Below are 51891 nucleotides of genomic sequence, written 5' to 3'. Positions count from 1 at the left end.
CGAACAACAAGATAAAGCTACTGATACGGACTGCCTATGGCTTCAGGAACATGAACAACATGCTGTCGCTGATAATGTTGAGCTGTTCCTATGTAGATGTAAAGATAGCCTACGAATGGGAATCGGAATCGAGAGAATCATCTAGCAAGGCTGCCTAAATGCTTCCACACATGTTGATGATGCCTCTTTTTTCCGTACACATTTGTCATTGCGAGGAGCGCTAGCGACGTGGCAATCTAAGCTAGATTCTGCTCCTTCGAACCTAATTCAACTAAGGAACTAAAGTTCCTAGTTTCATATATCGCTTCGCTCAGAATGACACTGACAAGCACCTCATTACATATAAGTCACTCAAAGCGAAGCGTCCTCATACCTCAAAGGCCGCAGGCCACCCTCACACCTCTTAAACATAAGCGCCGTCGTTTCCAGAGTGCAACTCTACAATCGCATTTTCAAAATCCGCAATCAAGTCCTTCACATTTCCAGTTCCCACAGAAAGTCGCAACACACTGGGAGTAATCCCGTTCTTTTCCAAAACATCCCTAGGTACATCCGCGTGAGTCTGGGTAATCGGGTAAGTAATCAAAGATTCCACACCACCAAGGCTTTCGGCAAACTGAACCAACTTCACATTTTCCAAAATATAAAGTGCAAGTTCTCGGGACTCCACCTCGAAAGTTATCATGCTACCAAAACCAGTAGCTTCATCCTTCAAAATATCGTGACCTGGATAATCTTCAAAACCCGGATAATAAACCTTCTTCACATGCTTATTGCTGCGCAGCCACTTTGCAATTTCAAAGGCATTCTGAGACTGACGCTCCATGCGGATCGGCAAAGTCTTGATACCGCGAAGCAAAAGCCAGCTATCGAAAGGTGCAAGGCCCGAGCCCACCGTCTTGATGAGGAAGCGGAATTTTTCCGCAATATCCTGACGGCTCGTAGCAAGGAAGCCCGCCAAGGTATCATTATGACCGCACAAAAACTTGGTTCCGCTTTCAATGACAATGTCGGCGCCCAACTTCAGCGGCTGCAAGAAATACGGCGAAAGGAAAGTGTTATCCACAATGCACAAGATTCCGTGAGTCTTCGCAATTCCCGCGATGCGACGAACAGAAACAATGTTCATCATGGGATTGGTGGGAGTTTCAAAATAAAGGGCCTTGGTATTGGGCTTAATAAAATTTTCAATATTGTCCTGAGCAAAATTTACACGGGTAATTTCTAGACCGTTTTTCTTGCTGACATTATCAAACAGACGAATGCTTCCGCCATATAGATCGGAGTCAATAATAACGTTGTCGCCCGGTTCAAAAATTTCAAAGAGGGCGGTAATGGCCGCCATGCCCGAAGAATAAGCAAGAGCATCTATACCACCTTCCAGCGAAGCTACAATCTTTTCAAGCTGTTCCCTGGTGGGATTTTGCAAGCGGCTATAATCAAAACCGGTAGACTTGCCAACGCCCCTGTGAGCGAAAGTTGCCGTCTGGTAAATGGGAAAACTGATGGATCCCGTAGAATCCTTGTCAAAACGTTTCAAATCACCGTGTATACATCGTGTTTCAATTCCTAAGCTCATGTTCGCGCACTCCTTTTTCGAATGGCCATTAACCTTTTATTTCCTAGCGTTTTAGTAGGATTATTCACGAGACCAAATATAGAAGGCAGTTTTCAATTTGTCCAATACTTAATTTTTAGCGGTTTATATAAGATTTTTTTATACCGCAATACAAGAACGCATACCATAAAAAACAACCGTCCCCCAAAGGGAACGGCCGCCTTTAACCAAATAGAAATTCTTGTCGGCTTTAACCCCAAACTTCTTCGGTAATCTCCTTCACCAAGGCAATCTTTGCCCACTGTTCTTCCACCGTCAACTTGTTGCCCACTTCGCAAGAGGCAAAACCGCACTGGGGGCTAAGAGACAGACGATCCAGCGGAATGTACTTTGCGGCTTCCTTGATGCGGGCGATAACAGCAGCCTTGTCTTCCAGCTGGGGGGTCTTGGAAGTAATCAAGCCAAGGACAACCTTCTTGTCGGCACTCACCTTTGCCAAAGGCTCAAAACCACCAGAGCGTTCGTCATCATATTCCAGGTAGAGGGTGTCCACATTTTCGTTGGCGAAAACGTAATCCGCAACGGAATCGTAGGGGCCGCTAGTAAAATAGGTGGAGTGATAGTTTCCGCGACAGATGTGGGTATTGATAATCAAGTCTTCCGGCGCACCTTCCACAGACAAATTATTCACCAAAAGCAACTGCTTTTTCACATCTTCAAGATCCAGGCCAAGAGCCTTGTAACGCTGGGCGGCAGCATCGCCAACAATGGCGCCCCAGGTACAGTCATCCAGCTGAATCACGCGACAGCCGGCATCATAGAACTGACGGATCACGGCACGGTAAGCGTAAGCGATGTCCTGAATCAGCTCTTCGTTGGTGAGGTAAAACTTGCGGGTAGTCTCGATGTTCTGCGGAACAATCAGCTGCTGGAACAGCTGGGCCGGAGCCGGGAAAGTCTGCTTTGCCACATGTCCTTCAGATTCCAGGGACTTTACAAACCTAAAGTTCTCCACAAAGGGATGCGGTTTCGCCTTGATTTTCCCAACCAAAAAAGTGGCATCCAAATCGGCCACTTCACCGGCAAACTGAACGCCGCCGCCCACACGTTCGTGAGCCACGCCTTCAAATCCCCAGAAGAAATCCAAATGCCAGAACCTACGGTTGTATTCGCCATCGGTAATGTAATGGAGGCCAGCCTTCTTCTGCTTTTCGACCAGCTTCACAATTTCGGGGTTGACAATTTCGTTAAACTGCGTAAGGGTAATCTTACCTTCGTTAAAATCTGCACGAGCCTGCTTTACGGCTGCCGGGCGGAGAAAACTACCAACCACATCAAAATGGGTAATAAGAGCATTGTTCTGAGTCATTTGTCTTTCCTTTTCATGTTTTCGCGGAATCGTACCCGCGCCGCCTTCAAAGGCGGAAGTTATTTATGAACGGCGACAAATATAAAACAGGCAATATTACTTTGTCCAATACTTAATTTTTAGCACTTATTATAGATTTTTCCTATAATAAGACATATCAAATCGAAAATTTTATGATATATTTCTCCAAATTGGAATATATTTTTCTTACATTAATCGGTAAAAGTCGGACATTTTATTCTACATAAGTAACGTGAAACAGTTTCAATTTGAGTTTTCAGGTGTCGGCAAGCTCAAAAGAGAGCTCGATAAAATCAATCAGTGGCGAAAGTCCAAGGTGACCTCCGCTGTCGTTTTTAGTATCTACGCAGAAAACATTGACCAGGAGCAAATCGATCTCGCCTGCGAAATCATCGAGAGCGAAATGCCGGACGCACAGTACCTCGGGTGTTCCACAAACGGAACCATCACCGAAGGCAGACTTTCGGACTCCCCCTTCGTAGTTGTCTGTACCATTTGCGAATACCCTTCTACCCAGGTACACCTACTGCAATATCCTCTATCGGAAGACAATGCACTGGATGCTATCGAGAACCTGAAAAAAGAATTGGAAAAACGTCCTTGGGTTAAAGCCATCGAATTACTAGCGACTATTCGCGGCATGTCCATGACTCCGTTCTGCGAGGCTTGCACCGAAATCAACCCAGACATTCAGATTTTTGGCGGTGGCGCATTCAACATAGACTTGAACAACGACAACGCCTGCGTATTCTCCAAGGCCAGGGGCTATTCAGAAAAAGGCGTCGTCTTCCTGCTTTGCGGAGGCGATGACTTAAACATTCACACCACACATATTACCGGCTGGAAACCCCTGGGTAGGGAATTCCTCGTGACCAAGGCAAACGGAAGCATCTTGCAGGAACTGGACGGCAAGCCGGCCTACGACGCCTACTACAAGTATCTGAACATTCCCAACAACGAGCATTTCTTCTACAACACCCTAGAATTTCCCTTCTTCTACAAACATCATGGAATCAACATCCTGAGAGCCCCCATCGCAAGTAACGCCGACGGGTCCCTCACCATGACTTCCAACATTGAAGAAAACGTCTACGCGAGAATTGCCTATGGCGATCCATGGACCATTCTTAACAGTATTGAAGAAGGTGGCCGCAAAATTGCGGAATTCCAACCTGAGATCCTAAAGGTTTTCTCTTGCGCCGCTCGCAGAACATTCTGGGGCAACGACGAAATCAGTAAAGAAACAGGTCCGTTCCAGAGCATCGCACCCACTTCGGGTTTCTACACTTCCGGCGAATTCCTTCGTACCGACAAGGATCTGATCCAGCATAACGTCACCCTAGTCATCGCCGCCATGCGCGAAGGACCCATCGATGACAAGGCCCATTTCGAAATGGATTCCGAAAATTTCTCGGGCAAGGTTTCAATGATCAGCCGACTGGCAAAATTCATCGAAGCCGCTACAGCGGAACTGGCCGAAGCCAACCAGAAACTGGCAAAGATGGCTATCGAAGACAGCTTAACCAATCTCTGCAACCGTGCCGAAACCCAACGCAGAATCAGGGAAGCTCTGGAAGATTACAACAACACTGGCAAAAAGGTCAGTCTCATTATGATGGACATCGACAACTTCAAGATGGTCAACGACACCTACGGCCATAAGGAAGGAGACAACGTCATCCTCGGCCTTACAAAGGTCATCAAGGAAACCGTCGAAAAGAGCAACCCCGACGCTTCTTGCGGTCGCTGGGGCGGCGAAGAATTCATGGTAGTTCTTCCCGGCATCGATTGCCATAAAGCGGCAGAAATCGCAAACGAAATCAGGACATCCTTTGCAGCAATCTTGTTCCCCAAGGCACGACGAAAAACAATCAGTGTCGGCGTCGTAGAAGCACTGCGAGGCGAGAACGCCGACATGGTCTGTGTACGAGTCGATAGCGCTCTATACGAAGCAAAGAACAATGGCAAGAATCAGGTTTTTATCGGGTAATGGAGACACAAAATGAATACGCAAAAATTAGACGCTCTTTTTGAAGCTTACTCCATCGCCGCAGACGGCGCATACGTTTATGTATGCGACATCAAGAACGATTACTCCAAATGGTCCAAGGCCGCAGTTGACTACTTCGGCCTTCCCGGAGAATACATGGAAAGCGCAGGTCACATCTGGCTTGGCCACATCAGCCCCGACGACCGTGAAGATTTCGAAACCAGCATTGCAGACGTCTTTGAGGGTAGAGAAAAAAGTCACAACATCCAGTACCGAGCAATGGCCAAAGACGGCAAATACGTTCTTTGCACCTGCAGCGGAGTATCCATTCCCGACGATGACGGAACCCCGGCGTACTTCTGCGGAATCATCAAGAATCACGATTGCCTGAACTACACGGATTCCATCACAAATCTCCGCAGCCTTTACGGTTTCCTGGAAGATATCAAAGGCTGCCTATGGAAAAAGCAGAAAATCAGCACCATCATAATCGGACTTGAGGATTTCTCCAGAGCAAACGACATCTACAACTACGCCTTCGGAAACAGAATCCTCCGCAAGTTCGGTTCTATCTTGCAGCAGGCATTCCGCGGTATGGGCACTACCTACCGTATGGACGGAACAAAGTTTGCCGTTATTTCCGAGAATTCCTCCATCGAGGAACTGAATACAGTCTACCGCGACGTGCAGGAATTGGTGGCACAGAACTTCTACGTGGCATCGGACCGTATCGCCCTTTCACTTTGCGCAGGGGCAGTTACTATTGCAGACTTTTCCGTTACCGCAGACACAGTCTATTCCTGCCTAAAATACGCCTTTGCGGAATCCAAGAACTCCCGCCATGGAGACCTGTATCTTTTCGAAGAAGCCCTGAACAACGATCAGAAGGACACTCTGAAAAGAATCAACTTCATTCGCAACTGCATCATCGACAACTGCAGCGGTTTCTACCTCTGTTACCAGCCCGTAGTTGACACAAAAACCGAAATATTGAAAGGAGCCGAAGCCCTGATCCGCTGGCGTAGCGACGTCTATGGCGTGGTTCCGCCGCTATCCTTCATTCCCGTTTTGGAACAGGACAGCCTCTTCCCAAAACTGGGCAAATGGATCCTGAGACAGGCCCTTATAGACTGCAAGAAAATTCTGATGGGCAATCCAGGTTTTATCATCAACGTGAACCTCTCTTACGCCCAGCTGGAAAAGGGTGATTTCGCCCAGGATGTCATAGACATTCTTGAAGAAACTCAGTTCCCTGCAGAAAACCTCTGCCTTGAAATTACAGAACGCTGCCGCCTGCTGAACATCAATCAGTTAAAGAAGATATTCAGCGCTCTCCGCAAAAAGGGCGTGCGCATCGCTTTGGACGATTTCGGCACAGGTTTCTCCTCGCTGGGAATTCTGCGCGACCTTCCGGTGAACACCGTGAAAATCGACCGCGGCTACGTCATGAATATCGAAAATGACGCTAAGGATAGAAACACGGTAAAGTTCATCAGCGACCTTGCAAAATCCTTCTCTGCAGAAGTCTGCGCCGAGGGTATCGAAACCGAAGGTATGCGCAACGAACTTCGTGAACTCAACGTCACAAGCCTCCAGGGATACTACTATTCTAAGCCCATTGAAATCGGTGAATTCCTGAAAAAGTTTTGCAAGTAAGCACTTGTAAAAAACGAAGCAAAAAAAACGCTAGGAAGCCAGGGCTTTCTAGCGTTTTTTGAACCTGCGGGCAGCAAGAAGCCCTGCCTCAAAAAGTAGATAAGTAGGCACACCTAGAATCAGTTGGCTGACAATGTCCGGCGGCGTGAGTAGGGCGGCAAGGACCAGAATGCCCACCACCACATAGGGGCGCGCGTGGCATACAGTTTCGTAATAGACAATGTCAGCACGGATCAGGGCGTACGTTACCAAAGGAAACTGGAACATACATCCAAAGGCAAGGGAGAGCCAAAGAGCAAGCGTCACAATATTGGAAACGCCAAAGATAGGCTGCAAAGTTTTACTTTGGAAACTCATGCCGAACTTTACAAGCAGCGGAAAACAAATCCCCAGGCAGAAAACCACACCGGCAATAAACAGCCCGCAAGTCATCCACACAATAGAGCGCACGAACCGCCGTTCATTTTCATAAAGGCCCGACAGAACAAATTTCCAGAGGTTCCAGGCGATGCAGGGCGAACAGACAATATTCACAAATAACAAAAAAAGCACCGGGACGCTGATGTGGCATCCCGACGACTTTCACTTCTTTTTCAACTTTCGTTCGGTAGATCGGAGACGTTAAATTTGACAATTACGGAAGCTTATCATATTCCGCGTCAACGACAGGTTCCAACCATTCGTTACTCGCGCCTTCTTTCACATGAGTGTGGTAAGTCAAATGTTGGAACCAGGAATCCTTGGCAGCACCATGCCAGTGCTTCTTGCCTTCGGGAATAGCAACAACTGTACCCGGAGTCATTTCCAGAGGTTCCTTACCTTCTTCAACGTACCAACCACGGCCAGAGACAGCGATCAGAACCTGGACCTGGTTATGATGCACATGCCAGTTGTTGCGGCAACGGGGTTCAAAAGTCACGTTGATGGGGCCACCATTTTCCGCATCCATAGGAGCCAAATAGCTTTTGCCGATAAAGTACTTTGCAAAACCGTCGTTAGGAACACCGCGGGGCCACGGGGAATCACCGCCATACATTCCAGGAATCAGCTTGGCATCCTGCAATGTCATGGTAATGCTTTCCACCTGCTGTTCCGTAAGGCCCGCTTTAACAGCTCCAGCCTTGTGACTTGCCAACTGCGGATGAACACCGTCCATTCCGCTGAGAGCCGCCACAGTAACCAATTCTCGTTCCTGCATGGTCAAATTGTTGCGAGCAAAAATATCGCCGAACAAATGAGCCTTCAGGTAATAATCTGTTGCGGGGGCAAAGGCGTAATTGAATTTCCCGAAAAGTTTTGTCTGCACTTCAGTTCCCGCTTTCAATGCATTGAAATTCTTGGGAAGCGGAGAGGCATCCTTACCTTCAACAGTTTTCTTGCCCTGTTCCTTACGCTGATCCAGAACTTTCTGCAAAGTTCCCAAAGCGTTTAGAGAACGGGGGAATCCGGTATAGGCGTAAAGCTGAGAAAGAGCTTCCTTGACCTGATTTACAGAGAGGCCATCATCAAGACCCTTGTCAATCGCCTTGCTAAGCTTTGCCAAGTCACCCTTGGCTTCCAAGCAAGCGATAATGGCCATGTCCTGCTGCTGAATGGTAAGAACGTTTTTCATGATTTGACCATAAGAAACACTTGCGAATGCAAGTGTTGCTAGAGAAGTGACGAACAATTTTTTCAGGATATTCATAGTTTACTTCAGGTTTTCCGTATAGAACTTTTCCAACTTATCCCAGGGAATAAAATTCTTGTTTTCGCCACCATCGTAAAGGTCCGTATGGTTAGCATCCTTGATGACAAGCAGTTCCTTGTTGGAGGGCACCGGGTTAGCCTTGATTCCTGCAGCGGGATTTCCTTCCACCATGTACTTGTAGGCATCCTTGCCGAAATAGAGGGAATGGGCCTTTTCGCCATGCATTACGAGAACAGCGCTGCGGATTTCATTGGTGTAACGGAGGAAGCGTGCGTTTGCATAAGCCTGAGTGCCAATAGCATTCCAGCCGTCATTGGAATTGCCGGAACGTTTGTGGTATCCGCGAGGAGTCTTGTAGTAGCCAAAATAATCCTTCACGAACTGGGGTGCATCAGCAGGGAGCGGGTCCACAACGCCACCGGCGCGAAGATGCTTGCCTTCAGCATAATCCTTGGCGCGCTGGGCGGCGATAGCCTGGCGAGCCCTGTAACGAGCCTCTTCGTTATCTTCGGAATCGAAGTAACCGTTTCCGCCCACACGAGTCATGTCGTACATGGTAACTGCTGTAGTTGCCTTGATACGGGTGTCTGCTGCGGCAGCATTCAAGCCGATTCCACCCCATCCGCAAATACCGATAATGCCGATGCGGTTGGCGTCCACATTTTCCTGAGCTTCCAGGAAATCAACAGCAGCAAGGAAGTCTTCTGTATTGATGTCTGGAGATGCGGTACGGCGAGGCATGCCGCCACTTTCGCCTGTAAAGCTGGGGTCAAAGGCAATAGTCAAGAAACCTCGTTCAGCCATAGTCTGTGCATAAAGACCGCTGGACTGTTCCTTGATGGCACCGAAAGGACCAGAAACAGCGATGGCAGGGAACTTGCCGTTTGCTGCCAACTTGGCATCCTTAGGAATGTACATGTCGGCAGCCAAGGTAATGCCGAAGTTATTGACGAAGGTGACCTTCTTGTGATCCACCTTTTCGCTCTTGGGGAAAACCTTATCCCATTCCTGGGTCAGTTCCAGTTTTTCAACTTGTTGCATAGTAGTCTCGTTTGCAGAATAGTTAATGGTATTTTTCTGAGCGGCCGCAGATTCATTTGCCTTATCGCAATTTGTCTTGTCACAGCAGGCGGTGAAAAGTGTGGCGCTCAGCGCAAGGCCGGCAGCAACCTTAAGAGTATTATTAATCATGATTGTTCCTTATTTTGAAAAGGTGATTTTGACATTGCCGCTTCCCAACGCTTTGGAAAGGCCCGTAGTATCTTTAAGTTTCCCGATGGGGGTATAGCTATAGCCCCCTGCGTCTCCATAGAAAAGGACAAGGCAATCGTTACCATAAAGCATCAAATTTCCTGCAAGGACCTTGTCAAAGTACTTGGCATTTGTGGGGAGCTCTACGCCATAATGGTATTTTTCATTTCCATGAAGTTCATTCATGTCAAGAGTCAGAGGCAATTTCGAAAGGAACGCCTTACCCGTTTCTGAATTCTCGATCATGGCGACAAAGGAAACTTCGCCAACCGAGACTTTAATATTGCTGTTAGCAATCTCATTCGTCTCCATCTTTTCAGTTGTCGGAGCAGATATAATTCCGCCAGCATTTTCAGTCGTATTTCCACTTACCGGTTCAGAAGACGAGGCCGCGGTAGACAAACTACAACCCATTAGAAAAAATAGAGCCAGAATCCCGATGAACCTTTTCATGGTTAAACTTCCTTGATTTTCCTTGCAGGTACCCCTGCCACCACTGTTCTTGGGACCACATTTTTTGTGACCACCGCCCCGGCAGCAACTATGGCTCCAGCGCCAATCCTTACGCCCGGCAAAATAATGGCACCGGCACCAATCCATACATTTTCTTCAATATGAATCGGTTTGAAAACCATATCCCCACGATGTTCAGGATCGGAATTGTGGTTTATGGTGCAAAGGGTAACATTGTGACCGATCAAGGCTCCGTCACCAATGTAGATGCCGCCTTGGTCCTGGAACTTGCAGCCAGAATTAATGAACACATTCTCGCCGATAAAGGTATTCTTGCCACAATCCGTATTGAAAGGCGGGAACATGCCGAAATTCTTGGGCAAATCAATTTCCCAAAGTTCAGAAAGCAGTTGATGGAGTTTTTCAGGTTCGTTGTAAGCACCATTGATTTTCGCAGTAATGCGCATGGCCTGCTGTGAAAACAGGTGCATTGTCTGGTGAACATCGGAGCCAGCAACCACAGGCTTGCCAGACTCCATATAATTTCGGAACTCTTCTACGGTCATGGTCTAAATTTAGCCATGAATTTCACAAATAACCAATACTTTGTTTTCATACCGAACTATAACTTTTAGTTATATTTGGAGTATGGAACTACGTCATCTTCGCTATTTTCTCGCTGTCGCCCATGAACAGAACTTTACAGCGGCAGCAAATCTTATGTGCGTTTCGCAACCTGCACTTTCCAAGCAGATTAAAGATCTTGAGAAAGAAATCGGCAAGCCACTTTTTATCCGCGGTTCAAAAATAGTCCAGCTTACAGATGCGGGGCTGTTCCTGAAACAGCGCGCCGAAGATATTCTGGAATTATCCAACAGAACCCTCACAGAATTGAAAGCGGACGAAGCTGAAATTACCGGAGAAATCAATGTGGTCTGTGGCGAAATAGAAGGCGTATCCTTCGTTGCACAGGCAATCAAGAAAATGAATCGTCGCTACCCGAAGGTAAAATTTAACATGACTACTGGCGACGAAGAAACTGTACGCTACCAGTTGGACAAAGGCATCGCTGATTTCGGCATGTTTGTGGACTTGACAGTTCTTCCGAATTATGAATGTATTTCCGTGCCCATTGCATCTCCTTGGGGTGTTATGACCTGGAAAGGGAATCGCCTTGCAAAAAAGAAGTTCGCCACCCCGAAAGATCTACTGAACATGCCTCTGATTCTTTCGCGACAGATGCGGAACAATAACACACTCGCCACCTGGCTGGGCTACAGCACTGATAAACTGAACGTAGTAGGCACCAACGACATGCTTTACAACGCATCGAAATTGACCGAAGCCGAAGTCGCCAGCGTCATCACTATTGACGGAATCATAAACACAAGAGGCACGAAACTTTGCTTTGTTCCCTTCAAGCCCCTGTTCCCCATCAAGGTCGCCGTCGCCTGGAAAAAGAACCGCATCGCCACCAAGGCCTGCGAAAAGTTCCTGGAAATCCTGCGAGAAATGGAACAGAAACCTATAAGTCGTGGATTTTTCACAAAATCCCCTTGACCTAGAGCTAACTCTAGGTGCTATATTGTAGGGTACATAAGGAGACTTTATGGGTTATTCTATTGGTGAAGTGACAAAGAAAACAGGGCTTTCGGTCCATACGTTACGTTATTATGAAAAGGAAGGCCTGCTGCCTTTCGTAACGAAAAACAGTTCCGGCATTCGAGTATATTCAGACTCAGATTTGCAATGGCTTTCCATGATTGAATGTCTCAAGAAGTCTGGCCTGCAGATCAAGGAAATCCGCCAGTACATCGAATGGTATCGCAAGGGGGATTCCACCCTCAAGCAGCGCCTGGATCTTTTCGTGAAGCGCCGCATCGCATTGGAAGCGGAGATGGAGCGTTTGAATACGGTCATGAACAAGATCCGTTTTAAGGAAATCCTATACACTGAGGCAGTGAAGTTGGGAAGTCTTGACGCCGCCGAACAGCAAAAGAAAATACAACAACTGAAGAAAAAGCTGTTTGATTCGCCGGGTGATTTCGACAAGGTCATGCAGGAAACGGCATAGAGGTTTTTATGAAAAAATTCATCATCGCTTTAATTCTAGGAGTATTTGGAATGGCAACAGCAAATGCAAAGACCGCAGTAGTTTACTTCAGCGCTACCGGCACCACCAAGAAAGTGGCAGAGACAACCGCCAAGGCCGTAGGTGGCGACTTATTCGAAGTGGTACCTGAACAGGCTTACACTTCTGCAGACTTAAATTGGAATGACAAGAAGTCCCGTTCCACAAAGGAAAGCAACGATCCCAAGAGCCGCCCGGCCATCAAGAACAAGATTGACTTGGCTGGTTACGACACCGTTATTTTGGCATACCCCATTTGGTGGGGCCTGGCACCCAAAATCATGTACACGTTCGTTGAAAGCCAGAGCTTCGAAAAGAAGAATGTCATTGGCATTTGCACCAGTGGCGGCAGCGGTTTCGGCCAGAGTGGCAAGGACTTGAGTGCTCACGCGAAGGGCGCCATTTACAAAGGCGGCAAGGAATTCAACCACGGCTCCGAAGCAGAAATCAAGAAGTTCGTGGAAGGACTGCTGAAGTAAGGTTCGTCGCCGAAGGGGTCGCAGAATGTTCGTCGCGACGGAATAAAATGCGCGCAGTAAAAATTCTCATAGACGTTGTGATGTACGGCAGTTTCCTGTACCTTATGAGTTACGGGGCTGTCCATGATTTGCCGCAACACGGCCGAGTGGGAATTTCCCTATTCGTCTTATTTGTGATCCATCATGTTCTGAACCGCTGGTTTTATAAGACTATTTTGAAAGGCCAATGGAACGCACGCCGCATTTTTCTGAACGTCACCGACTGGATTTTATTCGCCTTGATGATCACCATGGCCATCAGCTCCATTTTTATGAGCGGCCTAGCATTTGAATGGTCATCCATCAAAACTACGCAAACCTCGCGACAACTTCATTTGGCAAGTTGCAGCTGGGGCTTTATGGTGATGCTCGTTCACCTGGGAATTCATTTAGAAGGCGTTCTGAAAAAGTTGGAGAACCGTTGCAACACATGGCAACGAGTTTTATTTTTTGTCGCCTACATCGCAGCCATTGCAGCAGGTATTTACTGCTTTAAAGAAGCCCAACTTTACGTTTATATGTTCGTTACCGGCGGCTGGAAACTTGCAGCTAGCAGCACAACGGCCGCCGTACTTCAACTACTCGGAATCTCCGCTGGTGTATGCGCGCTGATGCGTGTAGTGAAAAGTACTTTTGTAAAATCTCCTTAGGCCCCTTGCCCGTTTTGTAGCATCTACCTACATTACTGTCCGACGCGTTTCTCTATCGAATGGAGAAGTGCGTCTTTTTTTATTCTAAGTTTTCAGAATTGAGAAGACGCCTCTAGCAAGAATAATTAGAAACAAGAGGTGCCGTATGACGAATGTTCAAAAAGGTTGTGTCAATATATGGATAGATGAGGTAGTCCCTTGTCTTAAGGATTCTGAAACGGGCGAGATAAAAGAAACATTTGTATTCAGGGTCGAAAGCAAGGCTTGCATTAAGACATTTACCGAGAAGAATGGGTGGGGAATCGATTGGGAGACAATCCCCAAAGACGTCAAAATCTACGCTCTAGTTTTAAAGGATGATAATCAGATTCAAGGTCTTGTCGGAATCAAGAAAGACGATGTTATGAAGGCAGCTTACCTGCATTGGGCTTGTACCGCTCCATGGAACAACAAGCATGTTCTTGGTACGCAGAAGTATAGCGGCGTCGGAGGTCATTTATTTGCAATAGCGGTGGACGGATGAAAAGCTACGTAATACCGCGACAAATGAAGGTGAAAAACCGAATCTATTTGTTTTGGATATTATGCTTCCCGGTGAAGATGGTCTGAGCATCCTAAAGAGATTGCGTGCACAGTCTTTCACCAGTCAGGTTCCTGTAATGATGCTGACTGCGAAGGGTACGGAGCTGGATAAGGTGAAGGGGCTGGATTTGGGGGCTGACGATTACTTGACAATCGCCATATTGTTTCTGTAGAGGGCCATACTCGCGATTTGACGTTTAAGGAATACGAACTTTTAAAGTTGCTAATGCAACGCCCAGGCATTGTTTTTAGCCGCCAAGAAATTATGGAACGTGTGTGGGGTGTTGATTTCACACTGGAAACCCGCACGGTGGATATGCATGTAAAAACCTTGCGCCAGAAACTTGGTGAAAAAAATGATATCATCAAGACCATTCGAAACGTGGGCTATAAGGCGGAGGTTTAAAATGCAAGTACGAATCCGAATGAGTTTGATTTATGTGGGCGTACTCGCTACCATTTTTGCTGTTTATTTTTCTGTCCAAGTCTTTGAAGAGACCATGGAAGAACAGCTTCAAAATTCTTTACGCCAAAATGCCCATTTGATTGAAGCCGCGTATAACCAGACTCCTACGAAGGAATTGAAAAAGTTCACGACGGATTCATTACGCATCACGTTGATTTCCAAAGAAGGGAATGTTCTATTTGAAAGTGATCGGGAATCCAGTAAGATGGAAAATCATCTGCGTCGACCCGAGGTGATTTCCGCGTTTGAAACTGGCTCCGGAAAGGGAATGCGTCATTCGGTGACTTTGGATGCGAACATCTATTATTATGCCTTGAAACTTTCTGATGGAAATATATTGCGCCTTGGTATGCGTCAGGCTAATATCCAGCGGGCGATTTCCAGGACCACTCCTTATTTACTTGGACTGATTGGCGTTATCATTGTTGTTTCTATACTCATCACGGTGGGACTCAGCAGAGCCTTCGTGCGGCCTATTAAGAAACTTTCTGAAAAATTGGATGATGCGGAAATTCTTGATGATGATTGCTTGTATAAAGAAATCGCTCCTTTTGTAAAGACCATTCGGAATAAAAATCGCGAGCTAGCCATTACCATTGAAAAGCTTCACGATGAGGAGCAGAAAACAGCCCGTCTAAAAGATGAGTTTACTGCCAATGCTGCTCATGAATTAAAAACTCCGCTTACGACAATTTCGGGCTATGCGGAAATGCTGGAAACCGGAATCGCCAAGCCGGAAGATACTGTTCGTTTTGCGGGTAAAATTCATAGCGAAGCAAAACGCATGCTTTCCATCACCAACGACATCATGACCCTTTCCAAATTGGATAAGCCTGGTGAACGTACAATCAATCTCAATGAATCTGTGGATTTGTGGAGTGTGGCCGATAACTGCATTAGTGTCCTTGCGCTTAATGCCAATAAAAAGAATATCATGCTTTCGTTGCAAGGCGACGCAGATTCAGAAATTAAAGGCAATGGAAACTTGATTTTTGAATTGATCTACAATCTGGTGGATAATGCCATCCGTTACACCAATGAAAACGGCAAGGTGGATGTGATCGTTTCCAAGAATTCCGTTTCTGTTATGGACAATGGTATAGGCATTCCTGAAGAATGCAAGAACCGTGTTTTTGAACGTTTCTTCCGTGTGGACAAAAGCCACTCCCGCGAAACTGGCGGAACGGGCCTCGGCCTTGCCATCGTAAAGCATGTGGCCGAAGTTCATCACGCAAAAATAGAGATGAAATCTATTGTTGGCGTGGGAACGGAAATCAAGGTTGAATTTTAGAACTACGAGAAAATTCCGTGCATAAACTGATGACAGGTGTCGTAAACGTCCCTGTCATTTAGTTTTATAAGGCCGCTGAAATAGGCCTGGATGCTGGCGTTGATGATGCCGAGGAATGTGTAGGCGTAACGCTGATGGCGACCCTTCATGTTGCCGTGATCTTTGCTTGCGGCAAGGAAAAGTTCTGAGAGCGCAGTCCACTGTTTTTCACAGAGGGGGAGGACTTCGTCGTGGATGTCACCTTCGGTAGGGGTGTTGCTCATGCACAAGAACCAGGCGTAAAATTCCGGGTCCTTCTTGGCGAATTCAAAATAGACGCGGGCAACGGATTCCAAGGTCTTGACCACATCGTGATTGTAATCGGCGGCGGTCTCGAAATCCTTCCAGAAAATTTCCAGATGGGTACTGAGGAGGGCGTTCAGAAGGCCCCGCTTGTTTCCGAAGTAATGGTACAGCGTGGGCTTGCCTACACCTGCGGCGTCGGCGATTTTTTGCACGCCGGTAGCATCGTAGCCTTCCTTGCGGAAAAGGATCAGAGCCTGCTGTAATAAAACTTCTTTTGTGGTCATGATTCAAATATACTTTTTATGTACCGCTAGGTACAAGGATGCGGCCCCACTTGGGCGGAATTATGACGGTAATTTTGCCGTTGCTGATTTTGATGAAATCGTTGGAAAGAAGGTCTCGCAGATTTTTCAAGGAATTCATTTTAGGTGTGCGCGTAAAATGTCTGCGCAAGTCAATTTCAAATTGAACGGGTGCGTCCTGGAGATTTATAAGAACAAGGGCATCACCATTTTGGTGTGTTCGCCAGAAGGCCAATTGTTGGGAGTGAACGAATTCCTGTTGATAGCCGCCATCGCGCAAGGCGTCGCAATCCAAGCGGATGCCTGCCAGGTGACGGATTTCGGAAAGTAGATTTTCTTTGTCCGTAGAGTTTGCAGGTAGAACGGCCGCAGACTTTGGGTAATTATCGAAACGAATGCGGCCCTGCTCGATGTGCATAGAGGGACGCAAATTCCAGTCGTCGCAACCGCCCTTAATTGCTTCCAAACCAAATTCCTCGCCGTAATAAATAGTGGGCACTCCCGGCATGGTATAGAACAGCAGATGCTGAACGAAATTGTCCTGCTTATTTTTCAGCTGGCTGTAAATGCGGTTGGTGTCATGATTCTCGTTAAAAAGCTGGAGTCTCGCGCCCTTGCAGGTTCCGCTCTTGTCATCAAAAAATTGATTCAAGTTGTAGGCCAGTTCAAACATGTTCCCGTCATTCAGGGAACTCCAGCAGGATTTATAGGTCTGATAGTTGGTCACGGAGTTTAGGCCCGCTTCAAGCCAACGCCTGGGATCTCCGAAAACCACTTCTCCCATCATCCAGAAATCCGCACGCTTTTGGTGGCAGGCGGTTGCAAGATGTCGCAGAAAATCTAAATCCATATCCTCCGCGGCGTCAATACGGATTCCGTCAATGCCAAATTCATCCATCCAGTATTCTGCACAATGAATCAGTTCTCGCTCCACTTCGGGATTCCGCAGGTTGAACGCTGGCAGTTCCTGAAAGCCGGCCCAGCAATCCACTGTAAAGGAGTCTCCGCAAAGGTTGGGCGTATTGAATCGCGGATTGCGATACCAGCCCGCATAAGGGGAATTCTGCCCCTTTTCCCGAAGGTCCCTGTAGGCGAAATGATGTCTGGAGGAATGGTTCCACACGGCGTCAAAAAATACATGGAAGCCTGCGTCGTGGAAATCGCGAACCATCTGCTTCAAGTCTTCGTTATTTCCTAGGCGGGGGTCCAGCTGGTACATATCCGTCACGTCGTAACCGTGGGTCTCGCTTTTAAAAACGGGACCCAGCAAGATGGAATCAGCCCGCAAGCTTTGCAAGTGAGGAATAAGGCTAGTGAGCACGCGGATGTTTCGGTAGGGCACGTGATTCGTGCTTGCGTTGGAAATGACGCCATCGGCGACATTACGTAATGCTCCCAGCGGGAAAACGTGATAAATGTGATTCGGCCTCATGGGAACCTCCCTAAAAATTACATATACCGTTCGGTATATTGCAAATATAGTATACCGATTGGTATATTTACAAGGGGAGAGTGAAAATTTCCGAAAAAGAGACTTCGAAATAGGAAAATGCAGTGGGCGTATAAAAAAAAGGAACGCTTTCGCGCCCCTTCTTATCTCTCTCATTTTTTTTCTACTTGTCCGCAATCTCAGAGCTGATGGACATTAGCGGGTTCAGCGGATCCGTGTCAATCAAGTCAAGGTGCTTGACCATGTGGAGGGTGCCTTGCTTGTACTTCTGGAAATGTTCCGAAGCGATGTGCTTTTTGTAGGCATCCTGGCTAGCGTAGATTTCAAGAATGTAGAGAGCGTTCTTGTCGCGCTTGAGACCCATGGGGTACATGCAGATAACGCCCGGTTCCGTACGCATGCTGGTGGCGCCGACTTCAAGAGCCATGGCCATGTACTGGTCGTGATATTCCGGGTGAATCTCGATGTAGGACAGGCGAACGATGCGGTCGCTTTCAAAGGGCTGTTTTTTCACTTGACTAGTCTTTGCCATAGCCATTCCTGAAGCTAGAAGAAGTACGAAGAAAATTAGAAGTTTTTTCATATTCTCAAAATTCCTTTTTCAACCAGTCGGCGATTTTGGTTTCGCGGCTAGAGAAATCAGCAGCCTTTATAGAAAGGCTTGCGGTGAAGTTATTGCCAGGAAGCAAACGTTTGGCGTCGGCTTCTACGCCGCTGATTCCGCTGGAATGGCTGCTAACAATGAGTCCCACTTTTTTATTTGCAAGTTCCTTGCTGTTCTTGAAAAGATAGGTCTGCATGGGGGCGGCCATTTGACTCCACCAAAGAGGCGCAACGACGATCACCTCGCTGTAATTTGCGAGGCTTACTTCGGTGCTGACGGTGATAGCGGGGTAGCTGCTTTCTGCATCGGGATTCTTGTTGATGGTATCAATAAGGGCATCGCCGATGGCGTAATTGTTGGCTGCGAAATCTGCCTTTTCCACAGGAGAAATTTCCACTACGTCGGCAGAAATCATTCCTGTCAAGGTTTCTACGATAGCCTTGCTGTTCCCGGTGAAGGAGTAATAAGCGACAAGCATTTTTTCAGAGGCTGCAGAGTCAACGGCAGGTACGTCTGCTTCTGTAGAATCCGCGACGCTCTCGCTAGATGAACTTGCAATGTTTTCAACTTCGCTGGAACTGCTTTCTGCGCTTTCTGTTGCAGAAGATTCCACGAAGTTCTCACTTGAACCTGCAACATCATTCTTTGCGTTAGAGCTGGAGTCGTCGCCGCAGGCGTTCAGAAAGAACACCACCATCGCACTCAACAAGAACAGCAATTTTTTCATGCCACCCTCAATTACGGAAGCTTGTTGTACACTTCGTCAACTACAGGTTCCAACCATTCGTTGCTGGCGTTTTCGCCAACGTGGGTGTGGTAAGTCAAGTGCTGGAACCAGGAATCCTTGGCAGCACCGTGCCAATGTTTTTTGCCTTCGGGAATGGCCACCACAGTACCCGGCGTCATTTCAAGAGGTTCCTTGCCTTCTTCCACATACCAGCCGCGGCCAGAAACAGCAATCAGGACCTGCACCTGGTTGTGATGCACGTGCCAGTTGTTGCGGCAGCCCGGTTCAAAAGTCACGTTGGTGGGGCCGCCATTTTCGGCGCTCATGGGAGCTACATAGCTGTTGCCGATAAAGTACTTTGCGTAATTTACGTTAGGTACGCCGCGGGGCCACGGGGAATCTCCGCCGTACATGCCAGGAATCAACTTGGCATCCTGCAAAGTCATGGTAATGCTTTCCACCTGCTGATCCGTAAGGCCTGCCTTTTTTGCTCCAGCCTTGTGCGCAGCCAGCTGGGGGTGAACGCCGTCCATGCCGCTGAGGGCAGCAACTGTCACCAGTTCGCGTTCCGGCATAGTCAAGTTGTCGCGGGCGAAAATGTCGCCGAACAAATGAGCCTTCAGGTAGTAATCCGTTGCAGGAGCGAAAGTATTGTTCACCTTGCCGAACAACTTCGTCTGAACTTCGGTACCGGCCTTCAGGGAGTTGTAATTCTTGGGCAGGGGAGAAGCGTCCTTGCCTTCGGCGGTCTTCTTGCCGGCGGCCTTGCGTTCATCCAGAACCTTCTGCAAAGTTCCGAGGGCGTTCAGGGAGCGCGGGAAACCGGTGTAGGCATAAAGCTGGGAAAGGGCTTCCTTCACCTGGCTTACGGTGAGGCCGTCGTCCAGGCCCTTGTCGATGGCCTTGCTAAGTTTTGCCAAGTCGCCCTTGGCTTCCAGGCAGGCGATAATAGCCATGTCCTGCTGCTGAACGGTAAGAACGTTTTTCATAATCTGTGCGTTTGTGGTGGTGGCGAATGCGGCAGAAATTGTGACCGCCGCGCCCATGGATTTTACGAATGTTTTAAAGAATGCAGTTTTCATAGTTATGAATTTACCAAAAGACTAGTTTTAATTCACTACCCAAAACAAATGAATTTCTACCAAAAACACAGATTTTATATATGAAAATTTATAAAATTCTACCATTTTGTAACTTTTTATGCGGTAATTATAGTGCGTTTTTTTGTACAGAGCCTGTTTGAAACGTGAATAAAAAAGCGACGGTTATTCATTTCACGCTTTCTAAAAGTTGTTCCCTTGAGATTGCACTCAGTACAGAAAATGCGGTTAGCTTGCTGCCTAAATCGCGGATGCTTGCGCCTACATGGTAAATTGTATTATCGACAATGATGAACCTATCGTGGACATCACGCATGTTGCGAAGTTCAACGGTCGGGAACTGCCGATTCAGCCTGGCCGCTTCATCGTTCATGGTTCTATTAATGCGAGCCGAATACACGAAAACTTTAACACCTTCGGCCTTCTTTGCAACTAAAGAAAGAGTAACACCTTCGGCCTTCTTTGCAACTAAAGAAAGAGTAACATCATCGGCATACGGATCGATAATGACGATTTCTTCTTTTGCGGAACGCACCAACTGCGCCGCAAATTCATACCCGCTCCACCAGGATTTTGCGTTTAAGATTCCCTCGCTCGGCGGCAAGTTCGCCTTGACAAAGAAATCGACTTGCTTTTCGAGGGACAAAAGCCTGGAATCATGATTTTCCAGCTTGTTTTCATGTGAAATCAACCGCTGATTTACGGAGCCGCCTTTAAGCAAATATTCCTTGAGAACCTGGTTTGCCCAGCGACGAAATTCTATACCTTTTAAGGTATTAACTCTAAAACCTACGGAAATAATCATGTCAAGATTGTATAAAGCAACTTTTCTGAGGACATTTCTATTGCCCTCCTTCTGAACTAGTTCCAAAATGGAACTAGTTGACTTTTCCTCTAGTTCATGACTCTCAAAAATATTCTTGATATGTTTCGTAATCGCTTGACGCTGAACATCAAATAATTCTGCCATCTGAGCCTGCGTAAGCCAAACGGTTTCATTCTCTACGCGAACTTCAATGTGAAATTCGCCGCCCTCCGGCTGATATACAATGATTTCGTTCTTTTCGCCATTATTGGCAGAAACTGCTTTATCCATTTTTCCTCCAGTCGCTACAGGCTTGAAAAAGCGACAGTTTAATCAGTGTTCTTTTGTTCACTACTAAATTTATACAAAAGTTTGGGCGGTGTCAAGGCGGGGCGCGAAAAAATTTCACTTTGCAAACTATAGGCGACAGGGGGCTATGTTTTGGGCGTTGCCCTGGCGGGCCGGCCCTCTTGCGCTATCGACTCGCGATGCGAGTCGTTCGTTCAGCCTCGCGCGACCTGCGACTGCACAAGGCAAGCGCCGCGCGAGTCCGACCCCATGCGGGCGGCGGGGCCTAACGCATTCATTTCACGCTTTCTAAAAGTTGTTCCTTTGCGATTGCACTCAGCACGGAAAATGCGGTTAGCTTGTTGCCCACATCGCAGGAGGCAAAGCCACATTGAGGGCTCAGCTTCAGGCGTTCCAAAGGAATGTACTTGGCCGCTTCCTTAATGCGGGCGATAACTGTCGCCTTGTCTTCCAGCTTGGGGGACTTGGAAGTAATCAGGCCAAGAACAACAACCTTGTCGGCGCTTACCTTTGACAAGGGCTCAAATCCGCCGGAGCGTTCGTCATCGTATTCCAGATAAAGCGTGTTCACATTTTCGCGGGCGAAAACGTAGTCCGCCACGGAATCATAGGGGCCGCTGGTGAAATAGGTGGAGTGATAGTTGCCGCGACAAATGTGGGTATTGATCTGCAGGTCCGCAGGTTTGCCTTCGATGGCCAGGTTGTTCACATGAAGCAGCTGATTTTTCACCACGTCAAGGCTCAGGCCCAGGGACTTGTAGCGCTGTGCGGCAGCATCGCCAACGATAGCGCCCCAGGTGCAGTCATCGAACTGGATAGTTCTGCAGCCAGCGTCATAAAGTTGACGGATTACGCCGCGGTAGGCGTAGGCAATATCTTCAATCAGTTCATCGTTTGTGGCGTAGAACTTGCGGGTCGTTTCGATGTTCTGGGGAACGATAAGCTGCTGGAAAAGTTGAGCAGGAGCAGGAATGGTCTGCTTGGCTTCATGACCGTCACTTTCAAGAGACTTCACAAATTTGCGGGGCGTAGAAAACTGCCCACCACATCAAAATGGTGCGTATTTGGCATCGTATTTTTCCTTTTCATGTTGTCGCAGGGCTAAAGGAGAGTACTAGGCGCAAACCTTCGCCGCCACGCTGTCATCAAAGACAGTATTCAACTAAGAGTTGTTTCTTAGATGCCGCCAAATATAGATGGAATCTATCGCTTTGTCCAATACTTAATTTTTAGAGTTTGCGATAGGTTTTTGCTATACGCCTTTATGAAAGAATCGATTCCACTTGATTTCAAAGGATCTTTTCTTTTGCAGGTGTATGACGAAAGTAACGCCAAAGACCATCAGCAAAATCGCCAAGAAGCATACCATAAAGTTGTAGAAGAATATGTGTATGTAATGGTCAAACAAACCGTCGCTCGGAGTCTTGAAACAAAGAATCAGGGACTGCACGGAGCGATAGGCGTACATACCGGGAATCATGGGAAGTAGCGCCGGGAATGCCAAGGATTCGCAGGGACACTTCCAGACTTTTCGCAAAAGGACTGCAAACATCCCGATGGAGAAACCCGCTACGAGACTCGCCCATATAATGTGAAAGCCGCAAAGGTTCATCAACACAAATCGGGTGACGTGGCCAATGGCCGCCACAAGGCCGCAACCTGCGAAAATCCGTTTAGGCACATTGCTGATGCTTCCAAATCCGACGGCTGCAATGGAAGCGAAAAATCCGTCTTGAAGTAATGTCAGTAACATATTAGAAGAAATGAAGGTTGGTGAGAACAAGACCTATGCAAAAACCCAGCGATAGGCAGATAGTTAGAATGGCCCCCTTAAAAAACTGGCTAATACATCCAAGGAACATTCCATTCAGCAAATTGCTAAGCGAGTTAATATACGGGATTCCCGGAACCAGGTAAAGGATACTTGTAGCAAGTGCCACATTGGGCGTTTCTCCAATCTGAAAGACATAGCCGCTAGTGCCAATGACAGTCGAAACAACAGCCGCCAAAATCGTACCCATTCTAAAATCCAGCTTGAACCGTGAGCACAAAGTTCTTCGCAAGTAAAATCCGCAGGCAGTCGCCGTAGCCACAATGGCCATGGAAATAAAGTCCCCGTTGAACAACCTGCAGAACGAAGCGTTGGCAAGGCTCGCCAGCACAAGAACAAGATTTGGGTGCAGCCTTTTTACCGCAAGAATCTTCTGGAATTTTTCATAGAAAATTTCGGGAGAATAATTTTCAGCCACCGTTTCCTTGGCAAGATGATTCAGCATAATAATCCTGTCAAAGTCAAGGGGATTCTCTTTGATCTTTTGGTTGATGGTATAAGTTTTCTGTCGTTTATCATCTACAGCGCAAAGGAGAATATGCTGCGGCAAGCCAGTCACTTCGGCATGAATTCCAAAGTGGGTCGAAAGGTACGCCACGCTGGACAAAACCTGCATACTGGTCGCACCGCAAGCAGCCAGCGTCGCCGCAAACTCCGCAATCATTTTGCAAACAATGAATTCCTGATTCTCCTGTTGTTCAAGAATTTCAGAAAGCGGCGAGGCGCTCGTCCCCATCCCTTTCTTCGTGAAAAATGCTTCATAAATAATCAGGAAAAGTACGATTGCAAAACAGGCGCCTATAAGAACGGTTGCATTTCCAGAGGAAACGCTAGTGATGTCAATATCAATTCCCATGGAAATGCCCTCAACAAAAACTAGTCTTCGATGCAGCGGACAGACGCAGCAATATCCTTGTTGAAGTGTTCCACGGTAATGATGCCGTTATCACTGATGTTCAGCATATAGGCGCGAACCGCATCGTACTCGTCATCAATCCAAATGCGAGCCGACTTGTCGCGATCCACATAGTTGTCTTCATGGTAACGGAAGCCTGCATTAACCACATTCAGCTTTGCAAATTCACCGGACGCAATCAGAGATTCATACTCAGCTTTTGTAGGAACATGCCAGCCAAGAGGACAAGCCTTCTTTGCGGCAGCCCAAGTATAAAGGCGACCATAGTCAAAACACATCTTGAAATCATCGCCATAGCAGTAGCTGAAATCCGTGTAGAAATTGGCATTCTGTGCAAACCACTTTTTCCCATTCGCATTCACGACTTTATAGACATTCTCGCTACATTTCAAGGATGTTTGATCATCGCTGAATTTGCATTTATGGAAGTCTTCGCAGGCGGTAAGGACGAAGGTTGCGGTAATTGCCAAGAAGGGAAGAATTTTCATCATTGTGAACTCCTATGTTTTTTTTGTTCGGGCCACAATGTAGAATCCCAAAGTTTTTTTGACTAATACTTTATATTTCTGAAAATTATATGTTTTTTTAATACAATCAATTTTTATGATTGATAAATCACGAAAGATGAATATTTGCACTAAGCACTACAATTTCACACCGGGAAAGCACACTCATAGATAAAATGATTGGTACATACCCCCTAGGGGTATGTATATTTACAGTATGAAAAAAGAAAAATGTTGCTGTTCCTGCAAGAAAAAGGAACGAGAAAATTCCGAAATCAAGAGCCTCATGACCCGTCTGAACCGCATTGAGGGGCAGGTCAAGGGCATTCGAAACATGATTGAAAATGACGCCTACTGCACCGACGTTCTGGTACAGGTGTCCGCCGTCAACGCTGCGTTAAACGCATTTAGCAAGACTTTGCTAGCAAACCATATCAAGACCTGCGTTGCAAATGATATCCGAGCTGGCAAGGACGAGGTCATCGACGACCTGTTGAACACGCTTCAGAAAATGATGAAATAGGCAGGTCAAGCAATGCAGAAATTCAATGTTACAGGAATGAGTTGCGCCGCCTGCGTGGCCCGTGTCGAAAAGGCAGCGAACAGCGTAGAGGGCGTAGAAAATTGCGCCGTCAGTCTATTGACGAATTCCATGAACGTGGAAGGTACCGCCGACTCCGCAGCCATTATCCGCGCCGTAGAAAAAGCAGGTTACAAGGCAAACGTGCAAAAAAGCGCAGGCGAGCCATCGAGCGAGAACGCCACAGGGATTGCGAACGATACAGGGAACGCAGCCGGAACCGCCGACGCCCTGGAAAGTGTAGCCACCGCAGAAATCAACATTTTGAAACGTCGCCTGATTGCCTCCCTCATTTTCTTACTGCCGTTGCTTTACTTTAGCATGGGCCACATGATGTTTGGCTGGCCCCTGCCCGATTGGTTCATGTTTCCCGACAAGAATCACGTAGCCATGGGTTTGGTGCAACTGATTTTAGCAGGAATCATCCTTGTCATAAACCAGAAATTTTTCATCAATGGTTTCAGGGGATTGCTTCACCGCGCGCCCAACATGGACTCCCTGGTGGCACTCGGTGCAGGAGCCTCATACCTTTACAGTATAGCCGTTATTTTCGCCATGACCCGCGCCCAAGTCGTCGGCGGGGTTTCCGCTGCAGAAACCTGGATGGACAACTACTACTTTGAAGGTGCCGCAACCATCGTCACCCTCATTACCGTAGGCAAGTTGCTAGAGGCAATTTCAAAAGGTAAGACTACCAACGCCTTGAAGAGCCTAATGAAACTGGCCCCGCAGCAGGCAACGATTGAAGAAGACGGAGTTGAAAAAATCGTCCCCATCGAAAAAGTTCAGGTGGGATCCATTTTCATCGTGAAGCCCGGCGAAAATATTCCCGTGGATGGCGTTGTCTTGGAAGGAACTTCTGCCGTTAACGAATCCGCATTAACCGGCGAAAGCCTGCCTATCGACAAGAACATCAGCGACACCGTTACTTCTGCCACATTAAACCAGTCTGGTTATTTGAAGTGCCGCGCCATCCGCGTCGGGAAGGATACGACCCTTTCCCAAATTATTCAGCTGGTCAGCGACGCTGCCGCCACAAAGGCTCCCATTTCAAAAATCGCAGACCGTGTTGCAGGAATTTTTGTTCCGGCGGTCATTGGAATTGCCATCGTCACTTTTGTAGTATGGTTTTTCGTTGGTGCAGAAATTGGTTTTTCTCTAGCCCGGGCCATTGCGGTGCTTGTCATTAGTTGTCCCTGCGCCTTGGGCCTTGCCACCCCAGTGGCCATTATGGTAGGCAACGGTGTGGGCGCAAAACACGGCATTCTTTTCAAGACTTCTGCCGCACTTGAAAATACAGGCAGGACTCAAATTATTGCATTGGACAAAACAGGCACCATTACTAAAGGTGAGCCCAAGGTAACCGATGTGATAACGATGCAGGGCGTTTCCGCAGTCGATTTAATGGACATCGCCAAGTGCATTGAAAGCAAGAGCGAACACCCGTTGGCAAAGGCGATTTTGAACTATGAAAGCGGCGAATCGAGCGGCGCAGCCTCCGACACGACTTCCAGCACAAACCTTGTTGAGAACTTTGAGGCGTTGCCCGGAAATGGTCTGCAGGGAACGGTAAACGGTCAGCAAGTTTTTGCAGGTAACTTAATGTTCATCGCAAGCAAAGTGAGTGTGTCAAGCGCCATGACTGCCGCGACCCACAAGCTGGCAGAATCCGGCAAGACTCCCCTGCTGTTCGCCAAGGGCAATTCTCTGCTGGGAATAATCGCTGTAGCAGACACCTTGAAGGACGATAGCAAGCAGGCCATTGCAGAACTGAAAAGCATGGGCATTCACGTGGTGATGCTCACCGGCGATAACGAACGTACGGCAAGCGCCATCGCAAAGGAAGCAGGCGTAGACGAAGTTGTCGCAGGGGTTCTTCCCGATGGAAAGGAAGCCATCATCCAGAAGTTGCAGGAACATGGCCACGTCACCATGGTTGGTGACGGCATCAACGATGCCCCGGCCCTGACCCGGGCAGACGTAGGTATGGCCATCGGGGCGGGGGCCGACGTGGCCATTGACGCCGCCGACGTAGTTCTCGTCAAGAGCAATCTTCTGGACGTTCCCGCAGCCATCCGCCTGAGCCGTGCTTCCATCAGGAACATTCACGAGAACCTCTTCTGGGCATTCATCTACAACGTCATCGGAATCCCTTTGGCAGCAGGTTGCTACTACAAGCTTTTCGGATGGAGCCTGAACGCAACATTTGCAGCCCTCGCCATGAGCCTTTCTAGCTTCTGCGTAGTCACAAATGCATTGCGTTTGAATTTTGCAAACATCGGCAGTTCCCATAGGGACAAAAAGCTGAAGAAATCCATTTCAGGAAAAATTATCAAAGTCAACGACGAACCTTCTGCAGAACTAGAAACCGCAGACAACCCCGAAACCAACGTGCTCCCCGAAGCATCAAAACCAGAGGACACTCCCATGACCAAAACATTCACCGTCGAAGGCATGATGTGCAGCCATTGCGAAGCCGCCGTAAAAAAGGCACTGGAAGCAATCCCCGGCGTAGACTCCGCCAAGGCCAATCACAAGACAAACTCCGTAGAAGTCACCTTTTCCGAAAAGGTTCCTGTCGAAACTATTAAGAAAGTTATAACCACCGCGGGCTACGAATTCAAGAATTAACGCAAAAAATTTATTGATTCTACTTTGTGATAATTCCCGAAGCTACAATTCCCTGACCGGCGTACAGCACCAGAATCTGTCCGGGAGCAGAAGCGAACTGCGGCTCGTCAAAATGAACGCTGATTTTACCGCCAGCCACATCCAAAGCGGTAATGTGAGCAGTTACGCCCTTATGTCCCAAGCGAATGTGCGCAGTCAAGGGTTGCTGTAATAACGGGGAATCCTCGTCCACCATCAGGTTCAATTCTTCGGCATTCACATCCACACAGCTCATAACGCTACGGGGACCAAGAACCACCTGGTTCTTTTTTACGTCAATACTTACAACAAAGTAAGGTTCAGGAAGACCACCAATATTCAAGCCCTTGCGCTGACCGATGGTATAATGAATGATACCCTTGTGTTGGCCAAGAACCTTACCGTTCATGTCCACAAAGTCACCAGGCTTGTTGTCGGATTCATCAAAGAGAACTGTGTAGTCACCGCATTCCAAAAAATCCTGGCTTTCTTTCTTGGTGGCAAAATCCACCCAGCCGATTTCTGCAGCCAAAGCCTTCACGTCGGTCTTCTTCATTCCACCCAAAGGGAAGATCACGGTGGACAGCTGTTCTGCTGTCAAACGGGAAAGGAAGTAGGTCTGATCCTTGGAATCGTCCAAGGCAGCATAAAGGAAAGGTTCCTTGGGATTCTTGAATTCTATGCGGGCATAGTGACCGGTAGCGAAATAATCGAATTCCACACCCATGCGGCGGGTAGCTGAATGCAAGGCGCCAAATTTAATATTCTGATTGCAGCGGACGCAAGGATTGGGGGTACGACCAGCACGGTACTCCGCACGGAAATAATCCAAAACCTGACGTTTGTATTCTTCAGTCACAGAAACAGTATAATGCGGTATGCCAAGGCGTTCTGCCACAGTCTTCGCCTGGGCGATATTTTCATCTTCACCAGGACCAAAGCAACCTTCACGACCTTCCACATGGGGCATGTTCTTGATAGAGCCATCCCACGTGGCCATGGTTACGCCAATGACTTCGTAGCCTTGTTTTTTCAGAAGATAAGCAGAAAGAGCAGAGTCAACACCACCGGAAAGGCCTACGGCCACACGTTTCTTAGAGGATTCCATATTCACACCTAAAATACAGATTCTTAATTACAAACATTCAATAAAAACGCCAGAAAGTTTATTGAGCTTTCTGACGTCTTCTCACTCTGAAATTTTTATAAAGTGCATTGGGCAAGGTTCACTGGGCAGCAAATGAGACCACGCAGCCCCGCAACACTTTTTAATTTTCAAAAATTTTTCGCGATTTAATTCGGCAAACTTATTCAGCGAACAGTGCGGTAGAAAGGTAACGGTCGCCGGTATCCGGGAGCAGGGCCACAATGGTCTTGCCCTTGTTTTCCGGGCGCTTTGCCAGTTCCTTGGCGGCCCAGAGAGCGGCACCAGAAGAAATGCCCACCAGCACGCCTTCCTTGTGGCCGATTTCGCGACCAGCTTCGAATGCGGCTTCGTTTTCTACTGCGATGATTTCGTCGTAGACCTTGGTGTTCAAGGTGTCAGGAACGAAACCTGCGCCAATGCCCTGGATCTTGTGAGCGCCAGCAACACCCTTGGAAAGTACCGGAGAGGAAGCGGGTTCCACAGCAACAACCTTCACGTTGGGGTTCTGGGACTTCAGATATTCGCCAACGCCCGTGACAGTACCACCGGTACCCACACCGGCAACAAAGATATCCACCTTACCGTCGGTGTCTTCCCAGATTTCCGGGCCGGTAGTGGCGCGGTGAGTAGCCGGGTTTGCGGGATTCACGAACTGGCCAGGAATAAAGCTGTTGGGAATTTCAGCAGCAAGTTCGTTGGCACGGGCGATAGCGCCCTTCATGCCCTTGGCGCCTTCGGTAAGAACAAGTTCTGCACCGTAGGCCTTGATAATCTGGCGGCGTTCAACGCTCATGGTTTCGGGCATCACGATGATGATGCGGTAGCCGCGGGCTGCAGCAACGGAAGCAAGGCCAATGCCAGTGTTACCGGAGGTCGGTTCGATAATCACTGCACCGGGCTTCAGCTTGCCGGACTTTTCAGCGTCATCCAGAATGCCCTTGGCGATACGGTCCTTCACGGAACCTGCGGGGTTAAAATATTCAAGCTTTGCCAGAACCTTCGCACCCAAGTTGTTTGCGGCTTCGATGTGAGTGAGTTCCAGGAGGGGGGTGTGACCAATCAGCTGATCTGCAGAAGTATAAATTTTAGACATGTTTTTTCTCCAAAAAAAGTTTTGAGGGCGGCGCTTCGCGCCTTTCAGGTTTGAGGTCGTTCGCTTCGCTCACTTTGAGGTATGCCAATTACATTCTAATTGCTAACAATGCCTCTAGGTGCGTAAGCACCGACCTGACACCTCAAAGCGAAGCGACCTCACACCCGTTATTAAACAGCGGCCAATGCCTGTTCCAAATCCGCGATGATGTCATCGATGTGTTCGGTACCGATGGAGAGGCGGATGGTGGACGGAGTGATATTCTGTTCCTTGAATTCTTCTTCGTTCAGTTCGGAATGAGTGGTTGTATAAGGATGAATCACCAAGCTCTTCACGTCGGCAACGTTTGCCAATAGGCTGAAGATCTTCAGGCTATCAATGAACTTCCAGGCTTCGGCCTGACCGCCCTTGATTTCGAAAGTAAAGATGGAGGCGCCACCCTTGGGGAAATACTTCTTGAAGTTTTCGTGGTCCGGATGAGACGGCAGGCTCGGGTGGCTAACGGAAGCAACCTTGGGGTGCTTGGAAAGGAATTCCACAACCTTCTTGGTGTTTTCAACGTGGCGTTCGATACGCAGGGACAAAGTTTCAGTACCCTGGATGAGAGCCCATGCAGCAAACGGGGAAATTGCAGCGCCCTGGTCGCGGAGGAGGATTGCGCGGATGTAGGTCACGAATGCGGCACCCGGAACTGCGTCGGCGAAGCTTACGCCGTGGTAGCTCACGTTGGGATTTGCGATGGTGGGGAACTTGCCGGACTTCCAGTTGGTCTTGCCAGATTCAATGATGATACCGCCGAGAGTTGTACCATGACCGCCGATGAACTTGGTAGCGGAATGAACAACTACGTCTGCACCGTGTTCAATGGGGCGGAACAGGAACGGAGTACCGAAGGTGTTGTCAACGATAACAGCGAGGCCGTGCTTGTGGCCAAGTTCGATAAGAGCGTCGATATCGGAAACGTCAGAGTTGGGGTTGCCGAGAGTTTCCAGGTAAAGGATCTTAGTGTTTTCCTTGATGGCAGCTTCAACTTCAGCCAGGTTGTGAGTGTCAACGAAAGAAGTGCTTACGCCGAAAGGTGCCAAGGTGTGCTTCAGCAAGTTGTAGGAGCCACCGTAAATGGTCTTCTGGGCAACCACGTGATCGCCAGCCTGAGCGAGAGCTTCAATGGCATAAGTAATGGCAGCGGCGCCAGATGCAACGGCGAGGGCAGCGGAACCACCTTCCAGGGCAGCAATGCGCTGTTCAAAAACGCCCTGGGTGGAGTTGGTCAAGCGGCCATAAATGTTACCGGCATCGCGGAGGCCGAAACGGTCAGCGGCATGCTGGGAGTTGTGGAAAACGTAAGAGGTGGTTGCGTAAATAGGAACTGCGCGAGAATCGGTTGCGGGGTCTGCGGATTCCTGGCCAACGTGAAGCTGAAGAGTTTCAAAATGAAGATTCTGAGACATGTTTTAATTCCTTATGAGGTGTGAGGTTTTGAGGTCGCTTCGCTTTGAGGTATGAGGTTTTGCGAAGTCACCTCTTTTTGCGTTTCTCTCTTGCGTCATCCTCGACCTGATCGAGGATCTAGCATTTTGTGTTTTTGTGAGCGTTTCGCTCGGGCTTTGGTTTAATGCGTTAGCCTCGCATTCGGAATCCGGCTCGACATCACCGGTCATTTCTCAGGTAAGTTTTAAAATCCATTTTTATTTCTCCGTACAAAATTTTTCGACCTGTTTCCTACCATTTTTGTAGGTCTTTCAAACCAACGGCTATAATGTAAAACCTTTTTCCTACAATTCCAATAGTTTTAGTAGGAAAATTACCAACTTTTTTCATAAAATCCGCTTTTCTATAGAAAATTCCTATAACAAAGCTGCAATTTTTATAATAACAACAGATAACGGGGGCTCAAATAACATTTTTTCAGCACAAAACTTATATTTCAACCTGTATTTTAGGAGGCCAACACCATGTTCAAGAAAATTTCTGCGCTTTCCGCAGTAGGATTCGCCTTTTTCGCCATGAGCGGCTGCTCCGACGATAACAGCACCGCTCCCGAAAACCCATCCGGCAATACCGTAGTCTCCTGTACCGCCAAGAAGACCTCTAGCAACACCGTGGAAATGGTCCTAAACATTCCAGGAATTTCTTCAGGCACCATCACCACAACCATCGACGGCGACAAAGCCATCCAGGAAATTTACAGCATCTACAGTTCAAGCGTCCCCGAATCCGTCTTCCAAAAAGAATGTGAAGAAAACAAGCGGGAAGCCGAGGAAGAACACGACAACGCCACGGTCACCTGCAAAGACAGAACCCTTAAAATTACAAGCGAAGAAGACGCTGAAGGCATCACCATAGACAGGCTCCTCGAAAGCAGCAAAAAAGAATGCGCCAACTTCGAAAACATGTACAAAGACAAGGTCTTTGACTTCGATGAAGATGACAACGACGGCGACGATTTCCCCACCCACGAAAACAACAATCCTGGCATCACCGATCCTTCCACACCCAGCGATAATGACGGCAATCCCATTGTCAGCAATAGTCCCGTCGGCTGCATGGTCTTAAACGATGTGGAAAACGAATTTCATGTCAAAGCTGTGGCCCGCGATTCCGTAACCATCGAGACGACCGACCGCTTCTCAAACGATTCCATTTACTCAACGAATATTTTCACCTTTGGATCAAAAGTTTCCCAAAGCGAAATAGACAATTTCTGCGAAGACTACAGAGTTATAGAAATCTATGATTCCAACGCCAAGGTCTCCTGCGAAGACAATATCATTACCTTTTCCTACATCGAAACCGATCCCTACTCCAACTTCAAGCAATCAAAGGATGATGCAATCGCCGAATGCAACCGGATTCAGCAAAAGGGATCCTTCAATACAGAAGACACCGGCGATACTCCGCTTCCTGAGGGCGACGGTTCCGACAACAGCAAAGGCAAGGCCACTTGCAAAATCAGCAAGAATTCCGACACCGAATTTGAAATGACTATCTCCGACGCAGACACCGCCACTATGTCCATTTCCGTGGCATACATCGATGGCATCCTGGAAGAAAGCACCACCACGGTATTCAATGAAAACCTGCCCCAGAGTTTCATCGATCAGGAATGTGCTGAAGCCAAGGAAGACGCCCTTAATGACGAAGTCGGATCCATCGTCACCTGCGAAGGAAATACCGTTTCCGGAAGTTTCAAGATGGAATACCCAATGAATCCGATCTACGTTATAAAAAGCGAACTTGTTGCGATGTGCAACGACATCCAGGAAACCGGAATCATCCCCGACGACAAATTATAACGACTCATGTTCTACACCCATTTTATCCGCATCTCCCTCGCTACAGCAAGCCTTGTGGCTTGTACGACCGATAACTCCGCTAGCCAGCCGACTTACGATTCCAGCAACGACTACATACCGGACTTATCCCAAAACTCATGTAAAATCGAAACAATCGGTGATTCCAAAATTTCTATAACCGAAGTCTATCAGGGATCAGTGTACAGTTCCATCGTTTACGACGTCACTCCCTCTGCAGTACTCATAACGCAGGACATTTACATTACACCGCTCGCCACCAACAGCCAGTTCCAGGATTACTGCGACGAGTTTGTGGAATCCGGAGATTACGACACATTCACCTGCTCCGGCCGACACCTTTCATACGAGTACAAATACGAAGTAACGTCATCCGTAAACTTGATCCGGACCAATCTTGAAAAAAGCTGCGAAACGTTCTACAAGGATAATCCCGTTATCGAACCAAACGAGCCTGTAGAATTCCCCACCAACAAAAGTTCCTGCTTCATCACAAGAAACACCGATACCGATTTCAAGATGGAAGCAAACATCATTGGCATACAAAAAAACACGACTACCATAAAGTATGACGATGAAACAATTCAGTTAATCCAAACCATACAATTCGATCCGGCCACACCAGCCGACACAATCAGTTCCGTTTGCGAAGAAAATATGGAAATCGGCAGTACAGACGATTACGACGTCACCTGCGGCGAAGACTTTGTACGTATTTACTACAGTGCAACAGTATCAACCACCACCAAAGACGAAATTGTCAATTCATACCTGAACGACTGCAAGGAATTTGACCGATTAGGGTATGCCGCATCCGCCATGCTCTATAGCTCCACCAAACAAAATTTGAGGTAGCAACATGCTAAAAAAAATTTTTCCCATTTCAGCCATGGCTCTGTTGGTCATCACAGGTTGTTCATCAGATAGCAGTTCAAGTTCTAACGGTTCCGGTGAAAAAATTGGCTGCTCCGTCAAACAGACCTCCGAAAATTCCATGGTCATGACGTTCTTCGTATCGAACGCCTTTACAGCGAACATCACGACCACATTGAACGGAGACAAGGCAAACATAGAATACGTCACCGAATATTCCAGCTGGGTTCCCATGGAGGAAATCGCCAACATATGCAACGAAAACCAGCAGGAAGCCAACGAAAACCCCGGTGAATCTACAGTCATCTGTTCAGGACGTAACATCACAATTAAAGCTGTAGAAGACGCCGGTAGAAACTCCTTAGAAGATTTGATTCTTGACGCCAAGGGGGAATGCGAATCTTTCTACAAGGAGTATAGCGAGGCCTCCACCCCAGAAGATGACGAAGAAGACGGCGACAAAAACGAAGATAAAAATGAGTCCGGGAGCAGCGAACAAAACAGTTCCGGCAATTCCTCGACGAATCCAGCCGACAACGACAAAGGTCCCCTATTCCCTTCTTCACAAAACAACAAGCCCAGTTGCAACGTAGCCTCGATGGCCGATTCCTCCTTCGGCATCGACATATATGGCCCCATGGGATTCTCCTCCCAGTATATGGAATTTGCCGGTGATACCGCAATCATAACCATACTTATAAACTATGACTATTCCGTATCACAGGAACACATCGGCACAACCTGTACCGAACTGAGCGCAGACCCCAACGCAATTGAATACGAATCAAACTGCAATGGTAACCTCATTGTCGCACAAGGCAGCTATCCCCGTAACGAGTTCAGTTCCCGAGAGGAACTGATCGCCGAAATGCGAGAAATCTGCAATGAAATAGACCGTACAGAGACAGTCCCCGAATACTTTTTCTAACAAGGCATCTTGATTAAAATAGAACAGCCTGCTCCTCAAAAGAGCAGGCTTATTTATTAGTCTTATTTGTTTGCGGCTTTGCTTTTTGGTTACAGCCCACAACTCCAGACCTTGTCATCGGGAACCTTTCCATCGGTTCCTTCGACGCCCCTGACAAACTGGTCCAGCTTTACACTTTCAAGATAGCCGCGGATCATGGAATCCAGTTCCTTCCACACAGGAAGCGTCACGCAGAAATCCGCACGGTCGCAAGAATTTATCTCGTCATCCAGGCAGGCCACAGGGGCCACCGAGGTTTCGGTCTTGGAAAGGATATCCCAGACGCTACATTCCGCAGGATTACATTTCAGCTTATACCCGCCACCCTTTCCGCGGGCGCCTTCCAGAAGTTTTCCACGGACCAAGGTTCCCAAAATTCCTTCCAGGTACTTCTCGGAAATTTGCTGTCGGGAAGAAAGTTCCTGCAGTTTCACATAATTTTCGCGGCCATTCCTGGCCAAGTCAATCATGACTCGAAGAGCGTAGCGACCTTTTGTAGAAATCCTCATAAATAACCTCATCCCAAATAATAAAAAAAGGAAACGCCCCACAGAGCATTTCCCTTGAAAACTATAGGATTTGTAGGGTATTAATCCTGTCCCAGATATTCCACGGCAAAGATCAGCGTAGAACCGCCAGGAATGGGACCTGCTCCGCGGCTGCCATAGCCCAGTCCAGGAGGCACGATCAAGATGCGCCTTTCGCCGGGAAGCATGCCCTGCACGCCCAGTTCCCAACCGCGAATCACGCGACCGCCACCCAAGGGGAAGCTAAACACCTGGCCACGATCACGGGAGCTATCGAACTTGTAACCGTTGGTAAGCCAGCCGGTATAATGGACGTGGGCATTCTGACCCTTCTGGGCAGGTTCAGCCCCTTCTTCGCCCTGCTTGATTACCGCATAACGCAGGCCTTCGGGACCATTTTCGAAAGTGAGCGTCGTGGTATCCGGGAAGAAGTCCATGGATTCAGCCAAGGATTCATCAATTTCAGAAGAGACCAGTTCCACCTTAAAGATCAGCGTGGAGTTGGAAGGAATCATGGAGTAAGCTGTTGCGCCATAGCCCATGTTCGGGGAAACCCTGAACCAGCGGACGCCACCTTCACGCATACCATCCAGACCAATTTCCCAACCCTTGATCATCTTGCCTGCGCCAAGTACAACCTGCAGGGGCTTGCCGAGATCCTTGGAACTGCCGAACTTACGACCAGAAAGGAGCCAGCCAGTATAATGGGTCTTCAGGACGGAACCGATTGCGGTAGGCTTACCGGAGCCCACCTTTTCGTCATAAATCTTCAAGCCCTTGCCTGCTTCACGCCACTTGAGACCTTCTACATTCTTGGGGAACACATCCGGTTCCATGGGCTTTTCGGCACCCACCAGTTCCACCTCGAAATACAGGTCGGAATAGGCGGGAATGCCTTCCAGGGAATTTTCGCCGTAGGCCATCTGATAAGGGACATACATCTTGCGGATTTCGCCAACCTTCATGCCCACAAGGCCCTTTTCCCAGCCCTGAATGACCATGCCCATGCCAAGGGTAAATTCCAGCGGTTCGCCCTGTTCGTAGGAGTTGGCAAAAGGCTGCTGACCTTCGGACTCGGTAGATTCCGCTTCGGAAGCGGTCTCGGTTGCGGCCTCGGCAGAACCTTTCAAAAGTTTGGTCGTGTCAACTTGTGTCACACCAGCCACCTGGGCAGAACCCAGGTCATTGGCCAGGCGAAGGGAATCGGCCAAGCGCAGGGAATCCAAAACCCTATTCTTCTCGGCCAGAATCTTAGCACTGTCCAAATAAAGATAACCCTTATAGTGAACCTTGATCAGCTGACCTGCACGGATTGTATCGCCAGCACCTTCCTTGACGGTTTCCACCTTGAAAGGGATAGCAAGGGCATTACAAACGGCCAAAACAAGAACAGCTGTAAAAATCTTCAATTTCGACATATAATCTCCTATTCCACAAAATAGAAAATGCTAGTTTTTGAGAGTAAGGCAAAAAGTCCAAAACGGAATTAAATATGCTGTCAATCATTATTGTAATCGCAATTATCGTGCTTTCTATCATCCTGGCCGCCATCGGAGCCTATGTGGTTATCCACAGTTCCGACGAAAAGGACGAGGTCAAGCCTGTAATTGACGTTTCCGGCCAATACGCCGTGGTGGTCCGCCCCGCTAGGGAGTCCCTCACTGCAGTCAAGCCCTCTGAAGCCTCCCTCCGCTCCTGGCTCGAGACACAGAACATGAGTCCCGAACAGCGCGAGGCCCTGATCGCCCAGTGGAACGCCACCATGGAAGAAACCATCCGCACCGTGGACGAAGGCGACAAGAATGGCACCGCCACCTACCGCATCGAGCTTGGCCCCAAGGGCAAACAATATTGCAAGTTCGTGAACGAAGAGAATTTTATTACCCGCGAGCAGATCCGCAACCATGCGGAAATCCTGCCGCCCTACGTTTTGGGCTGCGACTGCAGACTCCTGCCGAAGCAGCCCTGGGAAAACCCCAGCAAGTCCGGTTGGAAGGCAGTTGTCCCGTCACACGGAAGCAACTACGACATCCCGGATTGGAGGCAACTTGCGTAAATCCCTACTTTCTGCAATTCTTTTAGCACCGGCGCTGGCTCTTGCCGCAGGTTCTGCAATTATCACCTTGGAAATGCCCGTTGGCGCCCGCCAGCTGGGTATGGGCGAAGCAGGTGCGGCCCTGGCAGATGACGCCGCCGCCATGTATTACAACCCCGCAGGTCTGGCATTCGGCCCCCTGGCCGACGAATGGCGCATGAGCTACCCGGCCGATTCCAAGAATGCCCCCTATTTTACAAGCATGGCTTCCCGCTCCAAGAACGGCTTCTTCAGCAAGAGCGAACTGTGGGCAGGTACTGCCAACGGTATCCTGAAGTTTGACGGCGAACAGTGGGTCGACTATCATTCCATTACCCTGCAGGGCAATGCCAAGGTCCGCGACGCCGTCAAGGTGTACGCCGGTTCCGAACGCGGCCTGGAAGAAAATGTCAGAAAGGTCAAGGAATTCAACGAGATCAAGACTGCCGACGATGAAAAGCACATCGTAGAAGTCAAGATGCCCTGGAACCTGATTGTTAAGGACACCATTACCGCAGTCCTTTACGAAAGCCGTACCGAAAAGCTGTGGGTAGGTACACCCAAGTCCCTTTACCGTTTTGACGGCAAGGCCTGGAAGAGCTACGACAGCGAACTGGGAAACCACCGCGTTACTGCCTTGGTAAGCCAGGGAGCCTCTATCTGGATCGGTACCGACGACGGTCTCTTCGTATACCGTAACGGTCAATTCGAGCAGAAGGGCAAGGTCCTGCCCAGCCAGAAGATTACCGCCCTCGTATGGTCTGAACTCCGCAAGGAACTTTATGTTGCCGCAGAAGGCGCAGGCGTTGCCCGCCTCATTCCCAAGAAGAGCGTCAACGACAAGGACCGCTGGAGCCTGTTCAACGAAGAAGATGGAGTCATGGACAAGAGTCCCACCGCCCTGGCCGTCGACAGTTCGGGCCACGTGTGGGCAGCCCATAAGGGAGGCCTCTCCCATTTCAACCTCCGCAAGTGGGAACAGATTCAGTTCGCCGACAATACCGTCAACGACATCTCCGTCGACCAGAAGGGCGGCATCTGGATTGCCACCGACAAGGGCGTCTGGCGCCACCTGCCGGATTACGCTACCGCCAGCGGCCGCAAGGCAGAACTTGAACGCACCGAAGCCGACGAGGCCGAAGGCAAGCGCGATGACGAATGGGTCCACTACCACTCCGGAAACGGTCTTTCTGTAAACAAGGTCTGGGCAATTCTTCCCCAGGGTAATGACGTCTGGTTCAGTACCGCAAACGGTATGGAACAATTCAAGGACGCCGACTACCAGCTCACAGCCTTCTACGAAAAGCTTTTGCCGATTCTCAACATTCCCGACCTCTACCACCTTTACGGCGGCATGACCATCCCCCTGAACGACTGGGGTACCATGGGCTTCTTCGTAAACTTCGTTAGCTTCGGTTCTACAGTTGCGTCTGGCGATGTGGACGCTGACGACCTGGTGGCCTACAACAGTTCTGAAATCGTTGGCGGCTTCAGCTACGGTACCCGCTTCCCCGGCGACTGGGGCCTAGGCCTCAGCATCAAGTTCTTCTATTCTGACCTCAGTTCCGGCGCAGGATCCGGATCCGAAGAAGCAACTACCTTCGGTTACGCATTCGACGTGGGCGTCCTCAAGAAGAACCTGATTGTAGACGGTTTGAATTTTGCATTGGTCCTGGCCAACATCGGCCCCAGCGTCTATTACGTCGACAAGACCATCGAAGACCCCATCCCGCTGACCTGGCGCCTGGGCCTCTCCTATGAAATCCTCTCCCTGGCCGACTATAAGTGGGTCGTGGTCGCCGACTACAACCGCGAAGTGGTTTATGACGACAGCAAGGGAAATCCCGAACCGTTCTACGTATCCTGCTGGAAATCCCTGATCAATCCTGAACGCGGTGGCAGCGGCCTGGAAGGAGCCAAGAACTCCTTGATGCAGGGCGTCTTCAACGTAGGTACCGAATTTATTTACGCCAACACCATCGCTTTGCGACTGGGTTACCTCCACGACCAGACCGGTAAGCGCGACGAAGTGGACATGGGCTTCGGCTTCATGCTCTCCGACATGCTGCAATTCGACTTCGCAACCATCAAGGACGTAGGCGAAAGCGACGGCGTCCGCGACGGCCAGATGCGATTCGGCATGGTATTCAAGTTCTAAAAGACGCAAGGGGGCAACCGCCCCCTTTTTCATTTCCCCGAAATAAACCCGAATAAACCAGCGGTCCCTGCTGCGAAACAAACCCCAGAAGCGTAGCGCCTGGGGCTAGAAGTGAGCACAGCACATTTCAGCGGGGGGGAGGGTCCAGGGGGGCAGTAGCCCCCCATGCATCATCGTACCCTTTCGAATATTACGAGGGCTCGTTCCTGCGTGCTGTTGGGGATTGTATAGAAGTGCTTTTCCAGCAACTTGTATCCATAGTCTTCGGGATGCAAGGTCTTCAGTTCGTCAGCGGCAGCAGGTCCCTTCATAAAGAACACGCGCCCACCCACCTTCAGGGAGTTCTGTAGACGGGGGAAAGTCTTTTCCATCAGTTCAAAGGCGCGGCTGATAACACCATCCACAGGAATAGTCATGCTGCGGCTAGTCACCTTGTGACCGAACACATCGATATTCTTCAGCCCCATCTTCTCGATGACCATGTTCAAGAAGTTGATGCGGTTCGGGCGCGGTTCGCAAAGAGTCAAGTTGATATTGGGATTCACGATCTTCAGGGGAATACCCGGGAAGCCGGCTCCACTACCCACGTCAATCATACGGGCAGGCCACTTTTCAACAAAGGCGTTGATCAAAGTGCAGTCGGCATAATGACGTTCAACCATGGTTTCAAAAGCATTAAGGCGAGTCAAGTCCTGGTCTTCGTTGTTGGCTCGGAGAAGCTGATGATATTCCCAAATCTGCTTCAAGGTTTCTTCCTGCAGTTCCACACCATAATAATGCAAAAGCTTGTCGAGGCCAGCCAGAGACGGCGTAACACGCTTTCCGTTAAACAGCGGAAACTCGGTGCGGGGAGCTTTCATGTGAGGCACAAAGGCACTGCCCAAGGCATCTGCGCCACGAGCAGGCATACGAGAAGGAGCTTTACCCCAGGAACCCTTTGCGGGCTTTTTAGACCAGTTAGAATTTGCCATGAACCCAAAATTAGAAATCCCCAAAAGAAAAAAGAACCCCCAAAAGTGATGTTTCGGCAATTCGTGCGTGTATATAGGTATGAACAATTTTTTCTTGGTATATATTCGCAAAATAACAACCGCATTCTGTTTATTCTCGGGCTTCGCCCTCGCCCTTGATGAGGCCGCGGTTTTCAAGTGGTGGGACGACGGGCTAATTTCCGCAGAGGAAGCAACCGAAATGCTGAACCTGCTGGAAGAAGGCAATCAGGAAGAAGCCTGCCTGCTGGCCGAAACCTATTCACTGGAAGACTGCCAGCCCCAACAAGAACCCACCGTTTCTCAGAACTCCGCAAAATCCCAGCGCCCGCCCCTAACGCCCCACGGTTACATCCTCTGGAAAGGCAGAACCGATTCTCTGGGGCATCTGGAAAGTTCCCGACTTTCGCTTCAAGTGGATTTTTACCGCTACCGCCTGCGCCTGGGAACGCAGGAACTTCTGAGCTACCGAAACGAAGGCAGCGAGGCCCACTTCGGGCAAATTTCAACGCGGGAAATCCACAGCTATATTCCGCTGGACACCTTATGGGGCACAACGTTTACATACCCTCTAGGAAACCTTACGCTGGGCGGAACGTTAGACACGGCCCTAAACCTGGAAGCCCGCCTAGGCTACCGGAAACAGGCCGATATTTTCTGCTGGACCCATCCCGAAAGCAACTCCTGCGGAATCCAGGCAAGAACCTCCTGGGGCACCGTCGCAGGCTGGTGGCAACACGGCCAATCCCTCCCCCTGATCAAGATGCAGTTACAGCGGAACGAAAAAATTTCAACAAGCCGAAGTTCCGCCAAAAACAAAAATGCAGAAATCATCAGCTGGAAAATTTCAGCCTACATTCACGGAGACAGCGTCCCGGATCAGTCCCACCTCAGTTCCAGCATTCTAAACAGCATGTTCTGGTATTCCCAGAATATCGCCTACACCGACGCAAGCCCATGGCGCAACCGAATCTCCACAAACATCCGCGTCACCACCCCACTGCCAAACGACAGCGCCCTGCAGCAAACCACCGCCCGCATAAAAGTACAGCTGGACTACGGCCCCCAACAACTCCGCGGAACCGCAAGCGCCACCTGCCTAGACGCCGCCGAAAACTGCCGCAAGGACGACCTGAAATTGCAAGGGGTTTCGCTGCTTTCCCACAGCGATTCCCAAACAAAAAACGGACTCTCCCTGCAAGGCAGCGTCAAGACGACCTATACCCGAAACGAAGGGCTGAACACTCCCCGACTAGAGACGGGCCTCTCCTACGGCACCAACAGTCTCAATAAAGCTAGCGTTTCCCTTGTGCTTCCCCAATCCAATCCTCAAAAAAACATCCAGATCCGCACCCAGTCCGATGTGGGAACAGACCAAATCCAAATATCCATCGCCGCCACCTTCAAAAAAAAGGCAAGAGCCCCCTTCCACCCCGCCCACGCCTATCTGCAACTAAAAGGGCTTTTTTAGCCAGGAATCGCCTAAAGGTAACGTTCTGTATACAAGCTGTATACTCGAGTATACAAGAAAATTTCACTTTTTTTTTTCTGCACACCCAAGATTATCTATCTTTGGGATACCCAAACACTCCCTGAGCCCGCTAGGTTACCTCCTTTACCTCGCGGGCTCTTTCTTTTTGTGGGTATTCGGGACTCCAGCGCAAATTGTTAAATTTTACGTTATGATGATTGCAGCAATTATTGGAGCCGTCGCCTTCGCTCCTTCTATCGGGTTGAATATCGCCCTGGCTCTGGGGGCCCCCCTAGGTGCATACGCCATGAGCGGACGCCACCGCGTCGTTCCCAAGGAAGTACGCAAGGCATTCGTTGTTCCCATCATCATGCAGTTCGTGGCGCTGTGGTTTCTGCTTACCGCCGGTGCCGTGTTGCCCGATGCCGCAAACCAGTTGCTGCCCGCCATCATCACCAAGATTTTCGCGTTCTTTTTCGCCTTGTACCTGACGTTCTATGCCGCCACGGTTTTGTTCAGTGCCAGCCACAAGGAAAAGACCGTCATGGGATTTTTCGCCGTCGTCAGCGCATTCTGTTTTTGGGCCACCGCATTCGGAACCTTGAACTATGACTGATTTCGCAGAAAACGTCGGCAAGGCCAGCCCGAAACCGCCCAAGCACAACTTCCAACGAGATCTGGAGTACATCCTCCGCGGATTGGAAAAGCGTAAAGAAGTTCCCACTTTGCTGTTGCACGCCTGCTGCGCTCCCTGCAGCAGCCATTCCATCGAGTACTTGTCCCAGTATTTCCGCATCACGGTTTTCTATTACAATCCCAACATCGCCCCCGACGAGGAATACCGTCACCGCGTCGCAGAAATCAAGCGCTTCGTTGCAGAATTCCCCACCAAGCATCCGGTAACGCTGATTGAAGGCCCTTACGAGCCCAAGAAATTTTATGAGTTTGTTCGTGGGCTGGAAAATGAGCCGGAAGGCGGCAAGCGCTGCCGTAAATGTTTCGAGATGCGCCTGGCAGAAAGCGCCCGCATCGCATCCGAGTTATGCGCCGATTTCGTTACCACAACTCTTACCATCAGCCCCATGAAAGACGCACAACTGCTGAACGAAATTATGCAGGAACAGTGCCAGAAATACGGCGTCAAGCGGCTGCCCACCGACCTGAAAAAGAAAGGTGGATTCAAGCGTTCCACCGAACTTTCGGAGCAGTACCATCTTTACCGTCAGAACTTCTGCGGCTGCGTCTATTCCCAGCGGGAAGCTCAAGAACGTGAAGCACGCGCCGCCGCAAAAACTGCAGAAAACAGCACAGAAACCTAAAGCGACTTCAGCAGCGCCACAAGGCTGAAAATATCCCAAGGATTTTCATCCAAAAATTCGCAAGGCACATGTGTTGCCGGCAAGATGTAACGTAGGGTTGTTTGCGGAGCCCCGAAGCAACGCCTATCCCTCATGAGGATTTCGCGGGGAGCAGGCACCAGACCCGCAGAGGTCTCGCGATAGTCTATGGCGTTGTGAACCTTGTTACCGCAGGAAATACAAGTCCCGCTAATGGAATGTGTGCCCGAAAGCACTGACCCACAGCACCAGTAATTATAAACGTCGCCACCGCAGTGGGGGCAGCCATGATGGGCAACACCAAAGCCGTACTTGTAGTAATTCAGAAGTTCACCGAGGCAGATGTACCTGCCCCCAAACCAGCAGTAGCTAAAGCCCACGTTGCTAAACTGCAGGGAGGCAAACTCCCGATACTTCATCACAAAATCCTTATGCTTCAGAATCAGCGGCAAGTTCTCCAAAAAACATTCCGCCTCATGATCACGGCCTAAGGCCGCAGACATTTTCTTGCGCAGTTCATGCTGGGCAAGAGCTTCAGCCAGTTCTTTTTCGCCAATATCCAGCGTCTCGTAAATGAAGGAACGCATACGTTTGGGGACATTTCCATTCTCTGCTATATGGCAAAATTTTGCCAGCAGGCTGGATTCCGTTTCCTTGAGTTTTACATTCCGGCTTTCGCAGCGGCGCTTGTACATTTCCAGAAGATCGCCGGGAACATAGCCCTTTGCAGCCATTCTTTCACGAATAATTCGTGCTAATTCAATGGCGGAATCCACATGGAAACCGTCACAGAACTTCTTTACAATTTGAGAATGAGAATTGGGTCCGTTCTTCGGACTAAAATCAAAAGACAAAGCCATAAGGCCTCCTCGTTTAGCTGTTTATTTATCCGCCCGCAAGTAAGGTTAAATCGGCGGTTCATTAGTTATATCGAATAATCTACAAAAAATGTCAAATAAAAATTAAAGCCAGTAACTGACGCCACCAAAACCAGACCAATAACGTTTATCAAAGTTTTCTCCATGAACGCCAACCGAGCCCAGTCTTACTCTCCAATGATCATTTAAGCGGTAGCTAGCCGAAGCATATAGGGTGTAGACTCTAGGCGAAAAAGGCACGTCTTCAAGTTCCATATCCCCTTCACAGTCGTAGTCGCGATGGTTCATCCACACACCGCCAGAAAACCCGATTTCAAAATGGCTTGTATTCAACCCGAGAGACGCAAACGTATATAAGCCATTGTTGATGCCAACTCCCGTATTGACCATGAATATGTTTTTCTTGAGTGCCAATTCTGCAGCAGCATTAACGAATCCGTATTCAAGACTGTATGCAAAATCAACACTACGGCCATTGTGGTAAACATCATCCACCTCCATTTTCTTTGAAGGTCCCGCATTCAAGCCACCAGAAAGACGGACTTGATAGTCAGACGTCATGTGTTCACCTGCACCACGCATTTCAGGAGCAGGATTTACTTCCATCCGTATCTTGGAAATTCTAGGATCACCTTCCGTGACGCAGCCACTCAATAAGAAAGCGGAAACAATAAGAATCAAACTAATTATGCGAAATTTCATACAACCTCACTAGCCTTACGAGATTAAAATAACAACGTCTAGCGGGATACCATTTGTTCAAGGCACTGAGAAAAGGATTTCTCTTCATCTATGATGTACACCATAGAAACAAGGCCATAATCGTCAAGATAATCCATATTTTCCACACTGCACTGTTCTTGAGAAATCTGTTCAATTTGAGCCTTTCTCCCGGAGCAAACCATATCGCCAGACTTTACGGTCACAGAAACATCCTGCCACAGCATATGGGCATGATTCAAGGTAATTTCATAAGTCTTTCCATTGATCGTAACAGTTTCGCTGGTATTTGTGTGGTTTACAATGGTAACGCCGTTTTCCAGTTCATCTTCCGGTTCATAGAATTCTTCTTCAAAAGTCAATGATCCCGAACCACTTGCAAGAAGGCTGTGGAGGCGTGCGAAGAATTCCGAATTCATGTAGTCGTAATCCGGATTCATATCGTAGGCGAAGGTTATTTTTTCCTTTTCAAACTTGACATAAACATTCACATACGAATCACCCACCAATTTCCAAACGCCATCGAGCAGTCCAGAAGTACCGCCAATCAATACATCTGTAGAACCAAGGATATCATGGATAAAGAGCGTATCTCCACTAAAATTGTACTGTGCCGTGTCCTGACGGTTGCTATACCAACCATCAACCCACTTCACTCCCTCACCTTCTTTGAGACAACGACCTTCCAAGCCAAAATCCCAAACTAGAGTTCCAGCATTTGTTCCAGAGGGTTCTGCACTATAGTAAACCGGCATAAAATCATGGGCTGCGCTAAATTCCTTCGCAAACTTTGAGGAGGAACTTTCTGTCGTAGCGGATTCACCAGCGGCGATCAGCTGATTCACGCATTCCCCAAATTCCTTTTCATTTCCCCAAGAGTAACGAGTCATGACATCAGGAGTTGCATCCGAATAATGCAAGCCATCCGCATTTTCCGCCTTGCATACTGCAGGAGTTACATTCAAGGTGCTAAAATATTCCAGGTGACATTTTGCAGCGCCATTAGAAAGAGTCAGCGATAAATAATCATCAAAGGAATGAACAGAATCTATTTTCAGTTCATAGGTCACACCCTTATAAGTAAAGGTTTCGCTTCGATTATCCTGCTTAAGAATCGCCACTCCGTAGCGACCAGGATCAACGGCGTGTTCATCGTAAATGAGATCCGCATAAATATCCATGCTGGAATCTTCAAGACTTTCATAGAACATCCACATAAAGAGGGACTGCATATAGTTGAAGTTCTCTTTTTCCAGCACACGGATTTCAATGGAACCTTCGCCAAAATTCCAGTACACGGTATAGGCAGAACGACTTAATTGCAGCCAAATTCCCTGAAGCTTTCCTGGCTCGCCGCCAACGAATTTAAGAACCGTCACATTGCCATAATAATCTGGTTCTTCATTCAAGGCGGTAAGAGTCAAAGTGTCGCCTGCAAAGCTATAGCGGAACAGGCCCCCAGCAAATTGAGTTACACGGTTCAGGTCGTCGACCCACTGGTAAGTTTCGCCCTGCTTGACACAGCCCGATTCCTGGACAAGGCTGATGGAAATAACGCCTGTCGCAGAAGATTCGGAATGTTCCGTTATTTCATAGGAACCCAAAGCATACTGGCGGGCCATGGCAAACTCCTTCTGCAGATTTACGCCCGAGTCATCTGTAGTTCCTGCTATAGGGGGATCTGAGGTAAAACCGGAACAGCCGCAAAAAATGAGGACCGTCGCAAACACAATCCCAAGAATTTTATTAGGCAAATTACTTCTCATCATTCTCCTCCAATTTCCGAGTCAGGGGAAACATCTGTAAATTGATTCGATAAACCCGATCGTAGTCCTTGACTTCCGACACGATGGATTCAATTTTCTTGCGGAACTTTGTCATTTCCTTTGCCACACGCTCATAGGCGACGCGGTCCAGACCCATGGTTATTCCCGACAGGTTCCGTTCCGACCCGTCGAATTCATCCAGGGCATCAGCGGCCAAACGGGCGAACTGCTTTTGCATGGAGCGCACAGCCACATTGATGGCTGCCTTGTGATCCGCATTGTCAGCAGGATTGATACCTACGTCCGTCTGAACGTACGACACCTCCCCCGCACTTTCAATCTTTTTCAGCAGTCCCATCTGGACCATTTGATCCAAAGAATAACGTACATCGGCAGCAGGCACAGAGGGGCATAGCATGCGGGCCATTTCAAGGGGCCTTGCCCCCGGCATAATGGGAGCAAGTTCACGCAACGTAGGGTTAATCCAGCTGGAAAAATAGGAGTACGCCTCGCTACCTAAAATACGGACCTTATTGGCATCAGCCAAACGGCACATTTCGCCATAGGCCGCTTGTTTTTCTTCGTTTGTCTGGGCGTCGCAAAATTCCACCATGCAGCAAAAGTATTCCACCTGGAAACCGTTCAGCCCCATGGCTTTGGCAACACTTTCCGCACCAGATTTGCGAAGTCGTGTTTTACCGTCACACACCAGTTTCAAATATCCCGACGAAGCAAAACCGGAGAGCTTGGAAAATTCACGCCACGTAAAAGCGGAAGTTCTCTTACGCTCTTCGTAGAACTCCCGCATATAGCTGCGATAATCAAGATATTCGACAATGGATTTCATCAGAACCAGTAACCTACACCCAACTGAAACTTCAACATTTTATAATAAGAACCGTAGGGTTCGGAATAATCCATAAAATCAAACACAACATTTCCATCACCATCAAATTCTTGTACTGGGATAAAGTAACTATCCGCAAACTTGTCTGCATCAATTAAATCGTTCACGCGGAAAAGCACACGAAAATCAATGAACAGGCCCGATTTAAATTGATGCCCAACACCCATAGCAACATTCACCCCAAGGCGGCTCTCCTCATCACGATTTCGATAAGGTTCACCTCTCCATCCATCATCCTGATTTTCGATTGTCCCAAGTAACAAGTCAAATACAATGCCCGCTTCAAAAAATAGAATGTGGGGAATCCTCCACTGCAAAAGCACGGGAACATTCAGCAAGAAAGCTTGATTATATTCCCAATGTTCTCTACCACAGTAAAAACTTCCTTCACATTTGTCATAAGCGTCCTGCTCTTCCCCGACATCGTAATCAAGAACATCTCCCGCAAGAGCTTCTATATAAACAAAGAAAATCCTATAGTCCAAACCCACGCCGGAATGCAGGTAAAGTTTTTCCGTCAAGCCGTACGCCACATCAAAAGACAACGAACCCCAAGGTCCACCGTTTGAGGGATAATAATCCTCTTTGGAATCCGTGATGACATACATGAGTCCCGCCCCAAAGCGAGTTCCCAATTCCAACTTGTCAAAAATACTTGATGAGTTGCTTGCTTCAGCCCAAGCCCCCAATGGCATAAGCAAAGCAAATATGAATGCAACAACATTTCGCATAAAAGGTTCTCCTAACCACCAAAAAATCACAGGGACAGGCTTGCCCCACATTCAAAAAATAAATTACACGGAGAACTGCTGCAACACATCCAAGAAACAAAAATCGTTTATTTTTGCAAATTTTTAAGCTATTTTGAACATTTTTACTTTTTTGCAATTTTCTATGAAACAAGTTGTTTCATGAAAGAACGGAAAAACCCCGCATTTTTGCGAGGCATTTTGCTTAGCAATGTCTGTGGCGACTTTAGCCACACTGCTGACAAGGGCAACTTCAAAGAATCTATTTCTCGTAACCTACGGCGTGGTTCAGCATGGGAATCTGCTTTTCGTTTAGGCCCAGAAGTTTCTGGAGGCCCGTCTTGTCCATGGAGGCGCGGACGCGGGTGTCAATCTTTGCGCCAGCGCAATAGATGCTAATGTTTTCAGAAACGATGCCTGCATCCATGGCGCCGGTCATCTTCTGGCTTTCGGCATCACCGCGAGTAAACTTGGAAACGTCACTGACCAGAAGAATAATCACCGGAGTCTTCATACGTTCGGTGAAGAGGGCGCGGTTGTCACCTTCCACCACAAGGTTCATAGCATGGGCCTTCGGGTCATACTTGTAAGCAGCCTGGGTGGTGAAAACATAAAGATCCACATCCTGCTTGTTCAGCGCAGAAGGTGCTGTGCGGTGACCCGTTTCAGGACGGTTAATGCCGTTGGCTGCCCACAGGATATTTCCGATTTCCTTATAGGAAACAACCTTCTCGGTGAAGCCCTGTGCAGACTTGCGATTCTGCAAGGCGTCCATGACATCAGTCTTCAATGCCTTGGGCGGAGCGTCAAACTTGATGGTCTTTGCAAGTTCCGGCTTTGCGGTGGCGAAGGCGAAAGTGCAGCAAGCCAATGCGAGGGCGAGAAATGTTTTCAATTTCATGTTTACTCCTATTTAATCATTCACAAGGTAGTAAAAATTTTAGCTCCAATAGGGGACTCCATATTTGTCAAGGAATCAAAGTAAAACTTTGCTGCATTTCTCAAACTCCAACAACTTGTTGGAGTTTTGCAAGATACCATATCCAAATTTTTATATATTGAGAGACATGAGTGAAAACACCCAGATTATCTATATGCAGACAAGGCTCGTTCGACTTATGTCCGAAGAAACGGGAGCGTCTATTGCTGCAGTAGCAACCCAGTTCAAGGAACAGGGAGTTTTTCACTATATCAAGCGAATGTGGGACTTGTTCCATATTGAAGGCGACCAGGCGGTTCTTGAAGACATAAGGCAATACCTCAAGTCAAAGGGCGTGTAAAATGCTTGATTTGAATCAGCGAACCATTCTGTACCACGGAAGTTTTTGCGAAGTATCTTCACCTGACTTGTCTAAGTGCGCCAAGTATAAGGATTTCGGTCAAGGTTTCTACCTTACAACAGACAAGGAACAAGCTAAATCCTTTGCAAAGATTTCTACAAGAAAAGCGCAGGAATCCGGAGTAATTCCAACCCAGCAGAATTTTGGAGTTGTGTCTTCCTTTGAATACATACCGGCCAATCTCCGAACCCAAATCTTTTTAACAGCCGATGCCGACTGGCTACATTGCATTGTCGCTCATCGAAAAAAGGGGCTTTTCAATTCCCTTGTTCAGGATTTTGAAAAATACGATATCGTTGGTGGCAAGATTGCAAACGACGCAACAAACATCACAATAACCACCTACATGACAGGAACCTTCGGAGATTTCGGCTCTCAACAGGCAGATGAAATATGCATACGCCTGTTACTCCCCGAACGATTAAAGGACCAGTACTGCTTTAGAACAACAGTCGCATTACAGCAACTTGCATTTATCAAAAGCGAGCGTATATGGCTGTAACAAAAGAACAAATTCAGGCCGCAATGGAACTTTTGACGACTATGGTTGTCGAGTCCATTTCCAAGGAAGACCATCTTGATGCAGCCGACGTTTTACCCGATTTTTTGAATTCCAAAACCGGGAAAATGCTCTTTGATGAAAGTCTCAAGCTATGGTGCGAAGGCCCCTCGCACATCGAGGAACTGTATAGAGCCGAGCTACAGAAAGCTCACGACTAAAGGCCGTTGGATAGACGGTTCATGAAGAAAATGACACGGGCATCACCCCAAACTATAATCCTTCTATTAGCAGTCTTTGTTATTGGGTGTGCGTCAACATCCCCTAATTCTAAGAATGGCCCAAATCATCAGTACGAAAAATCAACAGACACTGTCCATGTTTCCAAAAACAATGCCGTTGAAAAATACCCTTTCCCACAAGACTTTGATAGCGATGCCTATAAATACAGAACGGGTATTCCCCACAAACAAATCGTTAATTTTATTGAAAACGACGAAAACGATTCTCTACGGCAGAACGAAACAGAAAGGTACGTTACAAATCTTACATCCTTAATAGATTCCGTTGCAAAAAATGATTTTGAAAAAGTCAAAATGATTTATGACGCATTGGCGCTGCTACTTGATTTCAAGCGCCTTTAATGTCAATACATCGAAATCAAACCATCAACTAACCAAGAAAATCAGTCGCGACGAATTTAAAAATAGACCTCTCCTAGATCCCATTTTTTTCGACTTACAGACCAACCAACCTGTACAAAACAGAGCTCTATTGACACACAATCGTGAAAAATTACAAATAGAATTCCAAGCACCTTACGCAGGAATCTTTCAAGCTTTTTTAATGCATAACGTTAAAGATAACGCTTATTGCAGCATAGCATCTTTTTCGATTAGCGCAAATAAGGCTAGTAATATCCAGCACCCAACTTATTTTCACTCATCAGCAAAGGACATCAAGATAGAGTCACCACTAGTTCAGTTACATGCAGATTCAACATACGAATTTAAAATAAAAGTGGCTCTTCATCAACATGTGTGGGTGGCTTCGCCACCCTTTTTTGTTGACATTCGCCTAAATTAAACAAAAAATGGGCTATTTTCTAAAATTTAATCGCCAAAAAAAACAGAAGAAAAAGCCCATGTCAAAATTATACAAATCCATCTTCAATGTCAACGGCTGTTCAGTCGTCAAGCAGGAACAAACCGATACCACGGTCACCATCACGGTAAGACTCACCAAGGGCAACGCCAGCAGGTGCGGCTGTTGCGGGCGAAAAGGGAAACTCTACGACAACGGCCGGGAACAGAGGGTATGGCGGACGCTCGATCTCGGCACGAAAATGGGCTTCATCAAGATGGACACCTACAGGGTGAAGTGCAGGAAGTG

Annotated in this window: 51 protein-coding genes and 2 pseudogenes; 24 read left to right on the top strand and 29 right to left on the bottom strand. The window is 48.2% G+C overall.

The window, feature by feature from the left end:
- Positions 1 to 403 precede the first annotated feature (403 nt).
- A complete protein-coding gene (locus MMG03_RS14115; RefSeq protein WP_249506561.1) occupies positions 404 to 1579 on the bottom strand; it encodes a PLP-dependent aspartate aminotransferase family protein in 1176 nt (391 codons plus the stop codon).
- Positions 1580 to 1808: 229 nt separating this feature from the next.
- Positions 1809 to 2927 carry a 5-methyltetrahydropteroyltriglutamate--homocysteine S-methyltransferase gene (locus MMG03_RS14110; protein WP_073285143.1) on the bottom strand — a complete coding sequence of 373 codons (1119 nt, stop codon included), beginning with the start codon at positions 2925 to 2927 and terminating at the stop codon, positions 1809 to 1811.
- Positions 2928 to 3180: 253 nt separating this feature from the next.
- Between MMG03_RS14110 and MMG03_RS16195 the strand changes: the two genes are divergently transcribed.
- A complete protein-coding gene (locus tag MMG03_RS16195) occupies positions 3181 to 4938 on the top strand; it encodes a diguanylate cyclase (protein ID WP_073160081.1) in 1758 nt (585 codons plus the stop codon).
- A 12-nt stretch (positions 4939 to 4950) separates the two neighbouring features.
- Positions 4951 to 6594, top strand: a complete 1644-nt coding sequence (locus MMG03_RS14100; protein WP_249506560.1) for an EAL domain-containing protein — start codon at positions 4951 to 4953, stop codon at positions 6592 to 6594.
- A gap of 48 nt (positions 6595 to 6642) precedes the next feature.
- On the opposite strand, the gene MMG03_RS14095 is transcribed toward MMG03_RS14100, so the two are convergent.
- The 5 genes from MMG03_RS14095 to MMG03_RS15980 form a co-directional block, all read right to left on the bottom strand.
- Positions 6643 to 7128, bottom strand: coding sequence for a twin-arginine translocase subunit TatC (locus MMG03_RS14095; RefSeq protein WP_249506559.1), 486 nt, complete (start codon positions 7126 to 7128; stop codon positions 6643 to 6645).
- Positions 7129 to 7228: 100 nt separating this feature from the next.
- Complete coding sequence (locus tag MMG03_RS14090; protein ID WP_083539714.1) at positions 7229 to 8281, bottom strand: carboxymuconolactone decarboxylase family protein; 1053 nt, start codon at positions 8279 to 8281, stop codon at positions 7229 to 7231.
- 3 nt (positions 8282 to 8284) lie between these two features.
- Positions 8285 to 9325 carry an alpha/beta hydrolase gene (locus MMG03_RS14085; RefSeq protein WP_112132630.1) on the bottom strand — a complete coding sequence of 347 codons (1041 nt, stop codon included), beginning with the start codon at positions 9323 to 9325 and terminating at the stop codon, positions 8285 to 8287.
- Between the two features lie 159 nt (positions 9326 to 9484).
- The gene (locus tag MMG03_RS14080) at positions 9485 to 9949 is read right to left on the bottom strand and encodes a cyclophilin-like fold protein (protein WP_146741857.1); all 465 of its coding nucleotides are present in this window, start codon (positions 9947 to 9949) and stop codon (positions 9485 to 9487) included.
- Positions 9950 to 9990: 41 nt separating this feature from the next.
- Positions 9991 to 10554 carry a DapH/DapD/GlmU-related protein gene (locus MMG03_RS15980; protein WP_073285148.1) on the bottom strand — a complete coding sequence of 188 codons (564 nt, stop codon included), beginning with the start codon at positions 10552 to 10554 and terminating at the stop codon, positions 9991 to 9993.
- A gap of 82 nt (positions 10555 to 10636) precedes the next feature.
- On the opposite strand from MMG03_RS15980, the gene MMG03_RS14065 reads away from it, so the two are divergent.
- The 7 genes and pseudogenes from MMG03_RS14065 (at position 10637) to MMG03_RS14030 (ending at position 15626) form a co-directional block, all read left to right on the top strand.
- A complete protein-coding gene (locus MMG03_RS14065) occupies positions 10637 to 11548 on the top strand; it encodes a LysR family transcriptional regulator (RefSeq protein ID WP_073285150.1) in 912 nt (303 codons plus the stop codon).
- A gap of 49 nt (positions 11549 to 11597) precedes the next feature.
- Positions 11598 to 12062 carry a MerR family transcriptional regulator gene (locus MMG03_RS14060; RefSeq protein ID WP_073160072.1) on the top strand — a complete coding sequence of 155 codons (465 nt, stop codon included), beginning with the start codon at positions 11598 to 11600 and terminating at the stop codon, positions 12060 to 12062.
- 50 nt (positions 12063 to 12112) lie between these two features.
- The gene (locus MMG03_RS14055; protein ID WP_199174018.1) at positions 12113 to 12598 is read left to right on the top strand and encodes a flavodoxin; all 486 of its coding nucleotides are present in this window, start codon (positions 12113 to 12115) and stop codon (positions 12596 to 12598) included.
- 47 nt (positions 12599 to 12645) lie between these two features.
- Positions 12646 to 13287, top strand: coding sequence for a DUF4405 domain-containing protein (locus MMG03_RS14050; RefSeq protein ID WP_073237093.1), 642 nt, complete (start codon positions 12646 to 12648; stop codon positions 13285 to 13287).
- A 145-nt stretch (positions 13288 to 13432) separates the two neighbouring features.
- Positions 13433 to 13810, top strand: coding sequence for a hypothetical protein (locus MMG03_RS14045; RefSeq protein ID WP_073237096.1), 378 nt, complete (start codon positions 13433 to 13435; stop codon positions 13808 to 13810).
- Positions 13811 to 13841: 31 nt separating this feature from the next.
- Positions 13842 to 14275: pseudogene (locus MMG03_RS16190) on the top strand (response regulator transcription factor); the annotation flags it as partial.
- A gap of 1 nt (position 14276) precedes the next feature.
- Complete coding sequence (locus MMG03_RS14030) at positions 14277 to 15626, top strand: ATP-binding protein (RefSeq protein ID WP_073285158.1); 1350 nt, start codon at positions 14277 to 14279, stop codon at positions 15624 to 15626.
- Positions 15627 to 15628: 2 nt separating this feature from the next.
- On the opposite strand, the gene MMG03_RS14025 is transcribed toward MMG03_RS14030, so the two are convergent.
- The 10 genes and pseudogenes from MMG03_RS14025 to MMG03_RS13980 all read right to left on the bottom strand — a co-directional run bounded on the left by MMG03_RS14025 (position 15629) and on the right by MMG03_RS13980 (position 24446).
- A complete protein-coding gene (locus MMG03_RS14025; RefSeq protein ID WP_083539715.1) occupies positions 15629 to 16195 on the bottom strand; it encodes a TetR/AcrR family transcriptional regulator in 567 nt (188 codons plus the stop codon).
- 16 nt (positions 16196 to 16211) lie between these two features.
- A complete protein-coding gene (locus MMG03_RS14020) occupies positions 16212 to 17645 on the bottom strand; it encodes an alpha-amylase family glycosyl hydrolase (protein WP_158535530.1) in 1434 nt (477 codons plus the stop codon).
- 181 nt (positions 17646 to 17826) lie between these two features.
- Entirely contained in the window at positions 17827 to 18195 is a 369-nt protein-coding gene (locus tag MMG03_RS14015; RefSeq protein WP_073285167.1) for a putative quinol monooxygenase, read from the bottom strand.
- A 55-nt stretch (positions 18196 to 18250) separates the two neighbouring features.
- Positions 18251 to 18994 (bottom strand): flavodoxin, encoded by a 744-nt coding sequence (locus MMG03_RS14010; RefSeq protein WP_112132607.1) that lies wholly within the window; start codon positions 18992 to 18994, stop codon positions 18251 to 18253.
- A gap of 11 nt (positions 18995 to 19005) precedes the next feature.
- Positions 19006 to 20076 (bottom strand): carboxymuconolactone decarboxylase family protein, encoded by a 1071-nt coding sequence (locus MMG03_RS14005; protein ID WP_199174014.1) that lies wholly within the window; start codon positions 20074 to 20076, stop codon positions 19006 to 19008.
- A 187-nt stretch (positions 20077 to 20263) separates the two neighbouring features.
- Positions 20264 to 21190, bottom strand: coding sequence for a RhuM family protein (gene rhuM / locus MMG03_RS14000; protein WP_249506558.1), 927 nt, complete (start codon positions 21188 to 21190; stop codon positions 20264 to 20266).
- A gap of 292 nt (positions 21191 to 21482) precedes the next feature.
- Positions 21483 to 22229, bottom strand: a pseudogene (locus MMG03_RS13995) (5-methyltetrahydropteroyltriglutamate--homocysteine methyltransferase); the annotation flags it as partial.
- Between the two features lie 231 nt (positions 22230 to 22460).
- Entirely contained in the window at positions 22461 to 22961 is a 501-nt protein-coding gene (locus MMG03_RS13990; protein ID WP_249506556.1) for a threonine/serine exporter family protein, read from the bottom strand.
- A 1-nt stretch (position 22962) separates the two neighbouring features.
- Complete coding sequence (locus MMG03_RS13985; protein ID WP_249506555.1) at positions 22963 to 23895, bottom strand: threonine/serine exporter ThrE family protein; 933 nt, start codon at positions 23893 to 23895, stop codon at positions 22963 to 22965.
- A 20-nt stretch (positions 23896 to 23915) separates the two neighbouring features.
- Positions 23916 to 24446: an FISUMP domain-containing protein gene (locus MMG03_RS13980; RefSeq protein WP_083539719.1), complete on the bottom strand. Its 531-nt coding sequence runs from the start codon at positions 24444 to 24446 to the stop codon at positions 23916 to 23918.
- A 232-nt stretch (positions 24447 to 24678) separates the two neighbouring features.
- On the opposite strand from MMG03_RS13980, the gene MMG03_RS13975 reads away from it, so the two are divergent.
- Both MMG03_RS13975 and MMG03_RS13970 read left to right on the top strand, forming a co-directional pair.
- A complete protein-coding gene (locus MMG03_RS13975; protein ID WP_073159185.1) occupies positions 24679 to 24984 on the top strand; it encodes a metal-sensing transcriptional repressor in 306 nt (101 codons plus the stop codon).
- Positions 24985 to 24996: 12 nt separating this feature from the next.
- Positions 24997 to 27672: a heavy metal translocating P-type ATPase gene (locus MMG03_RS13970; RefSeq protein ID WP_275976907.1), complete on the top strand. Its 2676-nt coding sequence runs from the start codon at positions 24997 to 24999 to the stop codon at positions 27670 to 27672.
- Between the two features lie 19 nt (positions 27673 to 27691).
- Here MMG03_RS13970 and mnmA read toward each other — a convergent pair whose 3' ends face one another.
- The 3 genes from mnmA to MMG03_RS13950 all read right to left on the bottom strand — a co-directional run bounded on the left by mnmA (position 27692) and on the right by MMG03_RS13950 (position 31381).
- Entirely contained in the window at positions 27692 to 28798 is a 1107-nt protein-coding gene (gene mnmA, locus MMG03_RS13960) for a tRNA 2-thiouridine(34) synthase MnmA (protein ID WP_249506554.1), read from the bottom strand.
- A 199-nt stretch (positions 28799 to 28997) separates the two neighbouring features.
- Entirely contained in the window at positions 28998 to 29930 is a 933-nt protein-coding gene (gene cysK, locus MMG03_RS13955) for a cysteine synthase A (protein WP_073158950.1), read from the bottom strand.
- Positions 29931 to 30100: 170 nt separating this feature from the next.
- Positions 30101 to 31381, bottom strand: coding sequence for an O-acetylhomoserine aminocarboxypropyltransferase/cysteine synthase family protein (locus MMG03_RS13950; RefSeq protein WP_073235891.1), 1281 nt, complete (start codon positions 31379 to 31381; stop codon positions 30101 to 30103).
- Positions 31382 to 31885: 504 nt separating this feature from the next.
- Here MMG03_RS13950 and MMG03_RS13945 point away from each other — a divergent pair.
- Genes MMG03_RS13945 through MMG03_RS13935 form a run of 3 tightly spaced genes read left to right on the top strand, consistent with a single transcriptional unit; the run spans position 31886 to position 35045 of the window.
- The gene (locus tag MMG03_RS13945) at positions 31886 to 33226 is read left to right on the top strand and encodes a hypothetical protein (protein ID WP_249506553.1); all 1341 of its coding nucleotides are present in this window, start codon (positions 31886 to 31888) and stop codon (positions 33224 to 33226) included.
- A 6-nt stretch (positions 33227 to 33232) separates the two neighbouring features.
- Positions 33233 to 34099 (top strand): hypothetical protein, encoded by an 867-nt coding sequence (locus MMG03_RS13940; RefSeq protein WP_249506552.1) that lies wholly within the window; start codon positions 33233 to 33235, stop codon positions 34097 to 34099.
- Positions 34100 to 34133: 34 nt separating this feature from the next.
- Positions 34134 to 35045 (top strand): hypothetical protein, encoded by a 912-nt coding sequence (locus MMG03_RS13935; RefSeq protein WP_249506551.1) that lies wholly within the window; start codon positions 34134 to 34136, stop codon positions 35043 to 35045.
- Between the two features lie 89 nt (positions 35046 to 35134).
- Here MMG03_RS13935 and MMG03_RS13930 read toward each other — a convergent pair whose 3' ends face one another.
- Both MMG03_RS13930 and MMG03_RS13925 read right to left on the bottom strand, forming a co-directional pair.
- Positions 35135 to 35593, bottom strand: a complete 459-nt coding sequence (locus tag MMG03_RS13930; RefSeq protein ID WP_073158960.1) for an Rrf2 family transcriptional regulator — start codon at positions 35591 to 35593, stop codon at positions 35135 to 35137.
- A gap of 80 nt (positions 35594 to 35673) precedes the next feature.
- The gene (locus MMG03_RS13925) at positions 35674 to 37029 is read right to left on the bottom strand and encodes an FKBP-type peptidyl-prolyl cis-trans isomerase (protein WP_083541999.1); all 1356 of its coding nucleotides are present in this window, start codon (positions 37027 to 37029) and stop codon (positions 35674 to 35676) included.
- Positions 37030 to 37103: 74 nt separating this feature from the next.
- On the opposite strand from MMG03_RS13925, the gene MMG03_RS13920 reads away from it, so the two are divergent.
- Together MMG03_RS13920 and MMG03_RS13915 are read left to right on the top strand one after the other, a co-directional pair.
- The gene (locus MMG03_RS13920; RefSeq protein ID WP_073158962.1) at positions 37104 to 37667 is read left to right on the top strand and encodes a hypothetical protein; all 564 of its coding nucleotides are present in this window, start codon (positions 37104 to 37106) and stop codon (positions 37665 to 37667) included.
- Positions 37660 to 39843, top strand: coding sequence for a PorV/PorQ family protein (locus tag MMG03_RS13915; protein WP_112131973.1), 2184 nt, complete (start codon positions 37660 to 37662; stop codon positions 39841 to 39843). Before MMG03_RS13920 ends, MMG03_RS13915 begins: the two co-directional genes overlap by 8 nt.
- A gap of 170 nt (positions 39844 to 40013) precedes the next feature.
- Here MMG03_RS13915 and rsmG read toward each other — a convergent pair whose 3' ends face one another.
- Complete coding sequence (gene rsmG / locus MMG03_RS13910) at positions 40014 to 40814, bottom strand: 16S rRNA (guanine(527)-N(7))-methyltransferase RsmG (protein ID WP_083538182.1); 801 nt, start codon at positions 40812 to 40814, stop codon at positions 40014 to 40016.
- A 79-nt stretch (positions 40815 to 40893) separates the two neighbouring features.
- Between rsmG and MMG03_RS13905 the strand changes: the two genes are divergently transcribed.
- The 3 genes from MMG03_RS13905 to MMG03_RS13895 all read left to right on the top strand — a co-directional run bounded on the left by MMG03_RS13905 (position 40894) and on the right by MMG03_RS13895 (position 43622).
- Positions 40894 to 42303: a hypothetical protein gene (locus MMG03_RS13905; protein WP_073158966.1), complete on the top strand. Its 1410-nt coding sequence runs from the start codon at positions 40894 to 40896 to the stop codon at positions 42301 to 42303.
- 211 nt (positions 42304 to 42514) lie between these two features.
- Positions 42515 to 42919 (top strand): hypothetical protein, encoded by a 405-nt coding sequence (locus MMG03_RS13900; protein WP_083539721.1) that lies wholly within the window; start codon positions 42515 to 42517, stop codon positions 42917 to 42919.
- Positions 42912 to 43622, top strand: coding sequence for an epoxyqueuosine reductase QueH (locus MMG03_RS13895; protein ID WP_249506550.1), 711 nt, complete (start codon positions 42912 to 42914; stop codon positions 43620 to 43622). The genes MMG03_RS13900 and MMG03_RS13895 overlap by 8 nt, the downstream gene beginning before the upstream one ends.
- Here MMG03_RS13895 and MMG03_RS13890 read toward each other — a convergent pair.
- The 6 genes from MMG03_RS13890 to MMG03_RS13865 form a co-directional block, all read right to left on the bottom strand.
- Complete coding sequence (locus MMG03_RS13890; RefSeq protein ID WP_249506549.1) at positions 43619 to 44500, bottom strand: hypothetical protein; 882 nt, start codon at positions 44498 to 44500, stop codon at positions 43619 to 43621. The genes MMG03_RS13895 and MMG03_RS13890 overlap by 4 nt on opposite strands.
- 102 nt (positions 44501 to 44602) lie before the next feature.
- A complete protein-coding gene (locus MMG03_RS13885; RefSeq protein WP_249506548.1) occupies positions 44603 to 45220 on the bottom strand; it encodes a hypothetical protein in 618 nt (205 codons plus the stop codon).
- Between the two features lie 38 nt (positions 45221 to 45258).
- Complete coding sequence (locus MMG03_RS13880) at positions 45259 to 47007, bottom strand: hypothetical protein (RefSeq protein ID WP_249506547.1); 1749 nt, start codon at positions 47005 to 47007, stop codon at positions 45259 to 45261.
- Positions 46994 to 47851, bottom strand: a complete 858-nt coding sequence (locus MMG03_RS13875; RefSeq protein ID WP_249506546.1) for a TIGR02147 family protein — start codon at positions 47849 to 47851, stop codon at positions 46994 to 46996. Before MMG03_RS13875 ends, MMG03_RS13880 begins: the two co-directional genes overlap by 14 nt.
- Positions 47851 to 48642 (bottom strand): PorT family protein, encoded by a 792-nt coding sequence (locus MMG03_RS13870; protein WP_249506545.1) that lies wholly within the window; start codon positions 48640 to 48642, stop codon positions 47851 to 47853. The genes MMG03_RS13875 and MMG03_RS13870 overlap by 1 nt, the downstream gene beginning before the upstream one ends.
- A gap of 280 nt (positions 48643 to 48922) precedes the next feature.
- Positions 48923 to 49561, bottom strand: a complete 639-nt coding sequence (locus MMG03_RS13865) for a nitroreductase family protein (protein ID WP_088665760.1) — start codon at positions 49559 to 49561, stop codon at positions 48923 to 48925.
- Between the two features lie 166 nt (positions 49562 to 49727).
- Here MMG03_RS13865 and MMG03_RS13860 point away from each other — a divergent pair, with 166 nt between their 5' ends.
- The 5 genes from MMG03_RS13860 to MMG03_RS13840 all read left to right on the top strand — a co-directional run.
- Positions 49728 to 49940 (top strand): DUF3791 domain-containing protein, encoded by a 213-nt coding sequence (locus MMG03_RS13860; protein WP_088665759.1) that lies wholly within the window; start codon positions 49728 to 49730, stop codon positions 49938 to 49940.
- A 1-nt stretch (position 49941) separates the two neighbouring features.
- Complete coding sequence (locus tag MMG03_RS13855) at positions 49942 to 50502, top strand: DUF3990 domain-containing protein (protein ID WP_249506544.1); 561 nt, start codon at positions 49942 to 49944, stop codon at positions 50500 to 50502.
- On the top strand, positions 50493 to 50720 hold the full coding sequence (locus MMG03_RS13850) for a hypothetical protein (protein WP_073158988.1): 228 nt from the start codon (positions 50493 to 50495) through the stop codon (positions 50718 to 50720). Before MMG03_RS13855 ends, MMG03_RS13850 begins: the two co-directional genes overlap by 10 nt.
- Before the next feature lie 21 nt (positions 50721 to 50741).
- On the top strand, positions 50742 to 51143 hold the full coding sequence (locus MMG03_RS13845; protein WP_073158990.1) for a hypothetical protein: 402 nt from the start codon (positions 50742 to 50744) through the stop codon (positions 51141 to 51143).
- Between the two features lie 500 nt (positions 51144 to 51643).
- The coding region (locus MMG03_RS13840) for a transposase family protein (RefSeq protein ID WP_249505554.1) at positions 51644 to 51891 on the top strand (248 nt) is incomplete at its 3' end.

This window comes from Fibrobacter sp. HC4 (genome assembly GCF_023373925.1).
GTDB lineage: Bacteria > Fibrobacterota > Fibrobacteria > Fibrobacterales > Fibrobacteraceae > Fibrobacter.
This window is presented reverse-complemented; position numbering and strand designations above follow the sequence as displayed.

Coding starts and splice junctions, on each gene's coding strand:
- MMG03_RS13855 (WP_249506544.1), top strand. CDS start 49,942: ATGCTTGATTTGAATCAGCGAACCATTCTGTACCACGGAAGTTTTTGC.
- MMG03_RS14090 (WP_083539714.1), bottom strand. CDS start 8,281: ATGAATATCCTGAAAAAATTGTTCGTCACTTCTCTAGCAACACTTGCA.
- MMG03_RS13865 (WP_088665760.1), bottom strand. CDS start 49,561: ATGAAATTGAAAACATTTCTCGCCCTCGCATTGGCTTGCTGCACTTTC.
- MMG03_RS13900 (WP_083539721.1), top strand. CDS start 42,515: ATGATGATTGCAGCAATTATTGGAGCCGTCGCCTTCGCTCCTTCTATC.
- rhuM (WP_249506558.1), bottom strand. CDS start 21,190: ATGGATAAAGCAGTTTCTGCCAATAATGGCGAAAAGAACGAAATCATT.
- MMG03_RS14010 (WP_112132607.1), bottom strand. CDS start 18,994: ATGAAAAAATTGCTGTTCTTGTTGAGTGCGATGGTGGTGTTCTTTCTG.
- MMG03_RS14100 (WP_249506560.1), top strand. CDS start 4,951: ATGAATACGCAAAAATTAGACGCTCTTTTTGAAGCTTACTCCATCGCC.
- MMG03_RS13880 (WP_249506547.1), bottom strand. CDS start 47,007: ATGATGAGAAGTAATTTGCCTAATAAAATTCTTGGGATTGTGTTTGCG.
- MMG03_RS14115 (WP_249506561.1), bottom strand. CDS start 1,579: ATGAGCTTAGGAATTGAAACACGATGTATACACGGTGATTTGAAACGT.
- MMG03_RS13975 (WP_073159185.1), top strand. CDS start 24,679: ATGAAAAAAGAAAAATGTTGCTGTTCCTGCAAGAAAAAGGAACGAGAA.
- MMG03_RS13925 (WP_083541999.1), bottom strand. CDS start 37,029: ATGTCGAAATTGAAGATTTTTACAGCTGTTCTTGTTTTGGCCGTTTGT.
- MMG03_RS13990 (WP_249506556.1), bottom strand. CDS start 22,961: ATGTTACTGACATTACTTCAAGACGGATTTTTCGCTTCCATTGCAGCC.
- MMG03_RS14045 (WP_073237096.1), top strand. CDS start 13,433: ATGACGAATGTTCAAAAAGGTTGTGTCAATATATGGATAGATGAGGTA.
- MMG03_RS13940 (WP_249506552.1), top strand. CDS start 33,233: ATGTTCTACACCCATTTTATCCGCATCTCCCTCGCTACAGCAAGCCTT.
- MMG03_RS14030 (WP_073285158.1), top strand. CDS start 14,277: ATGCAAGTACGAATCCGAATGAGTTTGATTTATGTGGGCGTACTCGCT.
- MMG03_RS13870 (WP_249506545.1), bottom strand. CDS start 48,642: ATGCGAAATGTTGTTGCATTCATATTTGCTTTGCTTATGCCATTGGGG.
- MMG03_RS14080 (WP_146741857.1), bottom strand. CDS start 9,949: ATGGGTTGTAGTTTGTCTACCGCGGCCTCGTCTTCTGAACCGGTAAGT.
- MMG03_RS14110 (WP_073285143.1), bottom strand. CDS start 2,927: ATGACTCAGAACAATGCTCTTATTACCCATTTTGATGTGGTTGGTAGT.
- MMG03_RS14055 (WP_199174018.1), top strand. CDS start 12,113: ATGGCAACAGCAAATGCAAAGACCGCAGTAGTTTACTTCAGCGCTACC.
- MMG03_RS14005 (WP_199174014.1), bottom strand. CDS start 20,076: ATGAAAACTGCATTCTTTAAAACATTCGTAAAATCCATGGGCGCGGCG.
- MMG03_RS14085 (WP_112132630.1), bottom strand. CDS start 9,325: ATGCAACAAGTTGAAAAACTGGAACTGACCCAGGAATGGGATAAGGTT.
- MMG03_RS14050 (WP_073237093.1), top strand. CDS start 12,646: ATGCGCGCAGTAAAAATTCTCATAGACGTTGTGATGTACGGCAGTTTC.
- MMG03_RS13945 (WP_249506553.1), top strand. CDS start 31,886: ATGTTCAAGAAAATTTCTGCGCTTTCCGCAGTAGGATTCGCCTTTTTC.
- MMG03_RS14060 (WP_073160072.1), top strand. CDS start 11,598: ATGGGTTATTCTATTGGTGAAGTGACAAAGAAAACAGGGCTTTCGGTC.
- MMG03_RS13850 (WP_073158988.1), top strand. CDS start 50,493: ATGGCTGTAACAAAAGAACAAATTCAGGCCGCAATGGAACTTTTGACG.
- MMG03_RS13860 (WP_088665759.1), top strand. CDS start 49,728: ATGAGTGAAAACACCCAGATTATCTATATGCAGACAAGGCTCGTTCGA.
- MMG03_RS13905 (WP_073158966.1), top strand. CDS start 40,894: ATGAACAATTTTTTCTTGGTATATATTCGCAAAATAACAACCGCATTC.
- MMG03_RS15980 (WP_073285148.1), bottom strand. CDS start 10,554: ATGACCGTAGAAGAGTTCCGAAATTATATGGAGTCTGGCAAGCCTGTG.
- MMG03_RS13985 (WP_249506555.1), bottom strand. CDS start 23,895: ATGGGAATTGATATTGACATCACTAGCGTTTCCTCTGGAAATGCAACC.
- rsmG (WP_083538182.1), bottom strand. CDS start 40,814: ATGGCAAATTCTAACTGGTCTAAAAAGCCCGCAAAGGGTTCCTGGGGT.
- MMG03_RS13980 (WP_083539719.1), bottom strand. CDS start 24,446: ATGATGAAAATTCTTCCCTTCTTGGCAATTACCGCAACCTTCGTCCTT.
- MMG03_RS13950 (WP_073235891.1), bottom strand. CDS start 31,381: ATGTCTCAGAATCTTCATTTTGAAACTCTTCAGCTTCACGTTGGCCAG.
- MMG03_RS13885 (WP_249506548.1), bottom strand. CDS start 45,220: ATGAAATTTCGCATAATTAGTTTGATTCTTATTGTTTCCGCTTTCTTA.
- MMG03_RS13845 (WP_073158990.1), top strand. CDS start 50,742: ATGAAGAAAATGACACGGGCATCACCCCAAACTATAATCCTTCTATTA.
- MMG03_RS13970 (WP_275976907.1), top strand. CDS start 24,997: ATGCAGAAATTCAATGTTACAGGAATGAGTTGCGCCGCCTGCGTGGCC.
- MMG03_RS13920 (WP_073158962.1), top strand. CDS start 37,104: ATGCTGTCAATCATTATTGTAATCGCAATTATCGTGCTTTCTATCATC.
- MMG03_RS14020 (WP_158535530.1), bottom strand. CDS start 17,645: ATGAGGCCGAATCACATTTATCACGTTTTCCCGCTGGGAGCATTACGT.
- MMG03_RS13935 (WP_249506551.1), top strand. CDS start 34,134: ATGGCTCTGTTGGTCATCACAGGTTGTTCATCAGATAGCAGTTCAAGT.
- mnmA (WP_249506554.1), bottom strand. CDS start 28,798: ATGGAATCCTCTAAGAAACGTGTGGCCGTAGGCCTTTCCGGTGGTGTT.
- MMG03_RS14015 (WP_073285167.1), bottom strand. CDS start 18,195: ATGGCAAAGACTAGTCAAGTGAAAAAACAGCCCTTTGAAAGCGACCGC.
- MMG03_RS14025 (WP_083539715.1), bottom strand. CDS start 16,195: ATGACCACAAAAGAAGTTTTATTACAGCAGGCTCTGATCCTTTTCCGC.
- MMG03_RS13875 (WP_249506546.1), bottom strand. CDS start 47,851: ATGAAATCCATTGTCGAATATCTTGATTATCGCAGCTATATGCGGGAG.
- MMG03_RS13930 (WP_073158960.1), bottom strand. CDS start 35,593: ATGAGGATTTCTACAAAAGGTCGCTACGCTCTTCGAGTCATGATTGAC.
- MMG03_RS13895 (WP_249506550.1), top strand. CDS start 42,912: ATGACTGATTTCGCAGAAAACGTCGGCAAGGCCAGCCCGAAACCGCCC.
- cysK (WP_073158950.1), bottom strand. CDS start 29,930: ATGTCTAAAATTTATACTTCTGCAGATCAGCTGATTGGTCACACCCCC.
- MMG03_RS13890 (WP_249506549.1), bottom strand. CDS start 44,500: ATGGCTTTGTCTTTTGATTTTAGTCCGAAGAACGGACCCAATTCTCAT.
- MMG03_RS14065 (WP_073285150.1), top strand. CDS start 10,637: ATGGAACTACGTCATCTTCGCTATTTTCTCGCTGTCGCCCATGAACAG.